General features: G+C 62.6%; 56 protein-coding genes, 1 tRNA gene and 1 riboswitch (2 of these 58 running past the window's edge). Of the genes, 25 read left to right on the forward strand and 32 right to left on the reverse strand.

The genetic code is table 11. The features are described 5' to 3' along the window. A protein-coding gene (locus JFU04_RS06330; protein ID WP_065899470.1) for a TetR family transcriptional regulator crosses the window boundary here: on the forward strand, positions 1–152 show its end. It extends 481 nt beyond the left edge of the window; the window shows 152 of its 633 coding nt (coding positions 482–633); its start codon lies beyond the left edge, outside the window; the stop codon is at positions 150–152. Between the two features lie 234 nt (positions 153–386). Here JFU04_RS06330 and JFU04_RS06335 read toward each other — a convergent pair whose 3' ends face one another. Genes JFU04_RS06335 through JFU04_RS06345 form a run of 3 tightly spaced genes read right to left on the reverse strand, consistent with a single transcriptional unit; the run spans position 387 to position 2,966 of the window. Then, complete coding sequence (locus tag JFU04_RS06335) at positions 387–1,442, reverse strand: alkene reductase (RefSeq protein ID WP_065899469.1); 1,056 nt, start codon at positions 1,440–1,442, stop codon at positions 387–389. A gap of 29 nt (positions 1,443–1,471) precedes the next feature. After that, positions 1,472–2,638, reverse strand: a complete 1,167-nt coding sequence (locus JFU04_RS06340; protein ID WP_201143684.1) for an MFS transporter — start codon at positions 2,636–2,638, stop codon at positions 1,472–1,474. A gap of 13 nt (positions 2,639–2,651) precedes the next feature. Next, on the reverse strand, positions 2,652–2,966 hold the full coding sequence (locus JFU04_RS06345) for an ArsR/SmtB family transcription factor (RefSeq protein ID WP_065899467.1): 315 nt from the start codon (positions 2,964–2,966) through the stop codon (positions 2,652–2,654). Between the two features lie 154 nt (positions 2,967–3,120). On the opposite strand from JFU04_RS06345, the gene JFU04_RS06350 reads away from it, so the two are divergent. After that, a complete protein-coding gene (locus tag JFU04_RS06350) occupies positions 3,121–3,705 on the forward strand; it encodes an acyl carrier protein phosphodiesterase (protein ID WP_120447817.1) in 585 nt (194 codons plus the stop codon). A 112-nt stretch (positions 3,706–3,817) separates the two neighbouring features. Here the strand turns inward: JFU04_RS06350 and JFU04_RS06355 are convergent, their stop codons facing one another. Further along, on the reverse strand, positions 3,818–4,609 hold the full coding sequence (locus tag JFU04_RS06355; RefSeq protein ID WP_201143685.1) for a lysophospholipid acyltransferase family protein: 792 nt from the start codon (positions 4,607–4,609) through the stop codon (positions 3,818–3,820). Further along, positions 4,609–5,364, reverse strand: coding sequence for an L-ornithine N(alpha)-acyltransferase (gene olsB, locus JFU04_RS06360; RefSeq protein ID WP_049709576.1), 756 nt, complete (start codon positions 5,362–5,364; stop codon positions 4,609–4,611). The genes JFU04_RS06355 and olsB overlap by 1 nt, the downstream gene beginning before the upstream one ends. Before the next feature lie 301 nt (positions 5,365–5,665). Between olsB and JFU04_RS06365 the strand changes: the two genes are divergently transcribed. The 5 genes from JFU04_RS06365 to JFU04_RS06385 all read left to right on the forward strand — a co-directional run bounded on the left by JFU04_RS06365 (position 5,666) and on the right by JFU04_RS06385 (position 9,861). Continuing rightward, on the forward strand, positions 5,666–6,475 hold the full coding sequence (locus JFU04_RS06365) for a hypothetical protein (RefSeq protein ID WP_141697254.1): 810 nt from the start codon (positions 5,666–5,668) through the stop codon (positions 6,473–6,475). Positions 6,476–6,566: 91 nt separating this feature from the next. Further along, positions 6,567–7,640, forward strand: coding sequence for a serine hydrolase domain-containing protein (locus JFU04_RS06370; protein ID WP_201143686.1), 1,074 nt, complete (start codon positions 6,567–6,569; stop codon positions 7,638–7,640). Then, positions 7,637–7,951, forward strand: coding sequence for an amidase (locus JFU04_RS06375; RefSeq protein ID WP_201143687.1), 315 nt, complete (start codon positions 7,637–7,639; stop codon positions 7,949–7,951). Before JFU04_RS06370 ends, JFU04_RS06375 begins: the two co-directional genes overlap by 4 nt. Positions 7,952–8,120: 169 nt before the next feature. After that, positions 8,121–8,702 carry a YceI family protein gene (locus tag JFU04_RS06380; RefSeq protein ID WP_065899461.1) on the forward strand — a complete coding sequence of 194 codons (582 nt, stop codon included), beginning with the start codon at positions 8,121–8,123 and terminating at the stop codon, positions 8,700–8,702. Between the two features lies 1 nt (position 8,703). Continuing rightward, positions 8,704–9,861 (forward strand): phospholipase D-like domain-containing protein, encoded by a 1,158-nt coding sequence (locus tag JFU04_RS06385; RefSeq protein WP_065899460.1) that lies wholly within the window; start codon positions 8,704–8,706, stop codon positions 9,859–9,861. A 114-nt stretch (positions 9,862–9,975) separates the two neighbouring features. Here JFU04_RS06385 and bglX read toward each other — a convergent pair whose 3' ends face one another. Beyond that, the gene (bglX, locus tag JFU04_RS06390) at positions 9,976–12,267 is read right to left on the reverse strand and encodes a beta-glucosidase BglX (protein ID WP_106804895.1); all 2,292 of its coding nucleotides are present in this window, start codon (positions 12,265–12,267) and stop codon (positions 9,976–9,978) included. Positions 12,268–12,505: 238 nt separating this feature from the next. Between bglX and JFU04_RS06395 the strand changes: the two genes are divergently transcribed. The 4 genes from JFU04_RS06395 (at position 12,506) to JFU04_RS06410 (ending at position 15,949) form a co-directional block, all read left to right on the forward strand. Further along, the gene (locus tag JFU04_RS06395) at positions 12,506–13,117 is read left to right on the forward strand and encodes a LemA family protein (protein WP_106804894.1); all 612 of its coding nucleotides are present in this window, start codon (positions 12,506–12,508) and stop codon (positions 13,115–13,117) included. 18 nt (positions 13,118–13,135) lie between these two features. After that, positions 13,136–13,861, forward strand: coding sequence for a TPM domain-containing protein (locus tag JFU04_RS06400; RefSeq protein ID WP_201143688.1), 726 nt, complete (start codon positions 13,136–13,138; stop codon positions 13,859–13,861). Between the two features lie 31 nt (positions 13,862–13,892). After that, positions 13,893–14,510, forward strand: a complete 618-nt coding sequence (locus tag JFU04_RS06405; RefSeq protein WP_106804892.1) for a TPM domain-containing protein — start codon at positions 13,893–13,895, stop codon at positions 14,508–14,510. Positions 14,511–14,731: 221 nt separating this feature from the next. Then, a complete protein-coding gene (locus JFU04_RS06410) occupies positions 14,732–15,949 on the forward strand; it encodes a class I SAM-dependent methyltransferase (protein WP_120447819.1) in 1,218 nt (405 codons plus the stop codon). A 725-nt stretch (positions 15,950–16,674) separates the two neighbouring features. Here JFU04_RS06410 and JFU04_RS06415 read toward each other — a convergent pair. The 6 genes from JFU04_RS06415 to JFU04_RS06440 all read right to left on the reverse strand — a co-directional run bounded on the left by JFU04_RS06415 (position 16,675) and on the right by JFU04_RS06440 (position 23,889). Further along, positions 16,675–17,574 (reverse strand): DMT family transporter, encoded by a 900-nt coding sequence (locus tag JFU04_RS06415; protein WP_065899454.1) that lies wholly within the window; start codon positions 17,572–17,574, stop codon positions 16,675–16,677. 254 nt (positions 17,575–17,828) lie between these two features. Further along, positions 17,829–20,399: a TonB-dependent receptor gene (locus tag JFU04_RS06420; protein WP_106804891.1), complete on the reverse strand. Its 2,571-nt coding sequence runs from the start codon at positions 20,397–20,399 to the stop codon at positions 17,829–17,831. A 127-nt stretch (positions 20,400–20,526) separates the two neighbouring features. Then, positions 20,527–21,495 carry a FecR family protein gene (locus JFU04_RS06425; RefSeq protein WP_201143689.1) on the reverse strand — a complete coding sequence of 323 codons (969 nt, stop codon included), beginning with the start codon at positions 21,493–21,495 and terminating at the stop codon, positions 20,527–20,529. Next, complete coding sequence (locus JFU04_RS06430) at positions 21,492–22,031, reverse strand: RNA polymerase sigma factor (protein WP_065899451.1); 540 nt, start codon at positions 22,029–22,031, stop codon at positions 21,492–21,494. The genes JFU04_RS06425 and JFU04_RS06430 overlap by 4 nt, the downstream gene beginning before the upstream one ends. A gap of 173 nt (positions 22,032–22,204) precedes the next feature. Beyond that, positions 22,205–23,077, reverse strand: coding sequence for a dihydrodipicolinate synthase family protein (locus tag JFU04_RS06435; protein ID WP_065899450.1), 873 nt, complete (start codon positions 23,075–23,077; stop codon positions 22,205–22,207). Between the two features lie 29 nt (positions 23,078–23,106). Then, on the reverse strand, positions 23,107–23,889 hold the full coding sequence (locus JFU04_RS06440) for an aldolase (protein WP_065899449.1): 783 nt from the start codon (positions 23,887–23,889) through the stop codon (positions 23,107–23,109). Positions 23,890–24,049: 160 nt separating this feature from the next. On the opposite strand from JFU04_RS06440, the gene JFU04_RS06445 reads away from it, so the two are divergent. Next, complete coding sequence (locus tag JFU04_RS06445; RefSeq protein ID WP_201143690.1) at positions 24,050–24,577, forward strand: helix-turn-helix domain-containing protein; 528 nt, start codon at positions 24,050–24,052, stop codon at positions 24,575–24,577. Positions 24,578–24,657: 80 nt separating this feature from the next. Here JFU04_RS06445 and JFU04_RS06450 read toward each other — a convergent pair whose 3' ends face one another. Then, complete coding sequence (locus tag JFU04_RS06450; RefSeq protein ID WP_065899447.1) at positions 24,658–25,674, reverse strand: DUF4917 family protein; 1,017 nt, start codon at positions 25,672–25,674, stop codon at positions 24,658–24,660. 125 nt (positions 25,675–25,799) lie between these two features. Here JFU04_RS06450 and yiaY point away from each other — a divergent pair, with 125 nt between their 5' ends. The 6 genes from yiaY (at position 25,800) to JFU04_RS06480 (ending at position 32,336) form a co-directional block, all read left to right on the forward strand. After that, on the forward strand, positions 25,800–26,948 hold the full coding sequence (gene yiaY, locus JFU04_RS06455; protein ID WP_201143691.1) for an L-threonine dehydrogenase: 1,149 nt from the start codon (positions 25,800–25,802) through the stop codon (positions 26,946–26,948). 109 nt (positions 26,949–27,057) lie between these two features. Continuing rightward, entirely contained in the window at positions 27,058–27,732 is a 675-nt protein-coding gene (locus JFU04_RS06460) for an NAD(P)H-binding protein (protein ID WP_201143692.1), read from the forward strand. Continuing rightward, positions 27,732–28,640, forward strand: coding sequence for a LysR family transcriptional regulator (locus JFU04_RS06465; protein ID WP_120447824.1), 909 nt, complete (start codon positions 27,732–27,734; stop codon positions 28,638–28,640). Before JFU04_RS06460 ends, JFU04_RS06465 begins: the two co-directional genes overlap by 1 nt. 172 nt (positions 28,641–28,812) lie before the next feature. Beyond that, a complete protein-coding gene (locus JFU04_RS06470) occupies positions 28,813–30,006 on the forward strand; it encodes a CaiB/BaiF CoA transferase family protein (protein WP_120447825.1) in 1,194 nt (397 codons plus the stop codon). Further along, positions 30,003–30,944 (forward strand): hydroxymethylglutaryl-CoA lyase, encoded by a 942-nt coding sequence (locus JFU04_RS06475; protein WP_201143693.1) that lies wholly within the window; start codon positions 30,003–30,005, stop codon positions 30,942–30,944. Before JFU04_RS06470 ends, JFU04_RS06475 begins: the two co-directional genes overlap by 4 nt. A 60-nt stretch (positions 30,945–31,004) precedes the next feature. Continuing rightward, entirely contained in the window at positions 31,005–32,336 is a 1,332-nt protein-coding gene (locus tag JFU04_RS06480) for an MFS transporter (protein ID WP_065899441.1), read from the forward strand. Here the strand turns inward: JFU04_RS06480 and JFU04_RS06485 are convergent, their stop codons facing one another. Further along, on the reverse strand, positions 32,337–32,825 hold the full coding sequence (locus JFU04_RS06485; protein ID WP_065899440.1) for a DMT family transporter: 489 nt from the start codon (positions 32,823–32,825) through the stop codon (positions 32,337–32,339). It abuts the gene before it with no gap. 77 nt (positions 32,826–32,902) lie between these two features. Here JFU04_RS06485 and JFU04_RS06490 point away from each other — a divergent pair, with 77 nt between their 5' ends. From JFU04_RS06490 to JFU04_RS06505, 4 genes are all read left to right on the forward strand, one after another. Then, the gene (locus JFU04_RS06490) at positions 32,903–33,820 is read left to right on the forward strand and encodes a LysR family transcriptional regulator (protein WP_242485882.1); all 918 of its coding nucleotides are present in this window, start codon (positions 32,903–32,905) and stop codon (positions 33,818–33,820) included. A gap of 12 nt (positions 33,821–33,832) precedes the next feature. Next, positions 33,833–34,243 (forward strand): fosfomycin resistance glutathione transferase, encoded by a 411-nt coding sequence (gene fos / locus JFU04_RS06495; protein ID WP_106804882.1) that lies wholly within the window; start codon positions 33,833–33,835, stop codon positions 34,241–34,243. A 44-nt stretch (positions 34,244–34,287) separates the two neighbouring features. Then, positions 34,288–34,929, forward strand: a complete 642-nt coding sequence (locus JFU04_RS06500; RefSeq protein WP_201143695.1) for a LysE family translocator — start codon at positions 34,288–34,290, stop codon at positions 34,927–34,929. A 118-nt stretch (positions 34,930–35,047) separates the two neighbouring features. Next, positions 35,048–35,575 (forward strand): DUF4142 domain-containing protein, encoded by a 528-nt coding sequence (locus JFU04_RS06505; RefSeq protein ID WP_016975135.1) that lies wholly within the window; start codon positions 35,048–35,050, stop codon positions 35,573–35,575. A gap of 53 nt (positions 35,576–35,628) precedes the next feature. Here JFU04_RS06505 and JFU04_RS06510 read toward each other — a convergent pair whose 3' ends face one another. Then, positions 35,629–36,054, reverse strand: coding sequence for a low affinity iron permease family protein (locus tag JFU04_RS06510; protein ID WP_201143696.1), 426 nt, complete (start codon positions 36,052–36,054; stop codon positions 35,629–35,631). A gap of 179 nt (positions 36,055–36,233) precedes the next feature. Here JFU04_RS06510 and JFU04_RS06515 point away from each other — a divergent pair, with 179 nt between their 5' ends. Next, entirely contained in the window at positions 36,234–37,058 is an 825-nt protein-coding gene (locus tag JFU04_RS06515; protein WP_201143697.1) for a GNAT family N-acetyltransferase, read from the forward strand. Here the strand turns inward: JFU04_RS06515 and JFU04_RS06520 are convergent. From JFU04_RS06520 to JFU04_RS06535, 4 genes are all read right to left on the reverse strand, one after another. Then, entirely contained in the window at positions 37,017–37,517 is a 501-nt protein-coding gene (locus JFU04_RS06520) for a methylated-DNA--[protein]-cysteine S-methyltransferase (RefSeq protein WP_065899434.1), read from the reverse strand. The two genes, JFU04_RS06515 and JFU04_RS06520, sit on opposite strands and share 42 nt — an antisense overlap. A gap of 90 nt (positions 37,518–37,607) precedes the next feature. Next, positions 37,608–38,018, reverse strand: coding sequence for a type II toxin-antitoxin system HicB family antitoxin (locus JFU04_RS06525; RefSeq protein WP_065899433.1), 411 nt, complete (start codon positions 38,016–38,018; stop codon positions 37,608–37,610). A 23-nt stretch (positions 38,019–38,041) separates the two neighbouring features. After that, positions 38,042–38,224: a type II toxin-antitoxin system HicA family toxin gene (locus JFU04_RS06530; protein ID WP_065899432.1), complete on the reverse strand. Its 183-nt coding sequence runs from the start codon at positions 38,222–38,224 to the stop codon at positions 38,042–38,044. A 168-nt stretch (positions 38,225–38,392) separates the two neighbouring features. Next, positions 38,393–39,286 (reverse strand): LysR family transcriptional regulator, encoded by an 894-nt coding sequence (locus JFU04_RS06535; RefSeq protein ID WP_201143698.1) that lies wholly within the window; start codon positions 39,284–39,286, stop codon positions 38,393–38,395. Between the two features lie 95 nt (positions 39,287–39,381). Between JFU04_RS06535 and JFU04_RS06540 the strand changes: the two genes are divergently transcribed. Both JFU04_RS06540 and JFU04_RS06545 read left to right on the forward strand, forming a co-directional pair. Then, positions 39,382–40,545 carry an MFS transporter gene (locus tag JFU04_RS06540; protein WP_201143699.1) on the forward strand — a complete coding sequence of 388 codons (1,164 nt, stop codon included), beginning with the start codon at positions 39,382–39,384 and terminating at the stop codon, positions 40,543–40,545. Continuing rightward, positions 40,542–41,738, forward strand: a complete 1,197-nt coding sequence (locus JFU04_RS06545; protein WP_120447831.1) for an MFS transporter — start codon at positions 40,542–40,544, stop codon at positions 41,736–41,738. The genes JFU04_RS06540 and JFU04_RS06545 overlap by 4 nt, the downstream gene beginning before the upstream one ends. A 95-nt stretch (positions 41,739–41,833) precedes the next feature. Here JFU04_RS06545 and JFU04_RS06550 read toward each other — a convergent pair whose 3' ends face one another. The 13 genes from JFU04_RS06550 to JFU04_RS06610 all read right to left on the reverse strand — a co-directional run. Next, complete coding sequence (locus JFU04_RS06550) at positions 41,834–42,139, reverse strand: DUF6482 family protein (protein ID WP_065899428.1); 306 nt, start codon at positions 42,137–42,139, stop codon at positions 41,834–41,836. 20 nt (positions 42,140–42,159) lie between these two features. Further along, positions 42,160–42,684: a DUF3833 domain-containing protein gene (locus tag JFU04_RS06555; RefSeq protein WP_120447833.1), complete on the reverse strand. Its 525-nt coding sequence runs from the start codon at positions 42,682–42,684 to the stop codon at positions 42,160–42,162. Positions 42,685–42,881: 197 nt separating this feature from the next. After that, positions 42,882–42,955: transfer RNA gene (locus JFU04_RS06560), tRNA-Gly, on the reverse strand. Between the two features lie 208 nt (positions 42,956–43,163). Further along, positions 43,164–44,048 carry an alpha/beta fold hydrolase gene (locus JFU04_RS06565; protein ID WP_106804873.1) on the reverse strand — a complete coding sequence of 295 codons (885 nt, stop codon included), beginning with the start codon at positions 44,046–44,048 and terminating at the stop codon, positions 43,164–43,166. A 304-nt stretch (positions 44,049–44,352) separates the two neighbouring features. Continuing rightward, positions 44,353–45,045: a 16S rRNA pseudouridine(516) synthase gene (locus tag JFU04_RS06570; protein WP_106804872.1), complete on the reverse strand. Its 693-nt coding sequence runs from the start codon at positions 45,043–45,045 to the stop codon at positions 44,353–44,355. After that, positions 45,035–45,241, reverse strand: a complete 207-nt coding sequence (locus JFU04_RS06575; protein WP_065899424.1) for a cysteine-rich CWC family protein — start codon at positions 45,239–45,241, stop codon at positions 45,035–45,037. Before JFU04_RS06575 ends, JFU04_RS06570 begins: the two co-directional genes overlap by 11 nt. A 47-nt stretch (positions 45,242–45,288) precedes the next feature. Further along, a complete protein-coding gene (uca, locus tag JFU04_RS06580; protein ID WP_201143700.1) occupies positions 45,289–48,906 on the reverse strand; it encodes an urea carboxylase in 3,618 nt (1,205 codons plus the stop codon). Positions 48,907–49,165: 259 nt separating this feature from the next. Beyond that, a complete protein-coding gene (locus JFU04_RS06585; protein WP_065899422.1) occupies positions 49,166–49,795 on the reverse strand; it encodes an urea amidolyase associated protein UAAP2 in 630 nt (209 codons plus the stop codon). 9 nt (positions 49,796–49,804) lie between these two features. Beyond that, on the reverse strand, positions 49,805–50,530 hold the full coding sequence (locus JFU04_RS06590) for an urea amidolyase associated protein UAAP1 (RefSeq protein WP_065899421.1): 726 nt from the start codon (positions 50,528–50,530) through the stop codon (positions 49,805–49,807). Beyond that, positions 50,527–51,291, reverse strand: a complete 765-nt coding sequence (locus tag JFU04_RS06595; RefSeq protein ID WP_065899420.1) for an ABC transporter ATP-binding protein — start codon at positions 51,289–51,291, stop codon at positions 50,527–50,529. The genes JFU04_RS06590 and JFU04_RS06595 overlap by 4 nt, the downstream gene beginning before the upstream one ends. Beyond that, on the reverse strand, positions 51,288–52,103 hold the full coding sequence (locus JFU04_RS06600; RefSeq protein ID WP_201143701.1) for an ABC transporter permease: 816 nt from the start codon (positions 52,101–52,103) through the stop codon (positions 51,288–51,290). Before JFU04_RS06600 ends, JFU04_RS06595 begins: the two co-directional genes overlap by 4 nt. A 12-nt stretch (positions 52,104–52,115) precedes the next feature. Beyond that, positions 52,116–53,183: a putative urea ABC transporter substrate-binding protein gene (locus tag JFU04_RS06605; protein WP_201143702.1), complete on the reverse strand. Its 1,068-nt coding sequence runs from the start codon at positions 53,181–53,183 to the stop codon at positions 52,116–52,118. Between the two features lie 59 nt (positions 53,184–53,242). Further along, a riboswitch (guanidine-I (ykkC/yxkD leader) is annotated at positions 53,243–53,344 on the reverse strand. 167 nt (positions 53,345–53,511) lie between these two features. Then, positions 53,512–54,695 carry the 3' portion of a methyl-accepting chemotaxis protein gene (locus JFU04_RS06610; protein ID WP_106805711.1) on the reverse strand. The gene runs 439 nt beyond the window's last position, so 1,184 of the gene's 1,623 nt are visible here — the last part of the coding sequence; the start codon falls outside the window, past its right edge; it ends in the stop codon at positions 53,512–53,514.

The raw sequence follows: 54,695 nt of genomic DNA on the forward strand, positions 1-54,695 counted from the left end.
CCCGAGGGGCAGTGTGCATTCATGCCTACATCAACGGGTTGATTGGCCAGTGGCTGCTGGTCCCCGACAGTTTCCAACTGCACCAGGACGCCGAGCGCTGGGTGGATGCCGGGCTGGACATGCTGCGCTGGAGCCCCAGCCTGCGCAATTAAGACAAAATGCGTAATTGCATCCAGTTGTGTCAACAGTAAAGCCCAAGGACCGTCAATCGTCCTTTTGCCTGATCGGTGGGGTGACTTTATATACGGGCTGGCGGGCGGTTGATAGGTAGCCGCCTAAGTATTTTGTAGCGATTTTGTTGCAAGGCTGTGAAGGAATGTTTCTTCGCACTCAAGAAAAAGCCCCGGTTCTCGCGAGCCGGGGCTTTTTCGTTTCAGCAAGTTACATCACAGGGCCAGTGTCGGGTAGTCGATGTAGCCGACCGGACCTTTGCTGTAGAAGGTGTCCGGGCGTGGCTCATTGAGCGGCGCCTCGGCCTTCAGGCGTGCTGGCAGGTCCGGGTTGGCAATGAACGGTACGCCGAAGGCCACCGCATCGGCCTTGCCCGCCGCCAGCCAGGCGTTGGCGCTGTCCTTGGTAAAGCGCTCGTTGGCGATGTACGCGCCGCCGAAGGCCTTTTTCAATTGTGGACCGAGGCTGTCGCCGGCTTCTTTTTCGCGGGAGCAGATGAACGCGATACCGCGCTTGCCCAGCTCGCTGGCGACGTAGGTGAAGGTTTCTGCCAGGTTGTCGTCACCCATGTCGTGGGCATCGGCGCGTGGTGCCAGGTGCACACCGACACGGCCGGCGCCCCAGACTTCGATGGCTGCGTCGGTCACTTCCAGCAGCAGGCGTGCACGGTTTTCCAGGGAGCCGCCGTAGAGGTCGGTACGCTGGTTGGTGCTGCTCTGCAGGAACTGGTCGAGCAGGTAGCCATTCGCGCCGTGGATTTCCACGCCATCGAAGCCGGCGGCCTTGGCGTTTTCGGCGCCGGTGCGGTAGGCGTCGACGATGTCGGCGATTTCAGCGGTTTCCAGCGCACGTGGCGTCGGGTAGTCCGCCAGTGGGCGCACCAGGCTGACGTGGCCTTTAGCCTGGATGGCGCTCGGAGCCACCGGCGTTTCGCCGTTCAGGTACGACTCGTGGGAGATACGGCCCACGTGCCACAGCTGCAGGAAGATCTTGCCGCCGGCACCGTGCACCGCCTTGGTGACGTTGGCCCAGCCACGCACCTGGTCGTTGGACCAGATCCCCGGGGTGTCCGGGTAGCCCACGCCAAGTGGCGTCACCGAGGTGGCTTCGCTGAGGATCAGCCCGGCGGAGGCGCGTTGCACGTAGTACTCGGCCATCAGCGCGTTGGGTACGCGGCCGGCATCGGCACGGCAGCGGGTCAGCGGCGCCATGATGATGCGGTTCGCCAGTTCCAGGTCGCCCAGTTTGATCGGATCGAAAATAGTCGTCATGGGGAAAACACCTTTCTCTTTGAAGTTGATCAGTTGGTCGCAGGGGCCAGGTCGGCATCGCCGCTCTGACGGAAAGTAATCAAGGTCACCACCAGCGCGAGGATCGCCAGGGCGGCGGCTGCCAGGGGCACGCTGGTCAGGCCGAGACCGTGGGCAATGACACTGCCGCCGACCCAGGCACCCAGGGCGTTGCCGATGTTGAAGGCGCCGATGTTCAAGGTGGAGACCAGGTTCGGTGCGGCCTTGCCGAAGGTCACCACGTTGATCTGCAGCGCGGGGACGGCGGCAAACGAGGCGGTGGCCCACAGGAACAGGGTGATTTCAGTCGGGATCACGGCGATGCTGGTCCAGGTCAGCGCGGTGGAGACCACCGCCATGCTGATGAACACGCCGATCAGCGTGGCCGCCAGGCGTTTGTCCGCCAGCTTGCCGCCGATGATGTTGCCGACGGTGAGGCCCAGGCCGATCAGCAGCAGGGTCCAGGTCACGCCTTTGGGCGAGACGCCGGTGACGTCGCCAAGCAGTGGCGCCACGTAGGTGAAGAGGGTGAACATGGACGCGGCGAACAGTGCGGTCATGGTCAGCGACAGCCAGATGCCGGCGCCTTTGAGGGCGGCCAGTTCGGCACGCATGTCGAGTTTTTCTTCGTCACGCTTGGCCGGCAGGAAGCGGATCAGGCCGATCAGCGCCACGACGCCAATCACCGTCACGGCCCAGAAGGTCGAGCGCCAGCCGGCTGCCTGGCCCAGCGCCGTACCCAGCGGCACGCCGAGCACGTTGGCCAGGGTCAAGCCGGTGAACATCAACGCCACTGCCGAAGCGCGTTTGTTGGCCGGTACCAGGTTGGCGGCAACCACCGAGCCGATCCCGAAGAACGCACCGTGGCACAGCGCGGTGACCACACGGGCAAACATCAGCACGTTGTAGTCACTGGCCAGGGCGCACAGCAGGTTGCCGACAATGAAGATGCCCATCAACGCTACCAGGGCGGCCTTGCGGGGCAGCTTGGCGGTGGCCAGCGCCATGAACGGCGCACCGATGGCCACGCCCAGGGCGTAGCCGGTGACCAGCCAGCCGGCGCCGGGAATCGACACGCCGAGGTCCGCCGCCACATCGGGCAGCAAGCCCATGATGACGAACTCGGTGGTGCCGATGGCGAAGGCGCTCAGGGCCAGTATGAGTAGCGAGAGGGGCATTTGCGTTTCCTTGTTACAGCGGTGCGCTGAGTTCAGTGATGAGCGCCGTGAGGAAGGCTTGGATCACTTCCTCATTGCGTTTGAAAAAGTGCCACTGCCCGGCCTTCTGGCTGCTGATCAGTCCCGCCCGTTGCAAGGTCGCCAGGTGGGCCGACACCGTCGACTGGGACAAGCCGCAGCGCTGGTCGATCTGCCCGGCGCAGATGCCGTATTCGTGGTTGTGCAGTTGCTCGGGGAACTGCACTTTCGGGTCTTTCAGCCAGGTGAGGATGTCTCGTCGTACTGGGTGCGCCAGGGCTTTTATTATTTCGTCGAGGTCGATGGACATGGCAGGTGCTCGGTGTCGTAAAGCGTTATATCGCGATGAGGCGAACCTTAAATCGTTATATCCCGATATACCAATATGATTTTGGTCTGAGGTCAGGCTAAATCGGTATATCGGGTTATAACGATACGTTGTCGGCAGTGCTAGACTGCGCGCCATGAATTATCTCGCACATCTGCACCTGGGCGGCCAACTTCCTGCACAACTGCTGGGCAGCCTGTATGGCGATTTCGTCAAGGGCCGCCTGCAGGGCCAGTTCAGCCCGCAAATCGAGGCGGCGATCCAGCTGCATCGGTCCATCGACCGCTTCACCGACAGTCACCCGCTGGTCGGCGAGGCGTTGTCGCGTTTCAGCCTGACCCGCAGGCGCTACGCGGGGATTGTCCTTGATGTGTTCTTCGATCATTGCCTGGCGCGCGATTGGGCGCTGTATGCCGACCAGCCGCTGGAGCGCTTCACCGCGCAGGTCTACCGCGTGCTTGCCGCCGAGCCGCAGTTGCCAGGACGGCTGGCGCAGATTGCGCCGTACATGGCGGCGGATGACTGGTTGGGTTCTTACCGCGAGTTTGCGGTGATGGAGCAGGTCTTGCGGGGGATCTCGCGACGCCTGACGCAACCCGAGGAACTGGGACAGGCCATGCAGGAATTGCGGGTGCTGTATGAGCCGCTGAGTGAGGATTTCCGGCGGTTCTATCCGCAGTTGCAGGCGTTTGCACGCACCCAACTGATCAGTGGGATCTAAGGTGGGAGCGGACTTGCCTGCGATCGCGGTGTGTCAGCAACCGCAGCATTCACAGGTAGACCGTCATCGCAGGCAAGCCAGCTCCCACACTTTAAACCGTGTTCAGTTGATATCAGGCTGCAAACGCAGGTCGGGTATCCACCTGTTCAGCTTCCGGCAACGGCCCAAACAACGCCTTCTGCACCGCTTGCTGCGCCTGGAACGCCAGTGCCGCGCGTTCCTGTCCGGCGCAGGCGATGGGCTTGAGCACATGGATTTCCACATCGCCCTGGTCATTGGCAAACAGGCGCATCAGGTGCGAGAGCAATTCGTCATCGCCAATGAACGGGGCCAGCGGGTCGACTTGCCCGTCGCGCAGGTAACGGATCGCCACCGGCTGCAGCGACACATCGGCCTCGATCGCACTCGCCAGCAAGCGCCCGTGGAAGGTGCGCAGGCTGCGCCCGTCGGTGGTGGTGCCTTCGGGGAACATCAGCAGCGGGTGCTGTTGCTCCAGATGACGGGTCATCTGCTTGCGGATCAACTGGCTGTCACCTGAACCGCGGCGGATAAACAGGCTGCCGGCCTTGGCCGCCAACCAGCCGGCCACCGGCCAGGTGCGCACTTCGGCCTTGGACAGGAACGACATCGGCGTGACCATGCCCAGCAGCGGGATGTCGGTCCACGACACGTGATTGCTCACCCACAGCATCGGCGTTTGCGGCAGCTCACCGTGCACCGTCACGCGAAAGGGCAGGGCGTTGGTCAGTCGCGCCATGAAAAACCGCGACCAGCGTTGGCGGCGCACCATCGAATTGGCCACCCCCATGCGTTCGAACACGCCAAACACACTGGCCATGCTCAAGCCCAGTGCCACCACCCCCAGCACCCGGGCAATGCGTCCGTATACGCGCAGGCGGCTCATCACATGGCCGCCTTGAAGTGACGTGCATAGCGCGGGCACAGCTCGTCGCGCTTGAGCAGGATGAACACGTCGGCGACCTGGAAGTCTTCATCCCAGCACGGCTCGCCGCAGATCTTCGCACCCAGGCGCATGTAGGCCTTGAGCAGCGGCGGCATTTCGGCGATCACGTTGGACGGCAGGTCCAGCGCGGGCAGCGGTTTTTTCGGTTCGGCGCGCAGGTGTTCGTTGCACAGGTAGCGTTCGCGCAGGCGCTGCATGATCGCGTGGGCCTGGATGCCGCCGTCGTGCATCGGGATGCTCGCGCACCCCATCAGGTAGCTGTAGCCGCCCTGGTTGAGCACTTCGGCCAACTCGCCCCACAACACGGCGATGGTGCCGCCGTTGCGGTAGGCCGGGTCGACGCAGGTGCGGCCGATCTCCAGGATCGGGCCCTGCAAGTGCAGCAAGCCATGCAGGCTGAATTCTTCTTCGCTGTAGAACCGGCCCAGGGTGCTGGCGGCCTGGTGGTCGAGCAAACGGGTGGTGGCGACGAGTCGACCGCTGTTCAAGTCCCGCACGCCGATGTGGCTGCAGTGAACATCATAGTCATCCATGTCCAGGCCCAGTTCCGCGCCTTTCAGCTTGGCGTTGAACTCGCCGCTGAACACGTTGAACCGCAGGGCCTGGGCTTCCTGCAAAGCCTGCGCGCCGATCAGGCGTTCGGCTTGCAGACGGCGTTCATTGCCGGTGTCGCTGATGCGGGCGATCTGAGTCATGGCGAGTCTCCGAGTGCCGGCCACGATTTCGGCCGGTCGACTTTGTTGTCCAAAGTCAGGCTATGTAGCCTCGGTGTCATCTCCATGAAGTTATGGTGACGCTTGGATGACAGGCGTTTTGATAGGGCTGCACAGCAACGGTCGCCCGATATTGTTTTCCTACTTTTGATTTGGAGTAGGACGACCGCTTGGAGGGAACCGGATTACCCATGCTGCCACACAGGCTCTGGATGTGAGGGCAGATGGGCGCCTTATGCCGTTGGACGTTTGCCAAGCCTTCCATTGTGGAGGTAGGAGCACTATGCCGGTTTCGCCAGTTTCGAATACCACTCCCGCCTGGTGGGAAATTAATAATCATGAAAAAAGTCAGGGTTCTGAGCCGCCGGAGGTGCAAGTCATCAGCAAACGGTACAGCGGCACCCGCAGCCAGGATGGTCGGTCTTATGGCGAACCCGTCAACAACAAGGTCGTGGCGTCGGGCATGCACCTGTTTGTATACAAGCCAGATAGTCGTGATCCTGGGAAGAAACCCGAGGACATTTGGAGTGCTTTCAGCCAGTGGAATCAGGACAACTGTGTGACCGTTGCGGCAATAAAGATGGCGATGATGCAGTTTGGTGAGCAGCCAACCGACGTATTCAAGGAGGTGCGAGAAGTCCCGGGTGGTTTCCAGGTTACGTTAAGAAATAACGAGTCGGTTTACGTGACCCAGGCTGAGCTTGAAATGACGTCCATGGCAATGAAGTTCAAGGGGACGGATCCAGGGGCGATCACCTCGGCGAACGTAATCAGTACGGTTATGGCCAAGGTTGAGCAGCAGAAATTATCCAAGGAACAGAACAGGAATGTAGGGTTTGGCGAAGCGCTGCAGGTCTTGAATCGCCCTGACGCCCTTCCTTTGGCGCTTGCGCGGCTTGGCTTGGGAAATATGATTGAAATGGTATCGCCTGAAGACTTGCTCAAGGGCCGTTTAGGGGCTTTTTCCAGCGGCGCTAAAAACGGCAGTCATAGCTCTGTGAGCGTGGGTGGTAAAGAGGAGCGTTGGGGGCTGCGCGGCGGTCCATCCCCGACTGGGGAGGATATTTACGCATATGCATTCAAGAAATCATAAGCGTGCGATGCTTGTCATAGCGGGTTGTCACAAAACCATCATTAGTCTCGGCTAGCCTCGCGGGCTTGAATGCCCCCTTGAGTTTGCGTCCATGGTCCGAGGCCTGTTGTGCGTTGCCCTGCTGTTAGCCACCGTCACCGCCCGCGCCGAAACCTGGCCGGACAAGGACTGGGTCAAGGGCACACCGCTTGAAGGCCCCGCTGTCGAAGCGCTCAACACTTATGCGTTCCCGCCGCGTGATGACACCACCCGACAAGGCATCCGCACCGATGCGTTGCTGGTGATCCGTGACGGCCAAATCATTTATGAACGCTATGCCGCGCCCACCACTGCCATCACGCCACACCTGACCTGGTCCATCAGCAAAAGCCTGATGGCCACCGTGCTGGGCGTGGCCTTCGGTGATAATCGCTTCAAACTGACCGACCCGGCGGCGCGGTTTTACCCGCCGATGAAACAGCACCCCACGGTGACCATGGCTGACCTGTTGCACTGGGCCTCGGGCCTGGACTGGCAGGAAGACTACGAATACGCCCCGTTGAAATCCTCGGTGGTGGCGATGCTCTACACCCGTGGCCACGCCGACATGGCCGAGTTCGCCGCCGACACCGAAGCTTTCGCCGCCCCGGGCCAGGTCTTTCGTTACTCCAGCGGTGACAGCAATATTCTCTCCGCCACCCTTAAAGGCATGCTCGGCCACAAGGCCTACATGAGCTACCCGTGGGATGCACTGTTCAAGCCGCTGGGGATTCACAACGCCACGTGGGAGACCGACGCCGACGAAACCTTTGTCGCCTCGTCCTACGCCTACCTCACCGCCCGTGATCTGGCGCGTGTCGGTCTGCTGATGGCGCGAGACGGGCGCTGGGGGGAGCAACAGCTGGTGCCCAAGGCCTGGGTCGATTTCAATCGCCAGCCGTTCGGTCGCTACCAGGCCGGCCAGGACGAAGCCGTGCCTGGCGGCCAATGGTGGCTCAACCAAGGGGCTCCACGCCCGTGGCCCGACGCCCCTACGGACACCTTCGCCGCCCTGGGTCACTGGGGCCAGGCGCTGTTTGTGATGCCTGAAGAACATTTGGTGATCGTGCGCTACGGCGATGACCGCGATGGCAGCTACCGCCATGACGAACTGCTCAAGCGCGTGCTGGCGGCGGTGAAGCCATGATCCGTCGTCGCCCGTTTACCAGCCTGTTTCTGCTGCTGTTGTTCGCCCTGCTGGGATGGATCTGGCACGAGCGCGTCAACCTGCAAGCCTTCCCCGACATCATCGCGGCCTATACCGCCAAGGAGTATTGCTCGTGTCGGTATGTGGCGAACAACCCGGCTGAATATTGCCGGGGGTATGTGCAGCAGTACGTGCCCACCAGCGCATTCACCGACAACCCGGAGCGCAGTGAAGTGACGGCCAGTGGGTTGGGGCGCACACATAGCGCGCGGTGGTTCGGCGATCGGCAGGGGTGTCGCCTCAACCGCTGACACACCACCTTCCCATACAGTAACCACCTTGCCGGTGATAGGGATGTCGGCTGGTCTACCGCCATCGCAGGCAAGCCAGCGCCCACATTTGCTCGGCTTTGTCAGTTCCATTGCACCGGGCCCACGGCACAGTTAAGGTTCGTGCAGGTTTTTTGCCGCATGAGTCTTTATGTTCAATGTCAAACCCCTGGCCTTCTTCCTGCTGATCGCCGCCGCTGCGCCTGCACACGCCGATTGGTACCTGGACAACGAGTCCTCGCGCCTGTCCTTCGTGACGACCAAAAACACCGAGATTGCCGAGGTGCAGCGCTTCCTGGTGTTGCACGGCAAGGTCGACGGCAAAGGCGCGGCGCAGTTGGAGGTGGAGCTGGAGTCGGTCAATAGTGGCATTCCGCTGCGCGATGAGCGCATGCGCAATCAGTTGTTCGAGATCAAGACCTTCCCTGACGCGCTGATCAACGCGCAGATCAACCTGCAACCCATCAACGACCTGGCGCCTGGCGCGCAATTGGAATTGCGCCTGCCACTGAGCGTGACGTTGCATGGCAAGACCCAGACCTACAGCGCCGAGCTGTTGGCCACGCGCCTGGATGATCGACGGTTCCAGGTGGTGACCCTGGAACCGGTGGTGTTGCATGCCGAGGATTTCGAGCTGGTGCCGGGTGTGGCCGCGTTGCGCAAGGCGGCGGGGCTCAAGTCGATCAGTTTGTCGGTGCCGGTGGGTGCGGTACTGATTTTCACGGCGCGCTGACGTGAGCGGCGCGGTCTTCCCGTGGCGCAGCGCCAACCGTTTCGAGTTGTTGATCGACGGCCCGCAATTTTTCCCACAGATGTTGGTGGGCATTGCCCGCGCCGAGCGGCAAGTCGATGTGGAGTTGTACCTGGTGGAAGCCGGCGCCTGCGCCGAAGCCATGGTGCAGGCGCTGGTATTGGCCGCCGAACGCGGGGTACAGGTGCGCTGCCTGTTTGATGATTACGGTAGCCTGGCCTTTACCTTGGGGCTGCGCAAACGCTTGACCGACGCCGGTGTGGCGTTGCGTTTTTACAATCGCCTGAACTGGCGACGGTGGATGCGCAATCTCTACCGTGACCACCGCAAGCTGTTGTTGATCGACCAGCACATCGCCGTGGTCGGTGGCACGGGCGTTACCGATGAGTTCTGGACGCCGGGGCAAGACACTGCCGACTGGCACGAAGTGATGGTGCAGATCAGCGGCCCGCTGGTGCAGGACTGGCAGGCACTGTTCGATCGCCAGTGGCACGCCAACGCCGCGCGGCGCGAGTGGAAACCTGCCACGCATTTTGGTTTGCCCCGCTTGCCCAAGGTGCCGGCAACCGGGCCGGGCCTGGGGCGCGTGGCCTATGCCGATGCCCGCCAACACCGCGATATTCTGCAATCGCTGATCCGCGCCTTGAACAGCGGCCAGCACCGTATCTGGCTGGCCACGCCGTATTTCCTACCGACCTGGAGTGTCCGCCGTGCCTTGCGCCGCGCAGCCGGGCGCGGGGTGGACGTGCGCCTGTTGCTCACCGGCCCACGCACCGATCACCCGTCCGTGCGCTACGCCGGGCACCGTTATTACCCGCGCCTGCTGCGTTCGGGGGTGCAGATCTTTGAATACCAGCCGTGTTTCCTGCACCTGAAGATGGTGCTGGTGGACGATTGGGTCAGCGTCGGCTCATGCAACTTTGATCACTGGAATTTGCGCTTCAACCTGGAAGCCAACCTGGAAGCGTTGGACCCGGAATTGACGCAGGCGGTGGCGGGCAGTTTCGAGCGCGACTTTGCCCAGAGCCTGGCGGTGAGCCTGGAGGCGTGGAAGGCGCGGCCATTGTGGCGGCGGGTGAAGCAGCGGGTGTGGGGGTGGATTGATCGGCTGGTGGTCAACTTGCTTGATCGACGCGGCTGATTCGAGCACATCGATAAACGGTGGGAGCTGGCTTGCCTGCGATAGCGGCGCTGAATGTTCCACCACTATCGCAGGCAAGCCAGTTCCTACATTGACCGTGTCTACAGCTTCAGGTCAGAGCAGTTCGAAGGTTTGTTGCTGCACATCCTGGGAGTCCAGCCCGATCTGCACGTTGAACTGGCCGGGTTCGGCGGCGTACTTCAACTGGGTGTTGTAGAACTTCAAATCATCCTCGGTGATGGTGAAGTGCAGCGTGCGCTCCTCACCGGCCTTGAGCATGACCTTCTGGAAGTTCTTCAGTTCTTTGATCGGGCGGATCATCGAGCCGGCCACGTCCTGGATATACAGCTGCACCACGGTTTCGCCGTCGACCTTGCCGGTGTTTTTCAGCGTGACACTGGCGTCGAGCTTGCCGGTCTTGTTCAGGGTGGTCGACGACAACGCCATTTCCGACAGGCTGAACGTGGTGTAGCTCAGGCCATAACCGAACGGGAACAGCGGCCCGGTGACGTCATCGAAGTACTGCGAGGTGTAGTTGCCCGGCTTGCCCGGGGTAAAGGGCCGGCCGATGGTCAGGTGGTTGTAGTAGGTCGGAATCTGCCCCACCGAACGTGGGAAGGTGATCGGCAGCTTGCCCGACGGGTTGTAGTCACCGAACAGCACGTCGGCAATCGCGTTGCCGCCTTCGGTGCCGGCGAACCAGGTTTCCAGGATCGCGTCGGCCTGTTGGTTCTCTTCGAGGATCGACAGCGGCCGACCGTTCATCAGCACCAGCACCAGTGGCTTGCCGGTGGCCTTGAGGGCCTTGATCAGGTCGCGCTGGCTTTGCGGGATGTTCAGGTCGGTGCGGCTGGACGACTCGTGGGACATGCCGCGCGATTCACCCACGGCAGCCACCACCACGTCGGCATCCTTGGCGGCCTTGACCGCTTCATCGATCAGCACTTGCGGCGAACGGGTGTCATCCACCACTTCCGGGGCATCGAAGTTGAGGAAGTTGAGGTAGTCGACGACGGCCTTGTCGTTGGTGATGTTGGCGCCCCGCGCGTAGATCACCTTGCCTTTTTCGCCGATCACGGCATTCATGCCGTCGAGCAGGGTCACCGACTGCGCCGGTTTGCCGGCGGCGGCCCAGCTGCCCATCATGTCGATCGGTGCCTTGGCCAGCGGGCCGACGAGGGCGATGGTCGCGGATTTTTTCAGCGGCAGGGTGTCGTTCTGATTCTTCAGCAGTACCAGGCTGCGGCGCGCGATGTCGCGGGCCTCGCTGCGGTGCAGGCGGCTTTCGGCGTAAGTGTCGGCCGGGTCATCCTCGGCCTTGCCGATGCGCAGGTACGGGTCGGCGAACAGGCCCATGTCGTACTTGGCGCCGAGCACTTCGCGCACGGCGTTGTCGATGTCGCTCTGCTCGATCTCGCCGGACTTGAGCAAGCCGGGCAATTCCTTGCCGTACAGCGAGTCGTTCATGCTCATGTCGATGCCGGCCTTGATCGCCAGCTTGGCGGCTTCACGCCCGTCCTTGGCCACGCCGTGCTTGATCAGCTCGAAGATCGCGCCGTGGTCGCTCACGGCCAGGCCCTTGAAGCCCCAGTCCTTGCGCAGCAGGTCGTTCATCAACCAGGTGTTGGCGGTGGCGGGGACGCCGTTGATCGAGTTCAGCGCGACCATCACGCCGCCGGAGCCGGCCTTGATCGCCGCGTGGTAGGGCGGCAGGTAGTCCTGGTACATCTTGACCGGGCTCATGTCGACCACGTTGTAGTCACGCCCGCCTTCCACCGCGCCGTACAGGGCGAAGTGCTTGACGCTGGCCATGATGCTGTCGGCATTGGCGGGGCTGGTGCCCTGGAAGGCCTTGACCATCACTTCGGCGATGCGCGAGACCAGGTAGGTGTCTTCGCCGAAACCTTCGGAGGTGCGGCCCCAGCGCGGGTCGCGGGAGATGTCGACCATCGGCGCGAAGGTGATGTCGAGGCTGTCGGCGGCAGCTTCCTGGGCGGCGATGCGCCCGGAGCGGCCGATGGCGTCCATGTCCCAGCTGGACGCCAGGGCCAGGCTGATCGGGAAGATCGTGCGGTGGCCGTGGATCACGTCATAGGCGAAGAACATCGGGATCTTCAACCGGCTGCGCATGGCTGCGTCCTGCATCGGACGGTTTTCCGGGCGGGTGATCGAGTTGAAGGTGCCACCGATGCGGCCGGCGGCGATTTCCTTGCGGATCAGCTCGCGGGGCATCTCGGGGCCGATGCTGATCAGGCGCAACTGGCCGATCTTTTCATCGAGGGTCATCTGCTTGAGCAGGTCGCTGACGAAGGCGTCCTTGTCCTTGAGCGCAGCAGGCTTTGTTTCTGCCCAGACGGGGTGGGTGGCCAGAGTGGCAACAAGGCCGAGCAAACACAGCTTCTTCATGAATATCCTTTTTCGGCTCACTGCACAGCGCTGGGGCTGATCGGCCAAAATGTGGGGAGCGTCTATTGTTGTTCGGGTGTTGTTCAGATAAATGCAGCACACTCTGAACTCTTTTTCGCGCTGGGCATCTTTGTAGCTGATTGGCTCAATGCATTCCAGTGGTGGCGGATTATGCCCCAAGCGCGCGGTTTATAGGGTTAGTCGTCACATTCCATCCAGTTTGGTCAGGAGAAACACCATGCAAGCAGCACACTCTTCCCGCTGGGGCCTCAAGGCCGCGGCTTTGCTACTGATCAGCACGGTGCTGAGCGGTTGCGGCATCAACACCATCCCGACCCTGGATGAACAGGCCAAGGCCGCCTGGGGCCAGGTGCAGAACCAGTATCAACGCCGTGCCGACCTGATCCCCAACCTGGTGGAAGTGGTCAAGGGCTACGCTGCCCATGAGCAGGACACCCTGACCGCCGTCATTGAGGCACGGGCCAAGGCCACCTCGATCCAGGTGGATGCCAGCACCCTCGACAACCCGGAAAAACTCAAGCAGTTCCAGCAGGCCCAGGATGGTTTGAGCGGTGCCCTCAGCCGCTTGATGGTGGTGTCCGAGCGCTACCCGGACCTGAAGGCCAACCAGAACTTCCTGGCCCTGCAATCGCAGCTTGAAGGCACCGAAAACCGTATCGCCGTGGCCCGCCGCGACTTTATCCAGGCGGTGCAGGCCTACAACACCGAGATCCGCACTTTCCCCGGTCGCTTGTGGCACAGCGTGATGTACAGCGATCTGCCGATCCGCGCCACGTTTGAAGCCACCAGTGCCGATGCCGATAAAGCGCCGCAAGTGAAGTTCAAATAAGGCTGCATTGAGGTGTCGATGCGTTTATTCAGGATAGGCCTGGCGCTGTGGCTGCTGGCCTGCGTGGGCGTGGCCCAGGCGGCGCTGACCTTCCCGGCATTGACCGGTCGGGTGGTGGACACCGCCCAGATGATCGACCCGGCGACCCGGGAGCAGATCACCCAGCAATTGCAGGCGCTCGAGCAAGCCCGTGGCGACCAGATCGTGGTGGTCACGGTGCCCGACCTGCAGGGTGTGCCGATTGAAGACTACGGTTATCAGTTGGGCCGCCAGTGGGGCATTGGCCAGAAGGGCAAGGACAACGGCGCGCTGTTGATCGTCGCCCGCGATGAGCGCAAATTGCGCATCGAAGTCGGCTATGGCCTGGAAGGCGTGCTGACCGATGCGCAGTCCTGGGTGATCATCAACCAGGTGATCGCGCCCAAGTTCAAGGCTGGCAATTACAGCCAGGGCATCAGCGATGGTGTTTCGGCGATGGTGCAGGTGGTCGGCGGTGAACCGCTGGCGGTGCCGGCGCACGTGGCGGACGCCAACTTTGCCAAGGATAATCCGGGGTTTTCCATCGGCCTGTTTATCTTGCTGATCGGTGTGCTGTGGCTGTGCAATCGGCTGGGGCTGCCGGTGGGCGCCATCTTGCTGGCGATCCTCAGCAGCAGCGGACGCGGCGGTGGTGGAGGCGGTGGCGGTGGTTTCCGCGGAGGCGGTGGCGGCTTCGGCGGCGGCGGGGCCTCGGGCGGCTGGTAATGACAATAACGACAACAGAGCATCTACAACCATGGCACTACTGAGTGAACACGAGCAACGCCAGGTCGCCGAGGCGATTGCCCGCGTCGAGCAGCAGACCGACGCCGAACTGGTGACGGTACTGGCTGCCCGAGCGGACGACTACGCCTACATCCCACTGCTGTGGGCCAGCCTGATCGCGTTGGTGGTGCCGGGTGTAGTGCATTACTTGTCCGGCTACTTGACCATGTACACCTTGCTGTTGGCGCAGTGGGCGACGTTTATCGTGCTGTGCCTGGTGTTTCGCCTGCCCAAGGTCACCACCCGCCTGATCCCGCGCTCGGTGCGCCATTGGCGCGCGTCCAACCTGGCGCGCCGGCAGTTCCTGGAGCAGAACCTGCACCACACGCTGGGCAGCACCGGTGTGCTGATTTTTGTCAGCGAGGCCGAGCGCTACGTGGAGATCCTGGTGGATGAGGGGATTTCCAAGCGCCTGGATGACAGCAGTTGGGACACCATCGTCAGGGCGTTCACTCAGCAAGTGAAACAGGGGCAGACACTGGCGGGGTTTATTGCCTGCATTGAAGCCTGCGGGGAGTTGCTCAAGGTGCATGTGCCGGTCACGCAGACCCGCAATGAACTGCCCAATCGCCTGGTCGTGCTCGAATAGTCCATCTTGCTCCAGGTCGGAACTGGCTTGCCTGCGGGGCGGGCAACTCGGTCTGTCAGGCCCGTCGAGGTGATGCAATCGCGGGCAAGCCCGGCTCCCACAAAAGGTGCGTCCCGCCGTGGATGGGCAGGGTTGATTGACCGTTGATCAAATAACCCCGTGCCCTCGGCCCCCATCCCCCCTAAAATGCCCGGCATCCCCAGCCCGAGGCTTTTTTGTTCATGTCTGTCACCGCTCAACCTGCCCGCCCTGCGCCGGATCATCACGCCCAGTTCATCGAACTGTTGAGCGCAAGCCTGGCGCAGCATGCGTTTATCAAGCTGGTGCTGGCCAAGTACGTCGGCGCGGAAGCCGAGCTGCAACGGCTGATCATCAAGCAGGTAGAGGTCAAGGAGCAGCCGTGCCTGTCCTTCGTCTACCGCTACAAGACCCGCGACATCACCAAGAATTTCGCGCTGGCCGAAGGCGTGGCGATGATTGCCGAGTTGCTGCCGGCGTCCTTCAAGAACGCGCACCTGCTGTCGCTGACCGATGAAGCGCAGCTGGAATACAGCAAGAAGAACAAAAGCTCGCTGTTCAAAAGCAAGCCGCAGCAACTGCGCGAGGCGCCCTCGGCTGAGCATAACCGCGAGAAGAATCGCTTCCTCGACCTGAGCCGGCCGTTCCTCGCTGACCTCGGCGTGACCGATGCCAGGCAGGCGCTGATCCCGTCGATGTCGCGCAAGTGGAAGCAGATCAACAAGTTCATCGAAGTGTTCAGCCATGCGCTGACCTCATCACCGTTGAAACTGGACCAGCCGGTGCGCGTCGCCGACTTCGGCTCGGGCAAGGGCTACCTGACCTTTGCGATTCACGATTACCTGCGCAACACCCTCAAGGCCGAGGGTGAAGTGACCGGCGTGGAACTGCGTGAAGACATGGTGACCCTTTGCAACAGCGCCGCTGCGCGCCTGGAGCATCCGGGCCTGGTGTTCAAGTGCGGCGACGTGCGCAGCGTGGCGCCGAGCGAGCTGGACGTGATGATCGCCCTGCATGCCTGCGACATTGCCACCGATTACGCGATCCACACCGGCATCCGTTCCGGCGCGTCGATCATCATGTGCTCGCCGTGCTGCCATAAGCAGATTCGCCTGCAGATCCAGAGCCCGGCGCTGCTCAAGCCGATGCTGCAGTACGGCCTGCACCTGGGCCAGCAGGCAGAAATGGTCACCGACAGCTTGCGTGCGCTGTTCCTCGAAGCCTGTGGCTACGAGACCAAAGTGTTCGAGTTCATCTCGTTGGAGCACACCAACAAGAACAAGATGATCCTCGCGGTCAAGCGCGCCGAGCCTGTGGACAACGCGCAATTGCTGGCGAAAATCCAGGAGCTGAAGGCGTTCTACCACATCACCGAGCACTGCCTGGAAACCCTGCTGCGGGCGGATGGTTTCTTGAACTGAACACGCCGCGGGCAGGTGCCGGCTTGTGTGGGAGCAAGCTGTCGAGCTTCAGCGAGGCTGCGAAGGCGGCGGCATGGGCGATAGAGGTGGTGGCTGACCGGCCGCCTTCGCGGGCAAGCCCGCTCCCACATTTTAACCGCACCCGGCCACAGATCTCATAGCCATCCCGCAATCCCCTGTGGGAGCTGTCGAGCTTTAGCGAGGCTGCGAAAGCGGTGGCATGGGCGATAGAGTGGTTGGCTGACCGGCCGCTTTCGCGGGCAAGCCCGCTCCCACATTTTGACCGTACCCGGCCACAGATCTCATAGCCATCCCGCAATCCCCTGTCGGAGCTGTCGAACTTCAGCGAGGCTGCGAAGGCGGCGGCATGGGCGATAGAGGGGTTGGCTGACCGGCCGCTTTCGCGAGCAAGCCCGCTCCCACATTTTGACCGTACCCGGCCACAGATCTCATAGCCATCCCGCAATCCCCTGTGGGAGCAGTCGAGCTTCAGCGAGGCTGCGAAGACGGCGGTATTGGCGATAGAGGGGTTGGCTGACCGGCCGCTTTCGCGGGCAAGCCCGCTCCCACATTTTGACCGTACCCCGCCACAGACATCCCGCAATCCCCTGTGGCAGCTGTCGAGCTTTAGCGAGGCTGCGAAAGCGGCGGTATTGGCGATAGCGGGGTTGGCTGACCGGCCGCTTTCGCGGGCAAGCCCGCTCCCACACAAGCCGGCGCCTGCATTAGATAGCGTTTACCTTTGGCGCGGGCGCAGGCTGCACCGCCGTCTTGCGCCCGAGCATCACCGTGACGATTACCCCACAGGCGAACAGCCACGTAATCGGCTCGATATGTTCGCCAAAGAACAGCGCCGAAAACGCGATGGTGAAGAATATCTGCAGCAATTGGATCTGGCTGACCCGCGCGATCCCGCCCATGGCCAGCCCGGCGTACCAGGCGAAGAATCCCAGGAACTGCGAGAACAGCGACACATAGCCAAACGCCCACCAGGTGCGCATCGAAATCGCACCTTGATGCTGCGCCGCCAGGTACCAGACCGGGCCGATCAGCACCGGCGTCGACAGCACCAGCGCCCAGCAGATCACTTGCCAGCCGCCCATCTCCTTGGCCAGCCGGCCGCCTTCGGCATAGCCCAGCCCGCCGACGGCAATCGCGCCGAGCATCAACAAATCGCCGGCCTGAATACTGCCGGCGCCGGTGATCAGTGCGTAACTCAACACCAGCGCACTGCCCAGCGCCGCGCAGGCCCAGAAGGCTTTGGACGGTCGCTCATGCGACAGCCACGCGGCATACAGTGCCACGCACAAGGGTTGCAGGCCGTTGACCAGCGCGCCATGGGAGGCTGGCAAGGTTTGCATGGCCCAGGCCGACAACACCGGAAAGCCCAGGATCACCCCGGCGATCACCAGGCACAGCCCGCGCACCTGGCGCCAGGTGGGCCAGCGCTCACGACGCCACAGCAACAGCGCCGCCGCCGGAATCGCCGCGAACAGCGCACGGCCGAGGCCGTTGAGCAACGGGTGGATTTCCTGCACCACGATACGGGTGAAAGGCAGGGTCAGGCTGAAGATGATGACGCCCAGCAGGCCGAGGGCCATGCCGGTATTTTCGCGCGAACTCATGGGAGGGATCCGAAATCCAGAGGGCTTCAAGGGAAGCCCATCTAGCCACATCCCCCGCCAATCGCGGGCCTACAGCTGGGTGCGGATTTATCCGTACAGTTGCGTGCCAGGGCCGACAGTGCCGCCGCCATCGCCGCCATCGCCGCCATCGCCGTGTAGGCGCTGTCGAGCTTGAGCGAGACGGCGATGGGATGGCTGCTGTTTCGCGGGTAAACCGAGTCGCCCGCATCGCCCGCACGCCGCCGCCTACAGGTTCAGAAGAACCGCGTGATGCTGATCTTGGCGTTGCGCCCTTCGCTGTAGACACCGTCGCCGCTGAGTGCTGGCTGGTAGCTGCGGTTGAACAGGTTATCGACGGTGAAGTTGATCTCGGTGCCTTTGAGGCCCGCCTGCTGCGGTTTCCAGTTGGCGAACAGGCCCTGGGTGTCGTAGCTGGGGTTCTCGGTCTGGTCGTAGATAAAGTCGCCAATGGTGGAGTTGAAGCCGCCAGGATAGATGTCGGTAGGTACGCGATCGGTCTTGCGCACGAACTGGCCCTGCCAGCCCACCTGCGCGTCCCAGCTCGGGATCTTGGTGCCGAGGACTACCACCCATTTGGCCGGTGGAATATCCCGTGCCCACACGTGCCGGTCGGTAGCCCAAGGGTTGGTGTAGGGGTTGTCTCGTTTACCTGTAGCCCAGGAGTAAGTCAGGGAGCCGAACACGTACGTCGAGTCGTAGTAGCTTTCCAGCTCGAAGCCCTTGATGGTCATGCCGCCCACGTTGCGATAGTTGGTCCTGGACGCCGCGTCGGTGCACACCGCATCGATACTGCCCGGCACGGTCATTTGCCGTTCGCAGCCGAGGCCGGTGGCCTTCATGATCTCGTCTTCGATGCGGTTGTGAAACAGCGTGGTGCGCAGTTGCAGGTTGTCATCGCGGGTGAAGACGCCAGAGAAGTGCGTGACGTTGCCCGCCGTAATCGCGGTGATGCGCTCCGGGTCGAGGTTGAGGCTGGTGGCGCTGCGCGTGCTGGCAGAGCCTTGCACCTCGTACTGCTCATCGATGACCGGCGCGCGCCAGGTGCGGTTCCAGCTGGCGAAGAAGGCGACATCCGGGGTCACGTTCCAGAAGGCTGCCAGGCGTGGCGACCAACCGGTGTAGGTGCGGTCGCTGTAGTCATGGCCGACGCGCGGGTCCGGGCTGCTGTAGTACGGCGCATCGTTGGCTTCGCCGCGGTTGCGCACGTGGTCATAGCGCAGGGACGGTGTGAGGGTGACGTCGCCAAGTGTCACGGCGTCCTGCAGGTAGAACGCATTGGTGTCGACTTTGCCGTGGGGCATGAAGTACGGCTGGAAATGGCCATAGTTGTATTTAGCGGTGTTGTAGGTCGCGCCCGGCATCCAGCTTTCGGTTTCGCGATCGTGCTTGCGCACCTGCACGCCGGTGGTCACGGCGTGCTCCAGCGGGCCGGTGGTAAACAGGCTGATGTTGCGCAGCTCAAGGATGCGGTCAGTGTAGGACGTTTCCATCTTGCGCCCGCCGGTGGCCAGGCTGATCACCGCATTCTCGGCGCGCTCGTCGGTCTGATCGGTCTTGGAGAACGAGTAGCTGAGTTTCAAGTCGATCAGCGGGTTGTTCAACGGCTGGTATTCGTACTTGCCTGACCAGGTGGTGTCCACGGTTTCGCGGTCGGCCAGAAAGCGTTTCAGTGCGCCTTCGTAGCCATATCGGTCGATGGCTGATTGCGTCGGCGGCGACGGGTAGGTTTTAGCCGAGAACGGCGCCATGCGCTCGCTTCTGGCGCTGGAATAGGACAGGCCCATGCTGTGCTCGTCGGTGAAGTGCGCGTTGAACTTGAGCAGCTCGCCTTCTACATCCTGCGCGCTGTTGGGCAGGCGCTTGGGGTTGATCGGGTATTCGTTGCGTGGGTCGGGCGGGGTGCCGGCGAGCTTCAAGTCGTCGCCGTCGCGTTTGGTCAGGTAGATCAGGCCATCCATGCGGCCGTCGTCGGTGCGGCCATACACTGCGCCGGTGTACACCTGTTCGTGGGTGTTGCTGGAGTAGCCGTACTTGGCCATCGCCCCGGCGTTACGCCCATCCTTGAGCAGGTCCGGCGCATCCTTGGTGATCATGTTGACCGTGCCGCCGAAACCGCCGTTGCCGTTGAACGGCGAATACGGACCTTTCTCCACCTCAATGCTTTTGATCAGCTCGGGTTCGATGAACACCGTGCCTTGCTGGTAGCGCTCGAAGCCGCTTTTGGTCGCGCCATCCACGGTCATTGGCACATCTTCGGCATCGCCCATGCCGCGAATGTTGATGGTCTGGCCACCGGGCTTGGGCGAGCCGCCCATGGACACTCCCGGCAAGGTCTGCAGCAGCGAAGGGATGTTGTCGGGCTGGTAGCGGTCGATATCGGCCTGGCTCAAGGTGGAGCGCCCGACGGTGCTGGAGTCGACCTCGTTGCCGGTGCCGATCACGCTCAGGGCTTCCAGCTGGATCGCGCCGCTCTGGGTGGTTTTTGCCTCTTCGGGCTTTACCACGTAAGTGCTGCCGACCCTGATCAGGATGAACTCGCCGTTTTTCAGCAGGGTGCGAATCGCCACTTCCGGGCTGAACTCACCGTTGAGCGCCGGTGCCTGCACGTTCTTGAGCAGTGCTTCATCGAACAACAGCTGGATCTTCGCCTGCTGCGCCACTTGGCTCAGCGACGTGGCCAGCGACTGGGCGGGCAATTGCAGCTTGAACGACTCGGCCTGGGCGCTGAGGCTGAAGGCCAGGCAGGTGGCAATGACGGTCGGTCGAAGAAACAGGTGCGAAGCGTGGCAAGGCGCGCGAAACATGAAATCCCCCGGTGTGGCCAAGTGGCCGAAAAATGCGTGCGTATCAAACGCAGACCGGAGGAAGACGGGGCAGGCAAAAAAATCCACACCTGCGAATGAAAAATATTCTCAAGTACTGTTTCGAGGGTTATTTGCTGGGCTCGATCCGCACGATGCCATCGGCCGAGGCCACGGTTTTCACTGGCAGCAAGGCGGGCAGGGCGTTGAGCAGGGCGCCCGGGTCGTTGACATCGAGGTTGCCGGAGACCTTCAGTTGCGCCACCGCAGTGCTCACCTGCAAGGGCGCCTGGGGACGGTAGAGGCTCAGCTCATCGATCAGGCTGGCCAGTTCGCGGTTGCGAAACGACAAGTGCCCGCTGCGCCAGTCGGCCACTTCTTCTGCGGTGAGGGTTTGTTGCTGCACGGTGCCCTTGGCGTAGCTGTAGGTGGCGCGCTGCTGGGCGCCGAGCAGGGTTACCGGGCTCTTTGCGTCCGGCTCGAAAGCCACCTTGCCGTGGGCGACGCTGACCACCAGTTGCTGTTGGCTGCGGCGTACATCGAAGCCGGTGCCGACCACCCGCACATAGGCCTCGCCGGCCTGCACGAACAGCGGCCGCTCCTTGTCGGCGGCCGCCTCGATATACAGCTGGCCCTTGTCCAGGTGCACGATGCGCTGGTGCGCGGTGAAGTCCACGCGCAGGCGCGTGTTGGCATTTACATACAGCGTGCTGCCGTCGGGCAGGTTGAAGGTGCGCATGCCCTTGGCATGGGCCGCCACTTGCGTGTGATACAGCTCGCGGGGCGCGCCGATATGCGTGGCCAGCACGGCGCACAACACTGCGGCGGCGACGGCCAGGGCAGGGCGCAACACCGACGGTTTGCGCTTGGGCAGGGGCACCGGTTTGTTCAGTTGCTGCAACTGTGCCAGGTCGGCCCACAGTTGCTCGAACTCGGCATAGGCGCGAGCATGCGCCGCAACCGCATGCCAGGCGGCAAACGCCTTGCGGTCGGCACGGCTCGCGTCATTACGGTTGCGTGCAAACCAGCTGGCGGCTTGGGCATCGATGGAGTCACTCGCTTCGATATCCAGGGCGTCGGTGTCGCTCAGGCGGTTCATTCTGGCTGCTCCGTGCCGGGGTCTGATTGAAGGCGTCGCTTGCAATGCAGCAGGGCAAAAGCGATGTGCTTTTCCACCATGCTCGTCGAAATGCCCATGCGCTCGGCGATCTGCGCCTGGCTCAAGCCTTCGAAGCGGTGCAGCATAAGGGCTTCTCGCCGGCGCGGCGAGAGTTCGGCGAGGACTTCTTTCAACTGTTCCAGGCGTTGCAAGCGCTGCGCGGCGGCCATGGGATCGTTTTGCTCGTCGGTGACCGGTTCGGCGTCCCTGTCGGCCTGATCGGAATGGGCGGTGTGCCGTACCTTCTGTCTGCGCCAGTGATCACGCAGCAGATTGCGCGCCATCTGGAACAGAAAGGCCCGTGGCTGCTCGACCTTGGCCCGGTCGCGGTAGTCCAGCCACTGGGTAAAGACATCCTGGGTCATGTCCGCCGCGTCGCTGGCGTTGTCCGTGCGTTTGCGCAGGAAATGCAGAATATCTGCATAAAACCCGCGAAAAGCATCGGCCGACAGCGGGTCGGGCTTGGGACGAGACATGGATATCCTTCGTGACGAAGCACGGCGTAGAAATGCCGCGAATGATATCGAGAATTATTGTCATTTGTCTCGGTTTAATTGTCGGCGCCGGCTTGTCGGCGATCGCGTCGAGGGCAGTCGATGTTGATGTTGACTGCGAGAGCGCTATCGCCGGCAAGCCGGTTCCTACAGGGTCAGCGCAGCAATGTCTTTAGTTGCTCGATCCCGGCTTCACTCAACGGGAACACCGGCAACCGGGGATCGCCGGCTTCCAGCCCGGTCAGGCGCAAGCCGGCCTTGATCGTTGCCGGTAGTCCGCCCTTGAGGATGAACTCCAGCAGCGGCAGTTGGCGGTAGAACAGTTCCCGCGCCTGGGTCAGATCATTCGCCAGCACCGCGTCGTACAAAGCCAGGTTGAGCTGTGGGATCAGATTTGGCGCTGCGGTGCACCAGCCTTTGGCACCCGCCACGAAGGCTTCCAGTGCCAGCGGGTTGCACCCGTTGAAGAACGGCACGTCGCTGTGGCGCCGTAATTGGTGCATGCGTTGAATATCGCCGGTGCTCTCCTTGACCATCGTCACGTTCTCCACGTGCTTGACGATCCGCAGGATCAAATCCACCGACATGTCCGTGCCGCTGGTGGCCGGGTTGTTGTAGAGCATGATCGGCACGCCGATGCTGTCGCCAATCGCAGCGTAGTGGGCGAGGATTTCCGCTTCGCTGAGTTTCCAGTACGAGGCCGGCAGCACCATCACCACATCGGCGCCATTTGCCTCGGCGTAACGGGCGCGCCGCACGGCTTTAGCGGTGGTCAGGTCCGAGACGCTGACCACAGTCGGTACCCGCCGGGCAATTTTTGCCAGGCTGTAGGCGCTGACTTCATCCCACTCGGCATCGCTCAGGTAAGCCCCTTCGCCGGTGCTGCCCAGGGGCGCGATGGCATGGACGCCGGCGTCGATCAAGCGGTCGATGGAGCGACCGAGGGCGTCGAGGTCGATGCGCTTACCGTCAGCGCTGAAGGGGGTGATGGTGTAGCCGATGATGCCGTGAATATCGGGGCTGGACATGGGAAGTCTCCTGTCAGAAAAGGGGCGGGTCAGTTCAGGCAATCGGCGTGCTGGCGCAGGTTCTGTCGCACGTAGTAGTTGAACGCGGCGCCATGGCGCTTGGGCCGGGAGATCCAGTCGTGGGCCTCGCGCCCCAGCTCCGGCAGGATCGGCTTGATCGTGCCGGCCGCCATCGCCAGCAACTGCAGCTTGGCGGCGCGCTCGATCAACTGTGCAATCACGCAGGCCTCCTCGACGCTCGCGCCGGTCGACAACTGGCCGTGGTGCGAAAGCAGGATCGCGCGTTTGTCACCGAGTGCCGCGGTGATGATTTCGCCTTCTTCGTTGCCCACCGGCACCCCTGGCCAGGCCTCGAGGAACGCGCAGTCTTCGTACAGCGGGCAGAGGTCCATGTGGGACACCTGCAGCGGTACTTCCAGCATCGACAGCGCGGCGATATGCGTGGGGTGCGTGTGAATGATGCAGTTCACATCCGGGCGCCCTCGGTAGACCCAGCTGTGGAAACGGTTGGCCGGGTTGGGAATGCCGTGGCCTTCGAGCACTTCAAGGTCCTCGTTTACCAACAGCAGGTTGCTGGCGGTGATCTCATCGAAGCCCAGCCCCAATTGCTGGGTGTAATAGGTGCCGTGTTCGGGCCCTCGCGCAGTGATCTGCCCGGCGAGGCCCGAGTCGTGGCCGTGCTCGAACAGGATACGGCAGGTCAGCGCCAGCTTTTGCCGCACGGTCCACGTATTATCCGCCAGGGTATTTTGCATCTGGATCAGCGCTTGCTTGACCAGCTGGTCTTTCGGGAGTGCTAATGTCTTGGCCATATCGGTGTCCTTTGGGTGGTTCAATGGACGTCTGGTTTGCTGGTCTCCCGCTGCTCGCAAGGTCGCTGGGTGAACGCAAATGACACTAAAGATGCTATATGACACAAAGTGTCATTTACAAGCACAGCTCATCGCTTCCTGCATGGATTAACCGCGGAATATGTCTATCCGTTTGAAATTATTGAGAAAAAAACTTGGCGTAACCTTGGAGAGCCTGGCTGAAAAGTCCGGGATGACCAAGAGCTACCTGTCCAAGGTTGAGCGCGGCCTCAACACGCCGTCGATTGCCGCCGCGCTGAAACTGGCCAAGGCGCTGAACGTGAAGGTCGAAGAGCTGTTCAGCGAAGACAGCGTCAGCCTCGACAGCTACAGCCTGGTGCGCAGCCATGAACGGCCCGACACGGCGCCCGGTTACGCGGTGCTCGCCCATCAGGTCAGCGAACGCAGCCTGCTGCCCTTCATCATCTACCCGCCGGCGGAATTCACCGACAAGAGCTTCAAGGAGCACGTGGGGGAGGAGTTTCTGTTTGTGCATGAAGGCCAGGTCGAAGTGGATTTCATGACTGAGCGCGTGATCCTCGAGCGTGGCGATGCGCTGCACTTCAATGCGCAGAAGCCCCACCGCCTGCGCTCGGTGGGGCCGGTGCAGGCGCAATTGCTGGTGGTGGTGCACAGCGTGCAGGACTGACGTCACTTGGCTGTTGTGAACACGCTCATGGTGGACGCTGGCAAGCCAGCGCCTGTATTTGATCGAAGTCGCCCGGAAAGTCAGCGTTCGACCGGGACTGACAGCGCAGGATTGCCCAACGGATGGGTGCGCGCCGCAAAGAATTCCAGCGCCACGCCCGACCCATCAAACAGCTCAGAGTACCGCCGCTTCTGCTGGCGAATAAACCCGTCGCTACGGCCCGATACCGAGATTGCCAGCGTGGTCACCGGGGCTTGGCGAATCGCATCCACCAAGTGTTTATCCTGCGGCCCGAGGTCGTGGCCGAAGAGGCACAGCGCGCCTTCATGGGTCAGCAGTTGCTCATAGCAGAACGACAGGTAATCCGAGCTGCGGATGGTCTTGAGCTTCTCGTCTACCGTGCCTTCGCTGACGAACAGCGGCACATCGTCGAGGGTCTTGATCGTGTTATTGATCGCAAAACTGCTCAGCAGGGTGCTGTCGGTGGTCGGCAATTTGCGCGCGGTACCGTCGAGGTTGCGCACCAGGTGCAGGCCTCCGTGCAGGTACAGAATGCGCGTGGCCTCGGTGCGCGTGTTGCGCAGGTCGAAGCTTGAGTCGGCGCTGCGAAACAGGTCGTCGATGCCTGGCGTGTGCAGGATCGCCCAGTAGTTGAGCAAGTCGTAGTTACTGGTAAACACCGTGGTGTATTGCGCCAGCTCCGCGTTGATCGTCGCCAGCGTCGACGGCTGCACCAGGCGCCACGGAATGTGCACCGCGTGGATGGTATTGATCAGCGCTTCCTTGATCGCGTAGTAGCGATTGCGCGGTGCCGCCGAGCTGACTGCCAGGGCCTTGTTGACCCGGCTGGTGGTCTTCAGCGCGCCAAGGGCCTGTTCGAAGCTGCGGGTTTGCAGGGCGTCGAACACGCTGAGTTCGGACTGGCCCAGAGGTTTTTCTTCGACGGTGCGTGCGTTTTCGAACAGCGAGTCGTAGGCGAAGTCTTCCCAAATCGTACGGCTGGCGCCGTTGCCGATCAGAATCCCGCTGAAGGCAGTGCGGCTGCGCAGTGCGCTCCAGTCTTCAAGGTGGGCATCAATATCCTGGAAATCCTTCATTGCGGCGGGTCTACTCGAATTCGGCTGGACGGTGACTTTATCACGAGCCGGCGTTGATCCTGATCAAGATGCCGCAGGCGGGTGAAGTCGATGCTGTAGGCATAAACGTCATCCGAGGATTCGCCATGAGCAGCACCTTCTTCATTCCCGCCGTCAACATCATGGGCACCGATTGCCTCGACGAAGCCATGACCGCCATCCGCAACTACGGTTTTCGCAAGGCACTGATCGTCACCGACGCCGGCCTGGCCAAGGCGGGCGTGGCCAGCATGATCGCCGAGAAATTGGCGATGCAGGACATCGACTCGGTGATCTACGACGGCGCCAAGCCCAACCCCAATGTGGAAAACGTCGAGAACGGCCTGGCGCTGCTGCAACAGAGCGCCTGCGATTTCGTCGTGTCCCTCGGCGGCGGCTCGCCACATGACTGCGCCAAGGGCATCGCGCTGTGCGCCACCAACGGCGGGCATATCGGCGACTACGAAGGCGTCGACCGATCGAGCAAGCCGCAACTGCCGCTGGTGGCCATCAACACCACCGCCGGCACCGCCAGCGAGATGACCCGTTTCTGCATCATCACCGACGAAAGCCGCCACGTGAAAATGGCCATCGTCGACCGTAACGTCACGCCACTGCTGTCGGTCAACGACCCGGCGCTGATGGTCGGCATGCCCAAGGGCCTCACCGCCGCCACCGGCATGGACGCCCTGACTCACGCCATCGAAGCCTATGTGTCCACTGCTGCCACGCCGATCACCGACGCCTGCGCGATCAAGGCCATCGAGCTGATCAGCGCCAACCTGCGCCTGGCCGTACGCGACGGCAGCGACAAGGCCGCACGGGAAAACATGGCGTACGCTCAATTCCTCGCGGGCATGGCGTTCAACAACGCGTCCCTGGGTTTCGTGCACGCCATGGCCCACCAGTTGGGCGGCCTCTACGACCTGCCCCATGGCGTGTGTAACGCGGTGCTGTTGCCCCACGTGCAAAGCTTCAACGCCAGCGTCAGCGCCAAGCGCTTGAGCGACGTCGGCCGCGCGCTGGGAGCAGATGTCAAAGGCAGCACGGACGAAGAGGGCGCCCAGGCCGCCATCGCCGCGATTCGTGCGCTGTCCCTGGACGTCGAAATCCCCGCCGGGCTGCGCGAGCTGGGCGCCAAGTTGCAGGACATTCCGCTGTTGGCCACTAACGCGTTGAAGGACGCGTGCGGGCTGACCAACCCGCGCCGGGCGGATCAGCGTCAGATCGAGGAGATCTTTCGCAGCGCGTTCTGACGGGGCAGCCACAAGCTGCAAGCGTTAAGCTACAAGCTGTTAAGGTGTGAGGCTCGCACTGCATTCAACTTGAGCATGAAGCTTGCGGCTTGCCGCTGAGGTCCCCCTTATGAGAGTTCTGTTATTCGGTGCCACCGGCATGGTCGGCCAGGGCGTCCTGCGCGAGTGCCTGCTTGCCCCTGACGTGCAGGAAGTGGTTGCCGTCGGGCGCACGCCGCTGACCCAGGAGCATGGCAAGCTGCATCAGGTGTTGCACAGCGACATGCTGGATTTCCAGCCGTTGGAAAACTTGCTGCAAGGCTTTGACGCGTGCTTTTTCTGCCTCGGGGTGTCCTCGGCGGGCATGAATGAAACCCGCTACACCCACCTCACCTATGACCTCACCCTCGTTGCCGCCAGCACCCTGGCACGGCTCAATCCGCAGATGGCCTTCATTTACGTGTCCGGCGCCGGGACGGACAGTTCCGAGGCCGGCAAGTCGATGTGGGCGCGGGTCAAGGGCAAGACCGAGAATGCCTTGCTGCGCCTGCCGTTCAAGGCGGTTTACCTGTTCCGACCGGGGATCATCCAGCCGTTGCATGGGGTGCGCTCGAAGACGCCGTTGTATCAGGCGTTTTACTCCGTGCTCGGGCCGTTGCTGTCGTCTGTGCGTCGGCTCAAGCCGGGTTGGGTGGTCAGTACTGAAACTGTCGGCCGGGCCATGCTGGCGGCGGTGCGCCATGGCGCGCCACAGCCGGTGGTGGAGCAGGCCGAGATCAATCGCCTGGCGTCCGAGCGCGGCTGATGTTGCACAAGAGCCTGGTGCGCCGCCTGGACCTGATCACCCTGCAACTGTTCGTCGCGGTGTTCGAGGAGGGTACCCTGACCCGCGCCGCGGCCCGCGAAGCCATCGCGGTGTCGGCTGCCAGCAAGCGCCTGATGGAGTTGGAGCAGGTGCTCGGCGTGAGCCTGTTCGTGCGTCGGGCCAAGGGCATGGACCTGACCGCGGCCGGCGAGACCCTGTTGCACCATGCGCGGCAGATGCTGTTCAACGTGGAAAAAATGGGCCTGGAACTCGGTGAGCACAGCCACGGTGTGCGTGGTTACGTGCGGATGCTGGCCAATTTGTCGGCGATCATTGAGTTCCTTCCGGAAGACCTGCGCGATTTTTCCGAACTGCACCCCGAAGTCAAGACCGACCTTGAAGAGCGCCCCAGCAACGGCGTGGTCCAGGGCGTGCTGGATGGCGTCGCCGACCTGGGCATCTGCTCCAGCGATACCGACACCAAGGGCCTGCCCAGCGTGACCTATCGCCATGACAAACTGGTGGTGCTGATGCCGGCGGATCACGCGTTGGCGGCACGCGCATCCCTGGCTTTCGCCGACACCCTGGACAGCGACTACGTTGGCCTGCACGCCGCCAGCTCGATCAACATGCGCACCCACGCCGCCGCGCGCGAGGCCGGCAAAATGTTGCGCCTGCGCATCCATGTGCCGGGGTTTGATGCGATGTGCCGGATGGTCCAGGCCAATATGGGCATCGGCATCCTGCCGCAGAAGGCCTACGAACTGTTTGGCCGCGCCCTGGGATTGCACGCGGTGCCGCTGACCGATGCATGGTCGCACCGCAGCCTGATCCTAGTGGTGCGCGATGAAGCGCAGTTGTCGCCCGTCAGCCGCTTGCTGTTCGACTACCTCAGCGCGCCCCTGTAGGCGCCCGGCGTGCCGGCGATGGCGATCTCGACATCGCCGCAGGGCTCAAGCATCCGGTCGCCCACCAACGTTTTCGCGTTTCGCGAACGCTCCTTGCCAACTGACGGTTGGATTTTTCCTGCGCCTGTCCTCTAGCCTTGGCCGCACATTCCAAGAACAAGAGGTACACCCCATGACGGCTCCCCTGAGCGGTATCAAGGTGATCGAGATCGGTACGCTGATTGCCGCGCCGTTCGCCGCCCGGCTGCTGGGCGAATTCGGTGCCGAGGTGATCAAGATCGAAGCCATGGGCCAGGGCGATCCACTTCGCAAATGGCGAAAGCTGCACGAAGGCACATCGCTGTGGTGGTACCTGCAATCGCGCAACAAGAAATCCCTGGCGCTGGACCTCAAGTCCGCTGAAGGCCTGGGCCTGATCAAGCAGCTGCTGGGCGACGCCGACGTGCTGATCGAAAACCTGCGCCCCGGTGGCCTGGAAAAACTCGGCCTGGGCTGGGACGTGCTGCACGCGCTCAACCCCAAGCTGACCCTGGTGCGTATCTCCGGCTATGGCCAGACCGGCCCTTACCGCGACCGCCCAGGCTTTGGTGCGATCGGCGAGGCCATGGGCGGCATTCGCTACACCACCGGCAATCCGGATTCGCCACCGGCGCGCGTCGGCGTGAGCCTGGGTGACTCCCTTGCCTCGTTGCACGGTGTGATCGGCGCGCTGATGTCGCTGCTGCGGGTCAAGACCGGCCAGGGCGACGGGCAGATTGTCGATGTGTCCCTCGCCGAAAGCGTGTTCAACCTGATGGAAAGCCTGGTGCCGGAATACGACATGCTCGGCCACGTGCGAGAACGCAGTGGTGGCGCCTTGCCTGGCATTGCGCCGTCCAATACCTACCTGACCGCCGACGGTGCTTATGTGGTGATCGCCGGCAACAGTGACCCGATCTACAAGCGCCTGATGACCACCATCGGCCGCGTCGACCTGGCCGAAGCCCCTGAGTTTGCCCACAACGACGGCCGCGCGGCGAAGAGTGGATTGCTGGATGCCGCGATCACCCACTGGACCAGCAGCTTGCCCATCGACCAGGTGCTCAGCGCCCTGGAAGCTGCCGAAGTGCCGGCCGGGCGCATCTACTCGGTGGCGGATATCGTCAGCGACCCGCATTACCAGGCGCGCGATATGTTGCTCGATGCCGAGTTGCCTGGCGGTGTGTCGGTGAAGATGCCCGGCATCGTGCCCAAACTTTCCGAAACCCCCGGTGGCGTCAACTGGCAGGGTCCGGCCCTGGGCCAGCACACCGATGACATCCTTGGCAGCCTGGGCCTTACCGGCGCCGATATCCAACGCCTGAAAACCTCGGGAGTGGTGCAATGATCACTGACTATGGCGACCCGCTGATCGTGCAGGAAGTCTCCCCGCGCGATGGCCTGCAAATCGAACCGACCTGGGTCGAGACCGTCGACAAGATCGCGCTGATCGATCAGCTGTCGCTGGCCGGTTTTTCGCGTATCGAAGCCGGTTCGTTTGTGTCGCCCAAGGCCATCCCCGCGTTGCGCGACGGCGAGCAGGTGTTCCAGGGCATCGCGCGCAAACCCGGGGTGATCTATGTGGCGCTGATCCCCAACCTCAAGGGCGCCCAGCGCGCCGTCGAGTCGCGCGCCGATGAGTTGAACCTGGTGATGTCCGCCAGCCAGACCCACAACCTGGCGAATATGCGCATGCGCTGCGAGGCCTCGCTGGCAGCGTTCGGTGACATTGTGCGCTTTGCCGGCGATCACCCGGTGCGCCTCAATGGCAGCATCGCCACCACCTTCGGTTGCCCGTTCGAAGGCAAGATCGATGAAGACTGCGTGATACAGATTGTCGACGCGTATCAAGCCCTCGGCATCCAGGGCATCAGCCTGGCCGACACCACCGGCATGGCCAACCCTCGCCAGGTGGAACGCCTGGTCAAACGTGTGTTGCAGCGCGTGCCGGCGGGCGACCTGACCCTGCATTTCCACAACACCCGCGGCCTGGGCTTGTGCAATGTGCTGGCTGCCTACGAGGCCGGCGCCCGACGTTTTGATGCGGCGCTGGGTGGCCTTGGCGGCTGTCCGTTTGCGCCGGGGGCGTCGGGCAATATCTGCACCGAAGACCTGGTCAACCTGTGTGACGAGGTCGGCATTCACACCGGTATCGACCTGCCGCACCTGCTGTATATGTCCCGGCGCTTGCCGGCCTTGCTTGGCCATGAGTTGCCCGGCCAGGTGGCCAAGGCCGGGCGCAACAGCGACTTGCATCCGCCACCGGCCTACATCGCCACGCTGTAACGCCGCACCAGACAACAAAAACAATCGGACGCCTGTGAGCAGTCCGCTGGAGAGAAACCCATGAGCACTAATACGTTGGAGGCCGGCGCGCGCCCGGCCGCTGAAATCGATGCCGAAAAAGCCCTGGTCAGCAAGGTCGCCTGGCGCCTGATGCCGCTGATCATGGTGTGTTACCTGTTCGCGTTTTTTGACCGTATCAACATCAGCTTCGCCAAGTTTCAGCTGCAAACCGACCTGAGCCTCAGCGACACCGCCTACGGCCTGGGCGCCGGTTTGTTTGTGGTGGGCTATGTGATCTTTGAAGTGCCGAGCAACATGATGCTGTACAAGGTTGGCGCCCGGCGCTGGATCGCACGGATCATGATGTCCTGGGGCTTGGCCACGGCGGCGATGGTGTTTGTCACGGCCGAGTGGCAGTTCTATGGCCTGCGCTTCATCATCGGCGCGATGGAGGCGGGCTTCGCACCTGGCGTGTTGTACTACCTGACCCTGTGGTTCCCGCAGCATTTCCGTGGGCGCATCACCTCGATGCTGTTCCTGGCCTCGGCCTTCGCCGGCCTGGTGGGTGCACCGTTTTCCGGCCTGGTGCTCGAGCACCTCGACGGCGTACTGCAGATGCGCGGCTGGCACTGGCTGTTCCTGCTCGGCGGCTTGCCGTGCATCGGCCTGGGGTTCCTGGTGTTGACGTTGCTCAAGGACCGCATCGAGGACGCCCATTGGCTGACTTCTGCGGAAAAGGCCTTGCTGTCGAGCCGCATCGCCAAGCATGAGCCGAACACCCATGGCGGTTCACTGCTGTCGGCGATACGTATTCCGGGTTTCTTGATGCTCGGCTTTATCTACTTCCTGATCCAGGTGGCGTCCTACGGCCTCAACTTCTGGGCACCGCAATTAATCCGCAGCGCCGGCACCCAGAGCCCGGTAATGATTGGCCTGCTCACGGCCATCCCGTATGTGTGCGGTGCGATCAGCATGGTGGTGATCGGGCGTCTGTCGGATGCCACCGGCGAGCGCCGCAAGTTTGTCTGCGGCCTGGTGGTACTCGGCGCGGTGGGCTTCTTCAGTGCCGGGATCTTTGCCGACCACACGACGTTCCTGATCATCGCCCTGGGCATGTTGGGCGCGGGCATCATCGCCTCGATCCCGACCTTCTGGACGCTGCCTCCCAAGCTATTGGCCGGCGCCGGTGCGGGCGCTGCGGGTGGGATCGCGGTGATCAACACCCTCGGGCAGTTCGGTGGGATCGTCAGCCCGGTAATGGTAGGGCGGATCAAGGACCTGACCGGCAGCACCACCCCGGCGCTCTACGTGATCGGGGTGTGCGCGCTGTTGGCCGCGGCGCTGCTGCTGTGGGGCCTGCCGCAGAAACTGCGCACCCTCGACAAAGGCTGATCAGCCCGCCGTCGCCAAGGCCCGGGCCGGCGTGGCGCTGAACTGAATCAACGCCACGCCGCCGATCAACAGCAACGCCCCCAACACGCGGGGCGTTGTCAGTTGGCGCTCCACCAGGCCGAACAGGCCGAAATGGTCGAGCAGCAGCGAGGCAAGAATCTGCCCGGCCATGGCCAACGCAATAAACCCCGACGCGCCCAGCTTGGGCAGCAGCATCAACGCCAGGGAAATAAAACACACCCCGAATGCGCCGCCGGCCCACATCCACAACGGCGCCTTGCTGATGAATGCAAGGCTTGGCAACGGCAGGCGCAGCGCGATGATGACCGGCAGCAGCACGATAATGCTCACCAGCAACGAGGCGAGCGTGGCCCAGAGCGGGTGGCCAAGCCCGCGCCCGAGGTTGGCGTTGATCGCGCTTTGAAACGGCACCACCGCGCCGGCAATCACCGCCAACGCCAATAATCCCAGCCAGTGCAACGTGGTCATGGTGAATCTCCCAGAGGTTTTGCTGGACTCTAGGCTATTCGTCGCGCAAATTTAAATTCCAAATTCTAATGTCAGGCATGCAGCTTATGAATGATCTGCGCCGCATCGACCTTAACCTGCTGGTGATCCTCGACGCCTTGCTCAGTGAGCAACACGTCACGCGGGCCGCCGAGCGCCTGCACCTGAGCCAGCCCGCCGTCAGCCATGCGCTCGCGCGTCTGCGTGACCTGCTGGGCGACCCGTTGCTGGTGCGCCAGGGCGGCAGCCTGGTACCCACCGCCCGCGCCCTGGAGTTGGCGGCACCGCTGGCTGAAGCATTGGCGCAGGTGCAGGCACTGCTGGCGCCGAATCGCTTCGACCCGGCCTCGGCCAAGCGGCGTTTTCGGCTGGCGATGTCGGACTACAGCGCGGCGATATTCCTGCCCGGGCTGGTGCGCACCCTGCGCCGTGAAGCGCCGGGCATCGACCTGCAAATCATCCAGGCCAGCCGTGAAGGCATGGTCGACGGCGTGCTCAACGGCGACCTCGACCTGGCCGCTGGCGTGTTCCCTGACATGCCCGCCGAACTGCGCACTACGCCATTGTTCGACGAGCACTACACCTGCCTGGTGGACCGCGCCAGCCTGCCGGAAGGCGGCGTGCTGGACCTGCCCACCTACCTGTCGCGGCCCCATGTCCTGCTGGAGATGCGCGGCAGCGGTACGCCGGAAATCGAGCGCGCGCTGACGGCGATTCGTGAGCGCCGACATGTGGCGATCAGCCTGCCGCACTGGGGCGTGGCGCCGCAGTTGATCCAGGGCACGGACCTGATCCTGACCGTCTCATCCCGAGGCTTGCTGAACATCGATCATCAGCACTTGGTGGCCATGCCGCCGCCGTTTCATATTCCCTCGTTTGCGTTCGAGCTGGCGTGGCACACGCGTCGCGGTGGCGATTCGGGGTTGCAGTGGTTGAAAGAGCAACTGCAGGGTGTATTGTCCGTAGGCCCCCGCTAACAGGAAACACACATGCTTTCAGGCCTCAACCACCTGACCCTGGCCGTCACCGATCTGGAGCGCAGCGTGCGCTTCTACCATGAGCGGCTGCACCTGAAACTTGACGCCACCTGGGACACCGGTGCCTACCTCTCTTTGCCGGGCCTGTGGCTCTGCCTATCGCTGGACCCTCTTCGCGAGTCCATGCCGGCGGCGGATTACACCCACTACGCGTTTACCGTCGAAGCGGCTGATTTCACCGCGCTGGTTGCGCAGCTGCGCGCCGTCGGCGTTCAAGAGTGGCGCGACAATCGCAGTGAAGGAGCTTCGTTCTACTTCCTCGATCCCGATGGCCACAAACTCGAAGCCCATGTCGGCGACCTGGCCTCGCGTCTTGAGGCCTGTCGCAACAAGCCCTATGCCGGGATGAAGTTTTACTCCTAGCGCACATCCACCACACCTTTCCACCGTATGTCAGAGTCTTGCCCATGACCCCATCCTTGCTGTTTGCCGTCCTCGCCTCGGGTTTCATCTACGGTATTACGCCTGGGCCGGGCGTGCTGGCCGTGTTCGGCATCGGCGCCGCCCGTGGCCGACGTGCCGGAGCGGGTTTTCTGTGCGGGCACTTGCTCGGCGACGTGGTGTGGTGCAGCACCGCGCTGATCGCGATTGTGGGCGCGCGCGAAGTCGGCAGCCGTGCATTTGATGTACTGGGTGTGCTCAGCGGGTTGTACCTGTTCTGGCTTGGCTGGCGCGCGATCCGCACCCAGCGCCGCAGCAGTGATGCGCCCCAGGGCGCCGCGCGGCATCCGTTCTGGCACGGCGTCCTGTTCGGCCTGACCAACCCCAAGGCCTACCCGGTGGCCGTGGCGACGTTTACTGCGTTGCTGTCCAGCCGTGCCGAACTGCTGACCTGGGCGATGCTGCCTTCGTTGATCCTTCTGAGCTTTGTCGGCGGCCTGCTGGCCTACGCGATCCTGATCGGCGTGGTCGGTGCCCAGCGGGTGCGTACCGTGTATCAGCGGCATGAAATCCTGATCACCCGACTCTGTGGCGTGATGTTCATCGGCTTTGCCATCAACGCCCTGGCGCATGCGTTGCCAGGGCTGTTTGGCAGCAAACCGGCCTGAGGCGGCAGCGACCGTTCGTCGTACTGGCGAGTTTTTTCTAAACCTTTGCCGCCGTAAAAATTCGAATTCAGGGCGGGGTGTAGTCCCCGCACCCATTTTTGCCCTGGAGGAACCCATCATGAGCCGCATGGCTATCCGGTTACGCACCGCCAGTTTCGCGATGCTGCTGGGCCTCGGCGCCAGCAATGCTTTCGCCCAGTCGCCTGCTGAATTCATCGAGCAGGCTTCGGCCAAAGGTATGGCCGATATCGAAACCAGTCGCATGGCCCACGCCAAGACCTCGTCCCAGGAAATCAAGGACTACACCATCGAGGTGATCAACGAGCGCACCCTGGCCAACCAGCATCTGGCCGCCATTGCCAAGAAGCTCGACCTGCCGGTGGCGCCGCGCGAGAAGATCGTCGACAAGGCCGAGACCTTGATGCCTGAACTCAAGGACGGCGACTCGTTCGACGCCGCCTACACCGCCCAGCAGGTCAAGGAAAACGAAGACGCCATCGCCCTGTTCAAACAGGAAGGCGCAGCGTCGGATGTGCCGGAAATCAAGGCATTGGTGGATGAGACGCTGCCCAAGTTGGAAGAGCGCCTGCAAAAAGCCCGTGCCCTGGCATCGACCTACGGTAAAGGTCATCAAGGCGACGGCTGAAACTCTCGCCAGTAGCAAAAACGGCGGTTGGAGCACATCCAACCGCCGTTTTTTTATGCCTGGTTCAAATCGGTTTTATTTGGCACCGCATCGTCGACGGCTTCGCCGCAACTGCTATTGAGCGTGACGCTGCCGGAGGCGCCGATGCTGCGGTATTCCTTGCGCAGTTTTTCCAGCTCCTTGCGGTCCAGCCCGTCCAGGCTCAGCACCGCGTTCTGCGCATCCTTGGACACACGCAGCAGTTCGTCGATCTTGATATGCAGGATGTCGTTGTCGCGGTTTTGCGTGTTCTGGATCAGAAACACCATCAGGAAGGTGATGATGGTGGTCGAGGTGTTGATGATCAGTTGCCAGGTGTCGTTGTAGTGGAAGTAGGGTCCGCTCAGGCTCCACAGGAAAATCAACGCGACGGCCGCGTAAAACGTCCGGGCACTGCCTGCCCAGCGGGACAGAGATTGGGAGACTGCGGAGAATTTCATGACCGTTTTCCTCAAGGGTGGGTGATGAAAATACTGACCGCAGGGATGCTCTGAAATTTCTTTTTACAATTGCTGGGCGTGACCGAAGGTATGCGCTTTTTTTACAAGTGTTTAGGAGGGGGCCTACGCCGCCCCTGCCGTGATGGGCGCGAGACTGGATTTTTATCCGGATATTGCTCATGCACGCTGACGTCGCCTGTGACCTGCCCATGCTTTACCACCGAACCGAGGACCACTATTTTGCCGCGACATGCTCGCTGCATCGCCGCCACAACGCCTGTATCAACGCTTATCTGACCGACGAAGCGCTGGACCCCTTTAACCTGTTATTCATCCGGGTAGGAAGTGGCCCCCTGGGCGACGCGGTGGCCGCGATGCTGGACGTGATTCGCGGTACAACGCTGGATATACGCGTGGTGATCCATGAGGAAAAGGTCGAGGGGTTGCGTGACGTACTCACGGAGCTGGGCTTCCAGGCGGCTGAAGTTACCACCGCGATGGTGCTCGAACAGTCGCACCTTGTTCCGCCGACGAGCGACAGCGCCGTGCAGATCAGCCTGACGCAGCACCTGGATGACTGGGCAGCTCCGCTCGGCAATGCGTTTTCGATGCTGCCCGAAGGCCTCGCGCGCTATCAGGCCCGGCACGAACGGGCGCTTGAGGCGGGTGAGGCGCTTTACCACTTCATCTTGTCCAGCGAAGGGCAGGTGAGGTCTTCGTTAACGTTGTCGATGTGTGACGGGGAAGCGCGGCTGAATGATGTCGGCACGCTCATGGACTCTCGCGGACGAGGCTACGCCACCCAATTGATTCAAGCGGCCTTGCGTCACGCTACGAGCCTGGGCGCCGAACGGTGTTTTCTCGAAGCATCGACGCAGGGCCTAGCGCTGTATCGAACGTTGCGCTTCACGCGCTTATTCGACTACCAGTCGTTTGTTCGTGGCCCTCTCGCCGCGCCATCATCAGAAGGCCATTTTGACTTGCCCGCGATCCTCGAGCCGTAACAGATACTGCTTGGCCTCAAGCCCACCGGCAAAGCCGGTCAGCCCGCCTGACGCGCCAATGACGCGATGGCACGGTGCGATGATCGAGATGGGGTTACGACCATTGGCCGCCCCCACGGCACGCACGGCCTTGGGGTTGCCGATCTGTTGGGCGATCTGGCTGTAGCTGCGCGTTTCGCCGAAGGGGATGGTCAGCAGTGCCTGCCAGACCTGCCTCTGAAATTCAGTGCCGGCAAAGTCCAGCTCCAACTCGAATTGATGGCGCGTACCGGCGAAATATTCCGCCAGTTGACGCTTGGTTTCCAACAGCACCGGGCTGTCATTGGCTTCGTGCAAGGCGCCCAGGCGCACACGGTTGGCGCGCTCGCACTCCCACAGAATGGCACTGAGTTTGCCGTCGCGCGCCACCAGGGTGAGGACGCCGACAGGGGAGGGCATGAGGGTGTATTCGTAAGCCATGATCGAGCTCCTGGGTGGGCGGGTATGGGTTCAAACTAGCGCAGCCCGCGCCACTGAAAACTTCGTTTCTTGCGGTTGAATTCAGGCCGATCAGTGCTCTTGCTGCAGCACTTTGAGCGCCGCCGACGCGAGGAAACCCGAGCGGCTTTTTTCCTCGGGGTGATGCAGCACGTATTCATCGATGCGGTTGAGCAAATAGCCCGGCAAGGTGATGTTGAGCTTTTGCGCCTTGCCCAGGTACTTGGTGACATCAATATCCACCACCGCCCAGGTGCAGCCGGCGTACTGTGGGTTGGCTGCATGCACGGTGACTTTCTGTGCGCTGGGGATCGGTGCACCGTCTTCGGCAAGGATCTCGAAGTGCCCTTCAATGGCTTCACGCGCCATGGCCATGGCGTCATCGAGGTCGTCGCCGGCCGAGAAGCAGCCAGGGATATCCGGGACTTCCACGCCCCAGGCATGGTCTTGGTCGCCGGTTGAAATTGCGATGGGATACAGCATGTTCGTTGTCCTCCAGGGACGGCTTAACTCAGCAGAGCTTGTTTGAGAATGCTCTTGGCGGTCTTGTCCAGCAGGTCCTTCTTTGGATGAGGGATCGTTACCAGCCCCGGTTTGGTCGGGTGCCTGAAGTGATGATGACTGCCCCTGATGCGGACCAGATACCAGCCATCGGCAACGATGTGCCCCATCAAATATCGGCTATCCACAGCACCTCCTTGTGGTGTGTGTTGGTGGTGACTATAACCACGAAAAATAAATTATCAACACTATACCTACCAGCGGTCGGCGACCGGTATTTCGGTAGGCGGTATCTGGAGTGTATGACCGCGCAGGAAGGGCGTTTGGGAGAGGTATTGCGGGGTTTTGCGAATGCGTCAGCGAGACGGCATTACCTCGGCGATCACGGCGAGGAACGCGTCGACCAACACACTGTGTCTGTGTGTGGGGGTCAGCACCAGCAACGGTGCGCACGCATCCGCTTCCACCAAGGGCCGATAGGTGACGCCCTTGTTCATCAAGCTGCGGGTACACGCCGGCACCAGCGCGACCCCTTGCCCGGCCGCGACCAGCGCGATGATCGAGGTGATCTGTCGCCCGGTCGGCCCGGCACGCAGCGGCACGCCGTGGTGGCGGTAAAGTTGCTCGATGGACTGGTTCAGTCCCGAACCGTAGTCGGCGGGAAACAGGATCAGGGGATAGGTGCTCAGTTGGGCCAGGCTGATGTGCGCCTGCTGGGCCAGCGGGCTGTCGCTGGACACTGCGGCCACCAACGGCTCCTGACCCAGCGACAGCGCCTGCACCTGCTCGTTTTGCGGCAACAACCGGCTCAGGCCGATATCCAGCCGCCCGTCCGCCACCTGCGCTCCGAGGCTGCCGGAAGCGCATTCCACCAGCGTCAATTGCACATCGGCAAAGCGCTGGGCAAAGGCCTGGATGGTCTGGCTGAACAAATCCGAGAGGGCAATCGAGCTGACGTAACCCAATGTCAGCTGCCCGGCAGTGCCCGCCGCGAGTTTGGCGGCGATCACCTGCGCGAGTTCCACCTGTTCGAGTACGCCACGGGCGTAGGGCAAAAACGCGCGGCCCTGGGCAGTGAGGGTCACCGTTCGGCTGGTGCGATCAAACAGCTTGAACCCCAACTCGGTTTCCAGCGCCGAGATCTGCCGGGTCAACGGTGGCTGCGCCAAGTGCAGGCGCAAGGCGGCGCGGCCGAAGTGCAATTCTTCGGCGACCGTCAGAAAGTAACGCAGCTTGCGTAGGTCGAGCATCCTGATCCTTGGGTATTGATCGGTCGGAAATCGGTATTGGTCACGATCATGCCGCTCATTCTATAAAGGCGTTACAAAATAAAACGAGAGGTTTCATGAAACCGCGCCTGCATTGTGCCCGCCTTGCCCTGTTCCTGTGTGGCTGCGCGGCGTTTCTCAACCTCTATGCGACCCAGAGCATTCTGCAAACCTTTGCCGCGCAGTTTCATATCAGCGCCAAGGCGGCAGGGTGGAGCATCACCGTGACCACCCTGGCGGTGGCGATCACGGCCCCTTTCGTCAGCCGCCTGACCGGGCGTTTCCAGCAGCGCAGCGTGATCGCCGTGGCTGCGTTGTTGCTGGCGGTGCCGGCGTTGATGACAGCCTATGCCGACAGTTTCGCCGAAGTGTTGGTGTGGCGCTTTGTCGAGGGCATGTTGATCCCGGTGGTGTTCGCCACCAGCGTGGCTTATATCGGCGATCGCTGGAGTGGCGGCACAGTGACTGAAGTCACCAGCCTGTATGTCGCGGGCACCGTGTTGGGCGGGTTCGCAGGGCGCTTTGTCACCGGGGTGATGACCGAGTACGTGGGCTGGCGCGAAGCCTTTGAGTTGCTCGCAGCCCTGAGTTTGATGGTCGGCGGGTTTATCCAGTTTCTGCTACCGCCCAACCGCGCGAGGACGGTCGCGGTCAAAGCCTCTTCATCGGGGGTGTTTAGCCTGCCTTTGCTCGCCGCCTACGCCGTAGGTTTCTGCGTGTTGTTCTCGCAAGTCGCGGCGTTTACCTACGCAGGTTTGCACCTTGGCTTACCGCCTTTCAATCTCGGGCCTGCAGCGTTGGGCACGTTGTATGTGGTGTTCCTGTTGGCATTGATCGTGATCCCCATCGCCGGGCGTCTCAGCAAAGCCCGTCCGCACACTGAGCTGCTGACGGTCGCTGCGGTGCTCGGCGTCAGTGGCTCGGCGCTGACCCTGACGTCGTCGCTGTGGTGCATCGTGGTGGGCCTGGCGCTCAGTTCCACCGGCGTGTTCCTCGCACAGGCCGCCGCGAATGCCTATATCAGCGCCACCGCCGATGGCAACAAGGCGCGCGCTGTGGGGCTGTATCTCACCTGCTACTACCTCGGCGGCAGTTGCGGCGCCATCGTGCCGGCCTTGATTTGGGAACGCTGGGGCTGGGCGGGCTGCGTGACGCTGATCATCGGTTTCCAATTACTGACGTTGCTGATCGCCCTGACCGGCTGGAAGCCGCCTAGACCCGAGCTGATTCCTACCTCATGAACGACACCGTCGCTGTGCCTGCGTCTGAAATATCCACTCGTCGTCGCGTGCTGTTCGCCGGTTGCAGCGCTCACGCCATCCACGATGGACTCACCGACGCCATCTACGTGCTGCTGCCTATCTGGCAAGCTCAGTTCGCCTTGTCCTACGCGCAGATCGGCCTTTTACGCGGCGCCTATTCCGGGATGATGGCGGTGTTCCAATTGCTGGCCAGCCGCGCCGCCAAACGTTGGGGCCGCGTACCGCTGCTGGTGGGGGGTACGGCGCTGGCAGGGTGTGCCTACCTGTTGGTGGGGCAGGCGACCGGATTGACGCTGTTGCTGGTGGCGCTGTTGCTGGGCGGCTTGGGCGCCAGCACTCAGCATCCGCTGGCATCCTCGATGATCACCGACGCCTATGAGGACGGGGGCGGGGTCAAGCAGGCGCTGTCCCAGTACAATTTCTCCGGCGACATCGGCAAAACCCTGATCCCGGGGCTGATCGGCCTGCTGCTCACCGTCATCAGTTGGCGAGCGAGCGCCACACTGCTGGGGCTGATCGGCCTGGCGGCGGCGGGGCTGTTGTGGTGGCTTATTCCTACTCAAGCCTGCGAATCCACCGTCAGCAAAAAAGCCAGGCCGCTCAAGGGCGTCGGCTCCGTCACTGGCCTGCGCGCATTGATCCTCACCGGTACGCTCGACAGTGCCGTGCGCATGGGCTTTCTCACGTTTCTACCGTTCCTGCTACAAGCCAAGGGCGCCGGTACCGCCGGCATCGGCCTGGCGCTGACGATGCTGTTTATCGGTGGCGCCTTCGGCAAATTGCTGTGCGGTTACCTCGGTGCACGCATTGGCATGATGAAGACCGTATGGATCACCGAAACCAGCACTGCGCTGCTGATCGTTGCCGCCGTATACCTGCCGCTGACCGGGTTGATGGTGATGTTGCCGCTGCTGGGGTTGGCGCTCAATGGTACGTCTTCGGTGCTCTACGGCGCCGTGCCGGACCTGGCCGGCGCGGGCAAGCGCGAGCAGGCGTTTGCGCTGTTCTACACCGGCACAATCGGCGGCGGGGCGCTCGCACCGGTGGTGTTTGGCGGCGTGGGGGACGCGCTGGGTGTGCCGGTGGCGGTGATGGTGCTGGCAGGAGTCTTGTGTGTGACGTTGCCGCTGGCGTGGGTAGTGCAGCGGGGAGTGGACAGGAACGAACGATGATCGCTTTTCACAGGTGAAACTCAGTTCCGTCCTACGTCATGACCTGGGCCTCCTGGTTGTAGCGTTCGCGCTTCATGAACGGATGAAGCCAGGATTCAAAGTGTCGCCGCCAGCGAAAACGGAATGCGCAACGCCCCGATCGGCCCTTCGCGCGTACCGCACATCTCGTCATGAACGCAGTGCTGCACCAGTACACACGGAAACGGTGGAACCCTTTGCAACACATCGCGCAAATGCGTGGTGGAGCCGATGCGCATCGGCTTCCCGCTATCGTCCAGTAACGTCATCTCGACGTCATCCAGTCTCACGCGAGCGATATAGAAACCGCCTTCCAGCGACAACAATTCCAGCTCACGTATTTCGCCTTTCCCAGCCAGTTCGGCCAGCTGTTGCAGATTCATGATTGAGCCTCGCTTCAGGGTCATTGGCGACGAAAGAACAAAGTGACCTGACCCCACTCGACACCAAACTTGGACATGCTCGAGCGGTTGATCAGGGTGTCCTCGTCCATCAGGTACATCCAGTCGTCAAAGCTGACTTCGTAGACGGAGCCATCCACCGGTAGGTTGAGACGGTAGCGCCAACGCAGTGCGTTGCCCGCCACCTCGCCGATAGCTTCGCCGACCACGTCTCCTGCCCGACCGCGCCAGCGTCCCGGGCCGTCCGGGGTCAGCGTCCAGATTCGTTGCTGACGCGTGCCGTCGCTGTAGAGAAACCGCTCGTCGAGAATCAACGCATCGCCCTCGCGCCGGCTGGCGATATTCACCTCAAAGCGCTTGGCGACTTCACCCGAACGCTTCTGGAAGATGCCCCAGGCTTTCACGGGCTTGCTGAAGAAACGCTCCAGGTCCAGCTGCGGTTGCTGGCCGGCGTAGTGATCGACCCCCACGTTGCTGCAACTGCTCAAACTCAACACCAGCAACAATGAAATCCATAGACGCGTCATTGTCCGGCTCCATGAAGGTGCGCGGCGTAGTGCCATCGCTCAGGATTGATACTTGTACAAAAATATTGATTTGTACATGTTTGTGCGAGGCGACTGACGAGTAGCACAAATCCCACCCATAAAAAAACCGGCCACCAAGGACCGGTTTTTTAGGCCTCCCCCGTCAGAACCATCCTGACGTGGGCGCAAAATCTGAGTGGAGCGGGTAGAGGGAATCGAACCCTCGTCGGAAGCTTGGGAAGCTACTGTTCTACCATTAAACTATACCCGCTCAGAGCGGCTGACTTTGTACCAGATGTGCGCCGGGATTTGAAGTTTTTCTTCGAAAAATGTGTGGGTTGCGTGCGCCAGGCGAGGCTGCAAACTGATCTCGGTGTGGCGCGAGCGTGCGTAAGGGCTGGGTTTGCCCGCGATAGATGGACCTTTGGGGTCAGGCTATCGCGGGCAAGCCAGTGCCTAGGCACGCTGGCGAGCGTGTTTCAGATGGCGAAGGCATGCTGGGTCTGGCCCTGGTGATAGCGCAATCGGTTGACCTGCCGCTCGGGTTTGAGAAAACCCACCACCGCTGCACGACTGTCCCTGCACGCGGCCTTGTGCTCCATGTCCAGGAAGTGCCCGGTCGCCTGGATGGTGCTGAAGCTGCTGTTCGTCACGTACTGCCCGAACTGCCTGGCGTCGTCGGCGCTGGTGTATTCGTCCCACTCGCCGTTCAAGAACAGCACCGGTACGTCGATCTGCCGTGCGGCCTTGAGGTAGCACAGGCGGTCACTGTGCAGCACCTGGCTGATGTGAAAATGCATCTGCCCGTACTCGTGCTCGGCCAGGCTGCTCACATGCTTGTAGTTGAAACGCTTGAACAGGGACGGCAAGTGTTTGCCGATGGTGCTGTTGACCAGGTGGCCGACGCTGTGGCGATCGAGGTTGCCGAGGTAGTCGACACCACGCTCTAGATAGTCGCGCATCGGCGCGTTGATCACCGGGGAGAACGAGCTGATCACGGCCTTTTCCACACGGCGCGGGCGGTGGGCGAGGGCGACCAGGGTCGCGGCGCCGCCCCAGGAAAAGGACAGCACGTGCTCGGCCGCGAAGTGGTCGATCAGTTCCAGCAGGATCTGGCCTTCGACTTCTTTGGTCAGCATGTGCTCATGGCGATTATGGATCTTGGAGCGACCGGCGTAGGGCTGGTCGTACAAAACCACATTGAATTGCGGGTACAGGCTTTTCACGGTTTGGGCGAAGGATGCCGTGGTGGCCATGGAGCCGTTGACCAGAATGATGGTCTTTTCAGCAGCGTCCGCGCGATAGAACTCCGTGTAAACCCGATACTGACCCTGTATATCCAGCACAGCGATTTCTGGCCTCATGTCGTAAGACTCCTGGCAAGCGGGTAGGGCGCGCAGATCACTCTGCACGAGCTTTGTGACAGGTAGGCATACGCCTGGAAAATGAGGGCCCATGTCGATCCGATGACGGTTGGCCGACGGGTGTTGTTATGGCGGGCTGTTTGCCTGGGAGGCCCGTAGATCAAGCGCGGGCGGGGCAAGGTGTTTCTTGGAGGTTATAGGCGACTCGCCAGTCATAATTTGGCTGACGGTTTGATTCAAGCAGTCGAGTGGCCAGCTCGCAAGCCGGCAGACAGGTTTTTTGCCATCACCGGCTGAACGGTCGTCAGACCTGCCGGATTTCTTCCTCGGACAACGCCCGATACTCGCCCGGCGCCAGGCTCAGGTCCAACACCAACGGGCCCATCCGCTCCCGGTGCAAGCCCGTCACTTTGTTGTTGAAATGCCCGAACATGCGCTTCACCTGGTGATAGCGGCCTTCGATGATGCTCAGGCGTGCGGTCCTGGGCCCCAGTAACTGCAGATCGGCGGGTTGCGTGGTCAGGTCTTCAAACGCGAAATACACGCCCGCCGTAAAGGTAGCCGCGTAGTGTGGGCCGATGTCCTGCTCGGTCTGCACGAGATAGACCTTGGGCAGCTTGGTCTGCGGTTGCGTCAGGCGCCGTGACCACTGGCCATCGTTGGTGATCAGCATCAGGCCCGTGGTGTTGAAATCCAGACGACCGGCGATGTGCAGCTCGTCTTTGTCCGGCTCATCCAACAGGTCCAGGACCGTGCGGTGTTGCGGGTCCGCGGTAGCGCTCACGCATCCCTGGGGTTTGTGCAGCATGAAGTAACGCGCTGCGCGCCCCGCCTGCAACACTTCAGCATCCACGCACACGCGGCTGAATTCGCGTACTTCATGGTGAGGATCACTGACGGCGACACCATCAACGCTGACACGCCGCTCGACCAGCAACACCCGCACCTGCTGGCGATTGAAACGCGGCAGATTGCTGAGGAAACGGTCAACGCGCATGGCGAATCTGTTCATCGACCTGCGCGCACCGCGGGCACAGGCAGGCCTTGTTGCGCAGTTCATCGGGCAGCGCTTCAAGTATCGCCGGGTCGATGGTGACGCTATAGCACCAGCAAGGCTGATCGGCGGTACGTGGGTCGGCCAGGGTGCAGTCGTTGCGGGCACCGCAGGCAGGGCAAAGGGTTGGCGTGGTCATGGTCGGTCGGGCAGGGCCTCGGAAGTCCCTGCACGATACAGCGCCGTTCAGTCGCGTTCCAGCACGACGACCCGCTGGCCGGCGCCGATACTGCTGCCCGGCTGCACCGGAATCTTGCGCACCACCCCGGCAAACGGCGCCAGCACCGGGATCTCCATTTTCATCGACTCCAGGACCACCAGCACATCGCCGGCCGCCACGCGCTCACCCGTGGTCACCTGGACTTGCCAGAGATTGCCGGCGATATGGCTGTCGATGCTGTACTCATTGGCTTGCAGCGGCGTGTCCTGCGCCAGCGGCGGCGCCGACTCTTCACTGTCGAAATGCGCCTGGCCGCTGGCGATCCAGCGTTCGCGCTCGGCGTTGAAAGCGTGCTGCTGGTGCTCACGAAAGGCATCGATCGTGGGTGCTTCCCGCGCGAGAAATGCCTGGTAATCCGCCAGGTTCAACGTGCTGTCTTCGATGCTCAGCTCAAAGCGCCCCAGGGGAAAGTCCCGCCGAATCTGCAGCAGTTCCTGCGCGCTCACCGGGTAGAAGCGAATCTGGTCGAAAAACCGCAGCAGCCATGGCTTGCCATCGAACGCCGCTACCTCTCGATAGCGGTTCCACATCTGCAGCGTGCGCCCGACAAACTGATAACCGCCGGGGCCTTCCATGCCGTACACGCACAAGTAGGCGCCGCCGATGCCCACCGAGTTCTCGGCGGTCCAGGTGCGCGCCGGGTTGTACTTGGTGGTCACCAGCCGGTGGCGCGGGTCGAGCGGCGTGGCCACTGGTGCGCCGAGGTAGACATCGCCCAGGCCCATGACCAGGTAGCTCGCCTCGAACACGGTGTGGCGCACTTCATCGAGGTTGGCCAGGTCGTTGATACGGCGGATGAACTCCAGGTTGCTCGGGCACCAGGGTGCGTCCTTGCGCACGGTGGTCATGTATTTTTCGATGGCCAGCTGACACGCCGGGTCGTCCCAGGACAACGGCAAGTGCACGATGCGCGACGGCACCTGCAGGTTTTGCCGGGCGCACACGGCGCTCCACTCGCTGGCGATCAGTGCCAGCAGCTCCGCCAGGGGCAGTTGTTCGGGCTGGTAGTGGATCTGCAGGGAGCGGATGCCCGGCGTCAGGTCGATCACGCCGTGCAGCGCACGGGCTTCGAAGGCTTGCATCAGCGCGTGGCCGCGAAAACGCAGGACCAGGTCCAACTCGGCGGCGCCGATTTCCAGCAGCAGATGGGTGTCGCCAGCGAGGCGGGCGACCAGGCGGGTATCGTCCTCGCCGATATCCAGCACCACCGGCGACCTGTAGGCGCCCGGCGTGCCGGGGATGGCGGCGCCTTGGTCAGCCTGAAGCACCGAGTTGTCGGCATCGCTGGCAAGCTTGCTCCTGCAGACGCGGTTCTCGTTCATGGCCAGTTCACGGGCGGTCTTGAGGTCGACCGGCTCGAAGCGCACCTTGTCGCCTGCCTTGAGCTGCCCCAGTTGCCACAGGTCCGCCTCGATCACTGTCACCGGGCAGACGAAACCGCCGAGGCTCGGGCCATCCGGGCCGAGGATCACCGGCATGTCGCCGGTAAAATCCACCGCGCCAATGGCATAGGGATTGTCGTGGATATTCGACGGATGCAGCCCCGCCTCCCCGCCGTCCGTGCGTGCCCACGATGGCTTGGGCCCGATCAACCGCACGCCGGTACGGCTGGAGTTGAAATGCACTTCCCACGGCGTGGCAAAGAAGATGTCGATGTACTCCGGCAGGAAATATTCCGGCGCGCCGTGGGGGCCGTAAATCACTCGCAGCGTGCGCACCTGCGGCAGCGGTTCGGCGAGGCACTGCTGGCCGGCACTCGCGTCCAGCAGCGGCGCCAGGTGCAACACATCCCCGGCGCGCAACGCCCGTCCACCATGGCCGCCGAACTGGCCGAGGGTGAAGGTACTTTTACTGCCCAGGTAGTCCGGTACTTGCAGCCCGCCGCGCAGGCACAGGTAGCTGCGCGCGCCGGCGCCGGCGATGGTGCCAAGGCTCAACACCGCGCCGGCCTCGATCAGCAGCGCGGTGTTCATCGGCACCGGCTGCTCATTCAACAACAATGGAATGTCCGCGCCGGTCACCGCGACCACCGCCGCACAGTTGAAGCGCAGCAGCGGCCCGCTCATGGTGATTTCCAGCGCGGCGGCGCCGTCGTCATTGCCCAGCAGGCGATTGCCCCTGCGCAGCGCGCGGCTGTCCATCGGCCCTGACGGCGGCACGCCCACGGCCCAGTAACCGAGGCGGCCGGGATAGTCCTGCACGCTGGTTTGCGTGCCGGCGCTGAGCACCTCGAAGGTGTTGGCGACGTAGACCAGATCTTCCAGGCAACGCGTCCAGGGCCGGCCGCTGGCGAAGGGGGCGGCGAGCAGAATCTGGCGCAGGTAGTCGCGGTTGGTTTCCACCCCATACAGCTGGCTGTCGCTCAAGGCCTGGTGCAGGTCCAGGCGCGCCTGTTCGCGGGTCGGGGCCCAAGCGATCAGCTTGGCGATCATCGGGTCGAAGTACGGCGGGATCTCACACCCGGCCTCGACCCACGTGTCGATGCGCAGGCCTTCGCCTGCGGGGAAGTGCACACAGGTCAACAGCCCTGGACTCGGCTGGAAGTCGCGGCCGGGGTCTTCGGCGTACAGCCGCGCCTGGATCGCATGGCCCCGAGGTTTTACGTCCAACTCAGCCAGCGGCGGCAGTTCACCCGCCGCCAGTTGCACCATCCAGCGCACCAGGTCCACGCCCCACACCTGCTCGGTGACGCCGTGTTCCACTTGCAGGCGCGTGTTCACTTCAAGGAAGTAGAAGCGCCCGTCGGCGCTATCAAAGATAAATTCCACGGTGCCGGCGCTGCGGTAATTCACCGCCTTGGCGAGGGTGATGGCGGCTGCACACAAGGCCTCGGCCATGCCTTCGGGCAGGTTCGGCGCCGGGGTTTCCTCGAGGACTTTCTGGTTGCGCCGCTGCACGGAGCAGTCGCGCACGCCGAGGGCGATCACGTCACCTGCGCCGTCGCCGAACACCTGCACTTCAAGGTGACGCGCGTGCTCGATGTACTTCTCGATAAACACACCGGCGTCGCTGAAATTGTTCTGGCCCAGGCGCTTGACCGCCTCGAACGACTCGCTCAACTGCGCCGCGCTGCGGCACACGCGCATGCCAATCCCGCCGCCGCCGGCGGTGCTTTTCAACATCACCGGGTAGCCGACGGTGTCGGCGGCCCGCAACGCAGCGTCGAGGCTGTCGAGCAGCTCGGTGCCTTCCAGCAGCGGGATGTGCTGTTGACTGGCCAGGGCGCGGGCGGTGTGCTTGAGACCGAACACGCGCAACTGTTCGGGCGTCGGCCCGACAAAGGCAATGCCCGCGTGTTCACAGGCTTGGGCAAAGGCGGCGTTTTCCGACAGGAACCCGTAGCCCGGATGAATCGCCCTGGCACCACAGGCCTTGGCGGTCGCGAGGATTTTTTCCACCGCCAGGTAGGTCGTGGCGGCGGCGCCTTCACCGAGGCTGTAGGCCTCGTCGGCGTGTTGGATATGCAGGCTCGCCGCATCGGCTTCGGCATAGATGGCGACGCCTTTGACCTGCAGTTCGCGCAAGGTGCGCAGGATGCGGCAGGCGATGGCGCCACGGTTGGCGATCAACAGTTTTTCGAACATGGCAAAACCCTGCGGGCCGTCCCGCTTGTGGGGTACACGCCAGGGTCGTCCATGGCGCAGATCTGTGGAGGTGATGGCGCTCAACTGTGGGAGCCGGGCTTGCCCGCGATGGCGGTACATCAGTCGCCTTGTTTATTGGCAGATAGACCGCTATCGCAGGCAAGCCAGCTCCCACAGGGTGGGCTTCAGCGTTTGTGGAGGCACTGCCCGGCGCGGGCCTGGCACAGGGCAAACAACCATTGACGCAACCGGCTCATTTTCAATTCCATACCAGCAGCTCCGCAGGGGTGGGGTTGTAGGCGTTGCACGGGTTGTTCAATTGCGGGCAGTTGGAAATCAACACGATCACGTCCATCTCCGCGCGCAGGTCGACGTACTTGCCAGGGGCGGAAATCCCGTCTTCGAAGGTCAGCCCGCCGTCGGCGGTTACCGGCACGTTCATGAAGAAATTGATGTTCGGCCCGATGTCGCTTTTGCCCAGCCGGCCATCGTGGGCGCAGGCGCGCAGGTAGTTGTCGCGGCAGCTGTGCATGTAGCGTTTTTCCAGGGCGTAGCGCACGGTGTTGCTCTCCTGGGCGCAGGCGCCGCCGAGGGTGTCGTGGCGTCCGCAGGTGTCTTCGACGATGGTCAGCATCGGCTGGCCGAGGTTGGAATACAGCACGCTACCGGTGCCCAGGTACACGCTGTTCTGGCGACGCAAGGTGCGTTGCACGTCGTAGCGCTCACGTGGGTTCTTGAGGCTGTAGAACAGCGTGTCGACGGCCTGGTTGCCCTCAAGGTCGAGAATGCGCAGGGTCTGCCCGGCCTTGACCTCCATCAGCCACGGCTCGCCGGCGGGGATGGTGGCGCGGTATACGGCTGCATCCGGTTGTTTCAGTGCGATAGACATGGCAGCTCCTCAGGCGAACAGACGGTCGGTGTTGATAAAGCCGCGCGCGTTTTCCGGGCGCGAAGTGCGGCAGTGTTCGGCGACGCTGGGGTCGGCGTTCATCCAGCTCAGTTTCAGTGGTTGTGGGGCGTAGTCAGGGTTGGGGTCCATCGGGTGTTGCAGCGCGGTGAGCACCACCAGGGTGTCCATCGGGGCGTAGAGTTCGATGTAGTCGCCGGCCTTGGAGTTGCCCGGCACGAAGTGCAGGCCGCCGTCGGCATCCACGCTGACGCGGCTGAACAGGTTGAGGGTCATCAGCAGGTCGGACAGGCCCAGGCCCCACTTGCCCAACTCCACCAGCAGGTTGTCGGTGCCGTTGCGGAAAAAGCCGTTGCGCAGTTCTTGATAGCGGCCCTGGCCGTACTTCTCGGCGACTTCGGCGGCGCACAACACGCCGCCAATGCTGTCACTCCAGCCGCAGGTGTCGGCGGTGATGGCCGCCAGTACGCGGCCCATGTCCGAGTACAGGCAATGGCCGGTGGTGAGCTTGGCGGTGTGCTGGCATTTGAGGCTGTCGGGCAGGTTCAGGCGCTCGGTTTTTTCGTTGGCGTTGAGCAGGGTCAGGCTGACGTTGGCGCCGCCGCGAATATCCGTGAGACGCAGCAGTTGACCGCGCTTGAGCACGAACGAACGGTGACCACCGCCGGGTAGCATTTCCTCGGCGAATGGCGGGAACAGCGGGTTGGAATCAGTCATTTGGAAAGGGCTCCAAGTTCGGCGGCGAGCGCTTTGCGACGCTCGCTGTTCAAAGGGATGTCGTAGGTAATACGGGCGCCATAGGCGCCGGGGGCGTGGGGGTCGACGCGCACTTTGTCGAACACCAGCAGGCGCGTGCCGAGGCTGAAGCCTTCGCTCAGGTCGTGGGTGACCATGAACACCGTCAGGCGGGTTTCGCGCCACAGTTCCAGCAGCAGTTGGTGCATGTCTTTGCGAATGCCCGGGTCGAGGGCGCCGAAGGGTTCATCCAGCAGCAATACGCGCGGCTGCATGATCAGCGCCTGGGCGATCGCCAGGCGTTGTTGCATGCCACCGGAGAGCTGCGCCGGGTATTTGTCCAGCGCATGGCCGAGGCCGACCTTGTGCAGCAGTGCGCCCGCCTGTTCGCGAGCCTGCTGCCTGGCCTTGCCGAACAACCGGCCGAGCAGTGCTGAACGCGGCAGTTCCAGGCCCAGGGCGACGTTGTCGAGCACGCTCAGATGCGGGAACACCGAGTAGCGCTGGAACACCACGCCACGGCTGGCATCCGGCTCGGCAGCGAGCGGTTGGCCGTCCAGCAGGATCTGGCCTTTGCTCGCGGTTTCCTGGCCCAACAGCAGGCGCAGGAAGGTCGATTTACCGCACCCCGAGGTGCCCACCAGCGTGCAGAACTCGCCCTCGGCCACGTGCAGGTTGAGGCCTTCGAGCACCACCTGGTCGCCATAGCGCTGCCACACATTGTTGACGCTGATAAAGCTCATGCCCGCGCTCCTTCGTACCAGGGGAACGCGTGTCGGGTCAGGGCCTTGAGGCCCCAGTCCATCAGCCAGGCCAGCAGGGTGATCCACACCACGTAGGGCAGGATCACGTCCATCGCCAGGTAGCGGCGCACCAGGAAGATGCGGTAGCCCAGGCCATCGGTGGAGGCGATGGCTTCGGCGGCAATCAGGAACAGCCAGGCCGAGCCCAACATCAAGCGCAGGGAGATCAGCAGGCGCGGCAGCAATTGCGGGAGTACCACGCGCAGCATCAGGGTCCATGTGGAGGCGCCGAGGGTCTGCGCCTTGACCAGCAGCTCGACCGGAATCTCGCGCGCGCGCTGCTCCAGGTCACGGGCCAGGGCCGGGGTGATGCCGATCACGATCAGCATCACCTTGGACAATTCCCCGAGCCCGAACACGATGAACAGAATCGGCAGGATCGCCAGCGGCGGCACCATCGACAGCACCGTGAGCAGCGGCGACAACGGCGCGCCAAACAGCGGCAGCGTACCAGCGGCGATGCCCAGGCACAGGCCGGCGAGGGCGCTTATTCCCAAGCCGATGGCCAGGCGGCGCAGGCTCGACGCGCTGTCTTGCCAGAGCACGTATTCCCCGGTGCGCGCGTCGGCGCTGAACGCCAGGCGTTTCACTGCGTCGCTCATTTGCGCGGCGCTGGGCAGCAGCTTGTCGTTGGGATTTTCCGCCAGGCGCTCGGCCGAGCCCACGAAGTAGGCGAACAGCAGCAGGGCGAACGGCAGTATCACCAACAACAGGCGGCTGGAGCGTTCCGGATGACGGTTGATCAGGCGCATGGCCAGGTCCTCTTACAGCTTGCCGTCGGCGGCCATCTGTACGTAGCTGGGGTCGAAATGCAGCTTGAGGTTGGCGGTGTCGCCGCTGGTCACGCCGTTGGCGAAGCTCATGCCCACGGCGCTGGTGTCCTTGGCGCCTTCGCCGAGCAAACCGTGTTCAAACGAGAACTCGGCGACCTTGCGCATGGTCGCCGGCAGCTGCGCGCTGGTGGCGAACGCCAGGGCTTCCTTGGGTGTGGCAAACAGCTTGGTGGTGTCCAGTTGTGCCTGGAAACCCTTGAGGTCGGTGCCGGAAGCCTTGGCCATATGTTCCAGGGCCTCGGTGCTGGCGGCGCCCTTGGCGTTCATCAGTGCGACCACTTCAAACCAGGCGCCCGTCAGCGCCTTGCCGAGCTTGGGGTTGTCCTTGAGGGTCTGGGTGTTGACCACCATCATGTCCATGATTTCGCCGGGCACTTTGCTCGAGTCGAACACTTCGCTCACGCCGGGCTTGGCCTTGATCTCCGAGAGCATCGGGTTCCAGGTGGTGACGGCCTGCACCTGATCGGTGTTGAAGGCGGCAGCGATATCGGCGTCGGAGGTGTTGACCACCTTCAGGTCTTTTTCAGTCAGGTCTGCCGATTCCAGCGCACGGGCCAGCAGGTAGTGGGACACCGAGAGTTCCACCAGGTTGACGTTCATGCCCTTGAGATCGGCCACGGTCTTGCCCGTGCCCTTGATGATCACCCCGTCGTTGCCGTTGGAGAAATCGCTGACCACCAGCGCGGTGCTGTCCACGCCACCGGCGGCGGGGATGGTCAACGCGTCCATGTTGGTCATGGTGCAGCCATCGAACTGGCCGGCGGTGTACTGGTTGATGGATTCGACGTAGTCATTGAGCTGGACCATGTCGATGCTGATGCCGTACTTCTTTGCCCATTTGTCGAGGATGCCTTGGCTGCCGGCATACTCCCAGGGCATCCAGCCGGCGTAGATCGTCCAGCAGACGCTGAAGTGGTCTTTGGTGGCGGCTGGGGCAGGCAGGCTCAGCACGGCGGCGAACGCGGCGGCGAGGAGGGCGGGTAAACGGATTGAGGGCATGGGCTTCTCCAGTTGATCAAGGGCGAGCAGGAGCAACGCGGCACCGCGAACGGTGGCTTGTCTCCCGGGCTTTTATCCCGCCGTGTAACCTCAACTGGAGGTCGCCAACTCTCGGACCAGCCACTCGCTTGTGGCGAGCCGGAACCCTAGTCGGCCATTGCAAATTGTGGTGCCGCGAACCTGTGATGAATCCTGCACGGCAGATGCAAAGCGAGGTTCGTGCCAAGTGCGCCGGGGCCCGGCTGTGCAGGCGGCCCGGCGAGGAGGGAGGGTAAAGGTCAGGACAGCGTGCGCCACGCGGGTGCGTCGGCGCACTGCAATGAGGCGCTTACAGCTGGAACTTGCTGACCAGCACGTTGAACGAAGTGGCCAGGCGGGACAGGTCCTGGCTGGAGGCGTTGGTCTGGTGCGCGCCGGCGGCAGTCTGGGTCGACAGGTCCTGGATGTTGAGCAGGTTGCGGTCGACTTCGCGGGCCACCTGGGCCTGCTCTTCGGAAGCCGAGGCGATCACCAGGTTGCGCTCGTTGATCATCGCCACACTCGCGGTAATCCGCTGCAGCGCGTCGCCGGCGTTCTGCGCCAGGGCCTGGGTGTTGTTGGCCCAGGTCAGGCTTTTGTTCATCGCAGCCACCGCGTCATCGGCGCCGACTTGCACTTCGCCAATCATCTTTTCGATGTCCACGGTCGAGGTCTGGGTGCGATGGGCCAACGCGCGGACCTCATCGGCGACCACCGCAAAACCGCGACCTTGTTCACCCGCGCGGGCGGCCTCGATGGCGGCATTCAGGGCCAGCAGGTTGGTCTGGTCGGCGATGCCGCGGATCACATCGATGACCTTGCCAATCTCGCGCACCTGGCCTGCGAGATCGGCCACCGATTGGGTGGAGTCGTTGATCTCGTCGACCATCGATGACATCCCGGACACGGCCTGCTCGACCTGCTGGCGGCCATCTTCAGCCTCGGTGGTGGCCTGGCGCGAGGCTTCTGAAGTCGACACCGCGTTGCTGGCCACTTCGTCGACTGCCGTCGTCATCTGATTCACGGCGGTAGCGGCTTGCTGGATTTCGTCGTTCTGGCGCGTCAGGCCACGGCTGCTTTCGTCGGTGACCGCGCTCAGTTCCTCGGCAGCCGACGCGAGCTGGTCGGCGGCGTTGGCGATTTCCACCAGGGTGCTTTTCAGGCCACCCTGCATATCGGCGAGTGCCATCAGCAGTTGCCCGGCTTCGTCGGTGCGCTCGGTGAGGATGGCTTGGGTCAGGTCGCCCTTGGCAATGCGTTGCGCACTTTCTACCGCCTGGGCGATGGGACGGGTGATCAGCCGCGTGATCAGCACGCCAATGATGATCGCAATGATAAAGGCCAGCACGATGCCGGCAATCATCCAGGTCAACGCACTGCTGCGCAGTTCATCGGCGGCGACGGCGCCTTCCTGGATCTGGCGGTTGTTGGAGTCGATCATCACGCGGATCAGGTCGCGGGCCTGGCGGAACAGTTCATTGTTGCTGCTGTTGA

The organism is Pseudomonas sp. TH21, assembly GCF_016651025.1.
GTDB classification, from domain to species: domain Bacteria; phylum Pseudomonadota; class Gammaproteobacteria; order Pseudomonadales; family Pseudomonadaceae; genus Aquipseudomonas; species Aquipseudomonas aylmerensis.

What these genes read in the sequence shown, in the direction of transcription:
- JFU04_RS06435 (WP_065899450.1), bottom strand. Translation starts at nt 23,077, where the DNA reads ATGTCCAGCCCCGATATTCACGGCATCATCGGCTACACCATCACCCCC.
- JFU04_RS06375 (WP_201143687.1), top strand. Translation starts at nt 7,637, where the DNA reads ATGATCCGTCGTCGCCCGTTTACCAGCCTGTTTCTGCTGCTGTTGTTC.
- JFU04_RS06585 (WP_065899422.1), bottom strand. Translation starts at nt 49,795, where the DNA reads ATGTCTATCGCACTGAAACAACCGGATGCAGCCGTATACCGCGCCACC.
- JFU04_RS06540 (WP_201143699.1), top strand. Translation starts at nt 39,382, where the DNA reads ATGAAACCGCGCCTGCATTGTGCCCGCCTTGCCCTGTTCCTGTGTGGC.
- JFU04_RS06400 (WP_201143688.1), top strand. Translation starts at nt 13,136, where the DNA reads ATGCGTTTATTCAGGATAGGCCTGGCGCTGTGGCTGCTGGCCTGCGTG.
- bglX (WP_106804895.1), bottom strand. Translation starts at nt 12,267, where the DNA reads ATGAAGAAGCTGTGTTTGCTCGGCCTTGTTGCCACTCTGGCCACCCAC.
- JFU04_RS06535 (WP_201143698.1), bottom strand. Translation starts at nt 39,286, where the DNA reads ATGCTCGACCTACGCAAGCTGCGTTACTTTCTGACGGTCGCCGAAGAA.
- JFU04_RS06575 (WP_065899424.1), bottom strand. Translation starts at nt 45,241, where the DNA reads ATGACCACGCCAACCCTTTGCCCTGCCTGCGGTGCCCGCAACGACTGC.
- JFU04_RS06550 (WP_065899428.1), bottom strand. Translation starts at nt 42,139, where the DNA reads ATGAATCTGCAACAGCTGGCCGAACTGGCTGGGAAAGGCGAAATACGT.
- JFU04_RS06475 (WP_201143693.1), top strand. Translation starts at nt 30,003, where the DNA reads ATGATCACTGACTATGGCGACCCGCTGATCGTGCAGGAAGTCTCCCCG.
- JFU04_RS06350 (WP_120447817.1), top strand. Translation starts at nt 3,121, where the DNA reads ATGAATTATCTCGCACATCTGCACCTGGGCGGCCAACTTCCTGCACAA.
- fos (WP_106804882.1), top strand. Translation starts at nt 33,833, where the DNA reads ATGCTTTCAGGCCTCAACCACCTGACCCTGGCCGTCACCGATCTGGAG.
- JFU04_RS06450 (WP_065899447.1), bottom strand. Translation starts at nt 25,674, where the DNA reads ATGAAGGATTTCCAGGATATTGATGCCCACCTTGAAGACTGGAGCGCA.
- JFU04_RS06415 (WP_065899454.1), bottom strand. Translation starts at nt 17,574, where the DNA reads ATGAGTTCGCGCGAAAATACCGGCATGGCCCTCGGCCTGCTGGGCGTC.
- JFU04_RS06370 (WP_201143686.1), top strand. Translation starts at nt 6,567, where the DNA reads ATGGTCCGAGGCCTGTTGTGCGTTGCCCTGCTGTTAGCCACCGTCACC.
- JFU04_RS06410 (WP_120447819.1), top strand. Translation starts at nt 14,732, where the DNA reads ATGTCTGTCACCGCTCAACCTGCCCGCCCTGCGCCGGATCATCACGCC.
- JFU04_RS06465 (WP_120447824.1), top strand. Translation starts at nt 27,732, where the DNA reads ATGTTGCACAAGAGCCTGGTGCGCCGCCTGGACCTGATCACCCTGCAA.
- JFU04_RS06515 (WP_201143697.1), top strand. Translation starts at nt 36,234, where the DNA reads ATGCACGCTGACGTCGCCTGTGACCTGCCCATGCTTTACCACCGAACC.
- JFU04_RS06605 (WP_201143702.1), bottom strand. Translation starts at nt 53,183, where the DNA reads ATGCCCTCAATCCGTTTACCCGCCCTCCTCGCCGCCGCGTTCGCCGCC.
- JFU04_RS06485 (WP_065899440.1), bottom strand. Translation starts at nt 32,825, where the DNA reads ATGACCACGTTGCACTGGCTGGGATTATTGGCGTTGGCGGTGATTGCC.
- JFU04_RS06590 (WP_065899421.1), bottom strand. Translation starts at nt 50,530, where the DNA reads ATGACTGATTCCAACCCGCTGTTCCCGCCATTCGCCGAGGAAATGCTA.
- JFU04_RS06430 (WP_065899451.1), bottom strand. Translation starts at nt 22,031, where the DNA reads ATGTCTCGTCCCAAGCCCGACCCGCTGTCGGCCGATGCTTTTCGCGGG.
- uca (WP_201143700.1), bottom strand. Translation starts at nt 48,906, where the DNA reads ATGTTCGAAAAACTGTTGATCGCCAACCGTGGCGCCATCGCCTGCCGC.
- JFU04_RS06365 (WP_141697254.1), top strand. Translation starts at nt 5,666, where the DNA reads ATGCCGGTTTCGCCAGTTTCGAATACCACTCCCGCCTGGTGGGAAATT.
- JFU04_RS06565 (WP_106804873.1), bottom strand. Translation starts at nt 44,048, where the DNA reads ATGAGGCCAGAAATCGCTGTGCTGGATATACAGGGTCAGTATCGGGTT.
- JFU04_RS06345 (WP_065899467.1), bottom strand. Translation starts at nt 2,966, where the DNA reads ATGTCCATCGACCTCGACGAAATAATAAAAGCCCTGGCGCACCCAGTA.
- JFU04_RS06505 (WP_016975135.1), top strand. Translation starts at nt 35,048, where the DNA reads ATGAGCCGCATGGCTATCCGGTTACGCACCGCCAGTTTCGCGATGCTG.
- JFU04_RS06460 (WP_201143692.1), top strand. Translation starts at nt 27,058, where the DNA reads ATGAGAGTTCTGTTATTCGGTGCCACCGGCATGGTCGGCCAGGGCGTC.
- JFU04_RS06520 (WP_065899434.1), bottom strand. Translation starts at nt 37,517, where the DNA reads ATGGCTTACGAATACACCCTCATGCCCTCCCCTGTCGGCGTCCTCACC.
- JFU04_RS06440 (WP_065899449.1), bottom strand. Translation starts at nt 23,889, where the DNA reads ATGGCCAAGACATTAGCACTCCCGAAAGACCAGCTGGTCAAGCAAGCG.
- JFU04_RS06420 (WP_106804891.1), bottom strand. Translation starts at nt 20,399, where the DNA reads ATGTTTCGCGCGCCTTGCCACGCTTCGCACCTGTTTCTTCGACCGACC.
- JFU04_RS06380 (WP_065899461.1), top strand. Translation starts at nt 8,121, where the DNA reads ATGTTCAATGTCAAACCCCTGGCCTTCTTCCTGCTGATCGCCGCCGCT.
- JFU04_RS06405 (WP_106804892.1), top strand. Translation starts at nt 13,893, where the DNA reads ATGGCACTACTGAGTGAACACGAGCAACGCCAGGTCGCCGAGGCGATT.
- JFU04_RS06470 (WP_120447825.1), top strand. Translation starts at nt 28,813, where the DNA reads ATGACGGCTCCCCTGAGCGGTATCAAGGTGATCGAGATCGGTACGCTG.
- JFU04_RS06510 (WP_201143696.1), bottom strand. Translation starts at nt 36,054, where the DNA reads ATGAAATTCTCCGCAGTCTCCCAATCTCTGTCCCGCTGGGCAGGCAGT.
- JFU04_RS06445 (WP_201143690.1), top strand. Translation starts at nt 24,050, where the DNA reads ATGTCTATCCGTTTGAAATTATTGAGAAAAAAACTTGGCGTAACCTTG.
- JFU04_RS06570 (WP_106804872.1), bottom strand. Translation starts at nt 45,045, where the DNA reads ATGCGCGTTGACCGTTTCCTCAGCAATCTGCCGCGTTTCAATCGCCAG.
- JFU04_RS06525 (WP_065899433.1), bottom strand. Translation starts at nt 38,018, where the DNA reads ATGCTGTATCCCATCGCAATTTCAACCGGCGACCAAGACCATGCCTGG.
- olsB (WP_049709576.1), bottom strand. Translation starts at nt 5,364, where the DNA reads ATGACTCAGATCGCCCGCATCAGCGACACCGGCAATGAACGCCGTCTG.
- JFU04_RS06600 (WP_201143701.1), bottom strand. Translation starts at nt 52,103, where the DNA reads ATGCGCCTGATCAACCGTCATCCGGAACGCTCCAGCCGCCTGTTGTTG.
- JFU04_RS06395 (WP_106804894.1), top strand. Translation starts at nt 12,506, where the DNA reads ATGCAAGCAGCACACTCTTCCCGCTGGGGCCTCAAGGCCGCGGCTTTG.
- JFU04_RS06595 (WP_065899420.1), bottom strand. Translation starts at nt 51,291, where the DNA reads ATGAGCTTTATCAGCGTCAACAATGTGTGGCAGCGCTATGGCGACCAG.
- JFU04_RS06355 (WP_201143685.1), bottom strand. Translation starts at nt 4,609, where the DNA reads ATGAGCCGCCTGCGCGTATACGGACGCATTGCCCGGGTGCTGGGGGTG.
- JFU04_RS06425 (WP_201143689.1), bottom strand. Translation starts at nt 21,495, where the DNA reads ATGAACCGCCTGAGCGACACCGACGCCCTGGATATCGAAGCGAGTGAC.
- yiaY (WP_201143691.1), top strand. Translation starts at nt 25,800, where the DNA reads ATGAGCAGCACCTTCTTCATTCCCGCCGTCAACATCATGGGCACCGAT.
- JFU04_RS06555 (WP_120447833.1), bottom strand. Translation starts at nt 42,684, where the DNA reads ATGACGCGTCTATGGATTTCATTGTTGCTGGTGTTGAGTTTGAGCAGT.
- JFU04_RS06340 (WP_201143684.1), bottom strand. Translation starts at nt 2,638, where the DNA reads ATGCCCCTCTCGCTACTCATACTGGCCCTGAGCGCCTTCGCCATCGGC.
- JFU04_RS06335 (WP_065899469.1), bottom strand. Translation starts at nt 1,442, where the DNA reads ATGACGACTATTTTCGATCCGATCAAACTGGGCGACCTGGAACTGGCG.
- JFU04_RS06500 (WP_201143695.1), top strand. Translation starts at nt 34,288, where the DNA reads ATGACCCCATCCTTGCTGTTTGCCGTCCTCGCCTCGGGTTTCATCTAC.
- JFU04_RS06490 (WP_242485882.1), top strand. Translation starts at nt 32,903, where the DNA reads ATGCAGCTTATGAATGATCTGCGCCGCATCGACCTTAACCTGCTGGTG.
- JFU04_RS06480 (WP_065899441.1), top strand. Translation starts at nt 31,005, where the DNA reads ATGAGCACTAATACGTTGGAGGCCGGCGCGCGCCCGGCCGCTGAAATC.
- JFU04_RS06545 (WP_120447831.1), top strand. Translation starts at nt 40,542, where the DNA reads ATGAACGACACCGTCGCTGTGCCTGCGTCTGAAATATCCACTCGTCGT.